39 protein-coding genes and 3 tRNA genes are annotated in these 53,721 nt (G+C 59.2%); 36 read left to right on the top strand and 6 right to left on the bottom strand.

Features of this window, described 5'->3' with window-relative positions:
- Positions 1–371 precede the first annotated feature (371 nt).
- The 4 genes from AB5750_RS06970 (at position 372) to AB5750_RS06955 (ending at position 3,663) form a co-directional block, all read left to right on the top strand.
- Positions 372–448 (top strand) — tRNA-Arg (locus tag AB5750_RS06970).
- A gap of 158 nt (positions 449–606) precedes the next feature.
- Positions 607–683, top strand: a tRNA-Arg gene (locus AB5750_RS06965).
- A 353-nt stretch (positions 684–1,036) separates the two neighbouring features.
- Positions 1,037–3,478 carry a tetratricopeptide repeat protein gene (locus tag AB5750_RS06960; RefSeq protein WP_368145762.1) on the top strand — a complete coding sequence of 814 codons (2,442 nt, stop codon included), beginning with the start codon at positions 1,037–1,039 and terminating at the stop codon, positions 3,476–3,478.
- A 94-nt stretch (positions 3,479–3,572) separates the two neighbouring features.
- A tRNA-Ser gene (locus AB5750_RS06955) sits at positions 3,573–3,663 on the top strand.
- Between the two features lie 320 nt (positions 3,664–3,983).
- Here the strand turns inward: AB5750_RS06955 and AB5750_RS06950 are convergent.
- Positions 3,984–5,324 (bottom strand): D-alanyl-D-alanine carboxypeptidase family protein, encoded by a 1,341-nt coding sequence (locus tag AB5750_RS06950; protein ID WP_368145763.1) that lies wholly within the window; start codon positions 5,322–5,324, stop codon positions 3,984–3,986.
- A 197-nt stretch (positions 5,325–5,521) separates the two neighbouring features.
- On the opposite strand from AB5750_RS06950, the gene AB5750_RS06945 reads away from it, so the two are divergent.
- The 19 genes from AB5750_RS06945 (at position 5,522) to larD (ending at position 31,088) form a co-directional block, all read left to right on the top strand.
- On the top strand, positions 5,522–6,217 hold the full coding sequence (locus tag AB5750_RS06945; RefSeq protein WP_022094536.1) for a response regulator transcription factor: 696 nt from the start codon (positions 5,522–5,524) through the stop codon (positions 6,215–6,217).
- A 26-nt stretch (positions 6,218–6,243) separates the two neighbouring features.
- Complete coding sequence (locus AB5750_RS06940) at positions 6,244–7,482, top strand: sensor histidine kinase (protein WP_368145764.1); 1,239 nt, start codon at positions 6,244–6,246, stop codon at positions 7,480–7,482.
- 103 nt (positions 7,483–7,585) lie between these two features.
- A complete protein-coding gene (gene pstB / locus AB5750_RS06935) occupies positions 7,586–8,461 on the top strand; it encodes a phosphate ABC transporter ATP-binding protein PstB (RefSeq protein ID WP_368145765.1) in 876 nt (291 codons plus the stop codon).
- A 64-nt stretch (positions 8,462–8,525) separates the two neighbouring features.
- A complete protein-coding gene (locus AB5750_RS06930; protein WP_089572665.1) occupies positions 8,526–9,254 on the top strand; it encodes a response regulator transcription factor in 729 nt (242 codons plus the stop codon).
- A 3-nt stretch (positions 9,255–9,257) separates the two neighbouring features.
- Positions 9,258–10,682, top strand: coding sequence for a sensor histidine kinase (locus AB5750_RS06925; RefSeq protein ID WP_117803628.1), 1,425 nt, complete (start codon positions 9,258–9,260; stop codon positions 10,680–10,682).
- A 195-nt stretch (positions 10,683–10,877) separates the two neighbouring features.
- Positions 10,878–11,534, top strand: a complete 657-nt coding sequence (locus tag AB5750_RS06920; protein ID WP_368145766.1) for a YveK family protein — start codon at positions 10,878–10,880, stop codon at positions 11,532–11,534.
- A gap of 2 nt (positions 11,535–11,536) precedes the next feature.
- Entirely contained in the window at positions 11,537–12,274 is a 738-nt protein-coding gene (locus AB5750_RS06915) for a CpsD/CapB family tyrosine-protein kinase (protein WP_368145767.1), read from the top strand.
- A gap of 17 nt (positions 12,275–12,291) precedes the next feature.
- Complete coding sequence (locus AB5750_RS06910) at positions 12,292–12,942, top strand: tyrosine-protein phosphatase (RefSeq protein ID WP_022094060.1); 651 nt, start codon at positions 12,292–12,294, stop codon at positions 12,940–12,942.
- 39 nt (positions 12,943–12,981) lie between these two features.
- The gene (locus AB5750_RS06905; RefSeq protein WP_368145768.1) at positions 12,982–13,482 is read left to right on the top strand and encodes a GNAT family N-acetyltransferase; all 501 of its coding nucleotides are present in this window, start codon (positions 12,982–12,984) and stop codon (positions 13,480–13,482) included.
- Between the two features lie 202 nt (positions 13,483–13,684).
- Positions 13,685–15,709: a molecular chaperone HtpG gene (gene htpG / locus AB5750_RS06900; protein ID WP_195362014.1), complete on the top strand. Its 2,025-nt coding sequence runs from the start codon at positions 13,685–13,687 to the stop codon at positions 15,707–15,709.
- Positions 15,710–16,035: 326 nt separating this feature from the next.
- Positions 16,036–18,801: a YhgE/Pip domain-containing protein gene (locus tag AB5750_RS06895; protein WP_368145769.1), complete on the top strand. Its 2,766-nt coding sequence runs from the start codon at positions 16,036–16,038 to the stop codon at positions 18,799–18,801.
- Positions 18,802–20,991, top strand: coding sequence for a YhgE/Pip domain-containing protein (locus AB5750_RS06890; RefSeq protein WP_368145770.1), 2,190 nt, complete (start codon positions 18,802–18,804; stop codon positions 20,989–20,991).
- Positions 20,992–21,330: 339 nt separating this feature from the next.
- Positions 21,331–22,314 (top strand): DMT family transporter, encoded by a 984-nt coding sequence (locus AB5750_RS06885; RefSeq protein ID WP_368145771.1) that lies wholly within the window; start codon positions 21,331–21,333, stop codon positions 22,312–22,314.
- Positions 22,315–22,429: 115 nt separating this feature from the next.
- The gene (locus tag AB5750_RS06880; protein ID WP_368145772.1) at positions 22,430–23,725 is read left to right on the top strand and encodes a M20 family metallopeptidase; all 1,296 of its coding nucleotides are present in this window, start codon (positions 22,430–22,432) and stop codon (positions 23,723–23,725) included.
- Between the two features lie 51 nt (positions 23,726–23,776).
- On the top strand, positions 23,777–23,959 hold the full coding sequence (locus AB5750_RS06875) for a hypothetical protein (protein WP_368145773.1): 183 nt from the start codon (positions 23,777–23,779) through the stop codon (positions 23,957–23,959).
- 304 nt (positions 23,960–24,263) lie between these two features.
- Positions 24,264–25,577: a histidine--tRNA ligase gene (gene hisS / locus AB5750_RS06870; RefSeq protein WP_368145774.1), complete on the top strand. Its 1,314-nt coding sequence runs from the start codon at positions 24,264–24,266 to the stop codon at positions 25,575–25,577.
- A 257-nt stretch (positions 25,578–25,834) separates the two neighbouring features.
- Positions 25,835–28,648, top strand: a complete 2,814-nt coding sequence (locus AB5750_RS06865; RefSeq protein WP_438266019.1) for a phosphoenolpyruvate carboxylase — start codon at positions 25,835–25,837, stop codon at positions 28,646–28,648.
- Positions 28,649–29,029: 381 nt separating this feature from the next.
- The gene (larA, locus tag AB5750_RS06860; RefSeq protein WP_022093875.1) at positions 29,030–30,307 is read left to right on the top strand and encodes a nickel-dependent lactate racemase; all 1,278 of its coding nucleotides are present in this window, start codon (positions 29,030–29,032) and stop codon (positions 30,305–30,307) included.
- A 49-nt stretch (positions 30,308–30,356) separates the two neighbouring features.
- Positions 30,357–31,088 (top strand): D/L-lactic acid transporter LarD, encoded by a 732-nt coding sequence (gene larD, locus AB5750_RS06855; RefSeq protein WP_006234784.1) that lies wholly within the window; start codon positions 30,357–30,359, stop codon positions 31,086–31,088.
- Positions 31,089–31,431: 343 nt separating this feature from the next.
- Here larD and AB5750_RS06850 read toward each other — a convergent pair whose 3' ends face one another.
- From AB5750_RS06850 to serB, 4 genes are all read right to left on the bottom strand, one after another.
- The gene (locus AB5750_RS06850; protein WP_368145775.1) at positions 31,432–31,971 is read right to left on the bottom strand and encodes a TetR/AcrR family transcriptional regulator; all 540 of its coding nucleotides are present in this window, start codon (positions 31,969–31,971) and stop codon (positions 31,432–31,434) included.
- Between the two features lie 2 nt (positions 31,972–31,973).
- Positions 31,974–32,900, bottom strand: coding sequence for a nickel pincer cofactor biosynthesis protein LarC (gene larC / locus AB5750_RS06845; protein WP_368145776.1), 927 nt, complete (start codon positions 32,898–32,900; stop codon positions 31,974–31,976).
- Positions 32,901–32,910: 10 nt separating this feature from the next.
- On the bottom strand, positions 32,911–33,693 hold the full coding sequence (larB, locus tag AB5750_RS06840; protein ID WP_368145777.1) for a nickel pincer cofactor biosynthesis protein LarB: 783 nt from the start codon (positions 33,691–33,693) through the stop codon (positions 32,911–32,913).
- A gap of 116 nt (positions 33,694–33,809) precedes the next feature.
- A complete protein-coding gene (serB, locus tag AB5750_RS06835) occupies positions 33,810–34,490 on the bottom strand; it encodes a phosphoserine phosphatase SerB (RefSeq protein ID WP_368145778.1) in 681 nt (226 codons plus the stop codon).
- Positions 34,491–34,701: 211 nt separating this feature from the next.
- Here serB and aspS point away from each other — a divergent pair, with 211 nt between their 5' ends.
- The 13 genes from aspS to AB5750_RS06770 all read left to right on the top strand — a co-directional run bounded on the left by aspS (position 34,702) and on the right by AB5750_RS06770 (position 51,912).
- Positions 34,702–36,489 carry an aspartate--tRNA ligase gene (gene aspS, locus AB5750_RS06830; protein ID WP_368145779.1) on the top strand — a complete coding sequence of 596 codons (1,788 nt, stop codon included), beginning with the start codon at positions 34,702–34,704 and terminating at the stop codon, positions 36,487–36,489.
- 356 nt (positions 36,490–36,845) lie between these two features.
- Positions 36,846–37,094: an HPr family phosphocarrier protein gene (locus AB5750_RS06825; protein WP_040358817.1), complete on the top strand. Its 249-nt coding sequence runs from the start codon at positions 36,846–36,848 to the stop codon at positions 37,092–37,094.
- Between the two features lie 235 nt (positions 37,095–37,329).
- Complete coding sequence (locus AB5750_RS06820; protein WP_022094360.1) at positions 37,330–37,572, top strand: FeoA family protein; 243 nt, start codon at positions 37,330–37,332, stop codon at positions 37,570–37,572.
- A gap of 39 nt (positions 37,573–37,611) precedes the next feature.
- Complete coding sequence (locus tag AB5750_RS06815) at positions 37,612–37,833, top strand: FeoA family protein (RefSeq protein ID WP_006234774.1); 222 nt, start codon at positions 37,612–37,614, stop codon at positions 37,831–37,833.
- 123 nt (positions 37,834–37,956) lie between these two features.
- Complete coding sequence (gene feoB / locus AB5750_RS06810) at positions 37,957–40,284, top strand: ferrous iron transporter B (RefSeq protein WP_368145780.1); 2,328 nt, start codon at positions 37,957–37,959, stop codon at positions 40,282–40,284.
- 205 nt (positions 40,285–40,489) lie between these two features.
- Positions 40,490–40,690 (top strand): hypothetical protein, encoded by a 201-nt coding sequence (locus AB5750_RS06805; RefSeq protein WP_035136858.1) that lies wholly within the window; start codon positions 40,490–40,492, stop codon positions 40,688–40,690.
- Positions 40,691–40,834: 144 nt separating this feature from the next.
- The gene (locus AB5750_RS06800) at positions 40,835–41,914 is read left to right on the top strand and encodes a substrate-binding domain-containing protein (protein ID WP_368145781.1); all 1,080 of its coding nucleotides are present in this window, start codon (positions 40,835–40,837) and stop codon (positions 41,912–41,914) included.
- 284 nt (positions 41,915–42,198) lie between these two features.
- Complete coding sequence (uxaC, locus tag AB5750_RS06795; RefSeq protein WP_368145782.1) at positions 42,199–43,626, top strand: glucuronate isomerase; 1,428 nt, start codon at positions 42,199–42,201, stop codon at positions 43,624–43,626.
- A gap of 50 nt (positions 43,627–43,676) precedes the next feature.
- Positions 43,677–45,182 carry a glycoside-pentoside-hexuronide (GPH):cation symporter gene (locus AB5750_RS06790; protein WP_368145783.1) on the top strand — a complete coding sequence of 502 codons (1,506 nt, stop codon included), beginning with the start codon at positions 43,677–43,679 and terminating at the stop codon, positions 45,180–45,182.
- 78 nt (positions 45,183–45,260) lie between these two features.
- Positions 45,261–46,775, top strand: a complete 1,515-nt coding sequence (locus AB5750_RS06785) for a tagaturonate reductase (RefSeq protein WP_368145784.1) — start codon at positions 45,261–45,263, stop codon at positions 46,773–46,775.
- A 78-nt stretch (positions 46,776–46,853) separates the two neighbouring features.
- Positions 46,854–48,338 (top strand): UxaA family hydrolase, encoded by a 1,485-nt coding sequence (locus tag AB5750_RS06780; RefSeq protein ID WP_368145785.1) that lies wholly within the window; start codon positions 46,854–46,856, stop codon positions 48,336–48,338.
- Between the two features lie 207 nt (positions 48,339–48,545).
- A complete protein-coding gene (locus tag AB5750_RS06775; RefSeq protein ID WP_368145786.1) occupies positions 48,546–49,763 on the top strand; it encodes an FAD-dependent oxidoreductase in 1,218 nt (405 codons plus the stop codon).
- A 199-nt stretch (positions 49,764–49,962) separates the two neighbouring features.
- Positions 49,963–51,912 carry an NAD(P)/FAD-dependent oxidoreductase gene (locus AB5750_RS06770; RefSeq protein WP_368145787.1) on the top strand — a complete coding sequence of 650 codons (1,950 nt, stop codon included), beginning with the start codon at positions 49,963–49,965 and terminating at the stop codon, positions 51,910–51,912.
- A gap of 353 nt (positions 51,913–52,265) precedes the next feature.
- On the opposite strand, the gene AB5750_RS06765 is transcribed toward AB5750_RS06770, so the two are convergent.
- A complete protein-coding gene (locus AB5750_RS06765; protein ID WP_368145788.1) occupies positions 52,266–53,357 on the bottom strand; it encodes an ATP-binding protein in 1,092 nt (363 codons plus the stop codon).
- Positions 53,358–53,721 lie beyond the last annotated feature (364 nt).

The raw sequence follows: 53,721 nt of genomic DNA, 5'->3' as shown, positions 1-53,721 counted from the left end.
CCTATACGCCGCACCAATTGAAATTGAAAGCCTCCGGCAACGGGGGCTTTTCTTTTATGGCAACACCGCATGGATTCGAACCTCGGTCGAGGCGCGGGCGTCAAGAAAACGCGGAGCGTTTTAGCCCGCGGGCGAGCGCGCCGGCAGGCGGGCGAAGCCGGTGCGGATCCGCGCAGCGGATGCGCGGAATCCTATACGCCGTACCAATTGAAATTGAAAGCCTCACCGGCAACGGGGGCTTTTCTTTTATGGCAACACCGCATGGATTCGAACCTCGGTCGAGGCACGAACAACTTAATTATCACTCCGTAAAATTTTTCTAATTGTCGCTTGACCCATCGGGGGCTCGCGTGCATAATAATCCGTGCGTTGCGGCGTTACCTCAGCTGGATAGAGGGTCTGACTACGAATCAGAACGTCATAGGTTCGAATCCTATACGCCGCACCAACTGAACTTTAAAGCCTCCGGTAACGGAGGCTTTTCTTATATCGCGATGCGTCGAAGATCGCATCAAGTGGTCAAAATGAGTAAAAATCAAATTTGATAACTTTTTTCGAAAATTGCTTGACCTTTATTCAGTCGATGTGCATAATAATCAACAAGTCGCGGCGTTACCTCAGCTGGATAGAGGGTCTGACTACGAATCAGAACGTCATAGGTTCGAATCCTATACGCCGCACCATTTGAGATTAAAGCTCCCGGCGACGGGGGCTTTTCTTTTACGTAAGCACCGCATGGATTCGAACCTCGGTCGAGGCGCGGGCGTAAAGAAAACGCGGAGCGTTTTCAGCCCGCGGGCGAGCGCACCGGCAGGCGGGCGAAGCCGGTGCGGATCCGCGCAGCGGATGCGCGGAATCCTATACGCCGCACCATTTGAGATTAAAGCTCCCGGCAACGGGGGCTTTTCTTTTGCGCCAGCTTGAGTGCTTTCGTCCAAAGGGACGATTTCCTGTCGACTCGTGTAAGATTCCGAGTAGATGTCGCGACTTATTCGCGACCACTCCTTCTCTAGACGACCGATCAGGGTGATATTTCGTGGCAGAGCGTCCGACATACAAGCTCAGGTTTCTCGATCCCAAGAAGCGCTTTCCGGCGATGCCCGAGCAGCCTGCGGGACGCTCATATGGCGTGGTCTGGAAACTCTTTGGCGAGGATCAGCATGAATCTTGTTATGTCGTCGAATTCGTTGGCAAAAGTCATGTGTCGCTTTTGGGCTACGTAAGCGTTTCGGGTGAGGTGTACAAGGTGGACCGCCCCGTTAGCGAGGCTCCGCTGTCCAACGATCCCGACATGGAACTGGTCCTTGACGAGTCGGATTCCAGTATTGGTGAGATTATGGTAAGGGAAGCCAGCGGTGCAATGCGCGCGTGCGCGCGAACCGTCGGCTCTCCCGAAGGCCCCATGCGCGAGCAGTCCGATCACGAGACATGGAATTCGGCCCGCTCCCTTCCTTACGGCGAGTTCATGGCATCGATGTTCCTGCGCTACGTGATATTTGCCAACTTCGAAAGCGCTATTGCGAACACGGCGGGCGTCGACGGTCTCGATGCGGATATGCAAAACGTTGTCGACAAGATCAAGCTCGTAAAGTTGCCCGAGCCGGTCGAGGTGTTTTTGGGCTTTAACACGGCACCGCTCCCCGATGCTATCGAGACGCTGCTTTACCGCGTTGACCATGCCGAGAATCCGAGCGGTATCGAGCGCTATGCCGCCACCCTTATGAGCGAAATTGACTTGCCCCGTCTGCGCACCATTGCCGCCAAGTCCGAAATGAGCCTGGCGCGCATCGACCGGTCAAAGCTGTTTTATCTCAATTTTGATCGTAGCCTGCTGGACCAGGACGAGATTGACATGCTGCTCGCCATCGAGTGCCGTCTCAACCGCCTCTCCGGCATCCTTGAGCGCATCGGGGCTGGATTGGCCCCCGCGGCATCCTCACCGAGCCTTGAGGGCTGCGCTCTCTTTGATGCGTGGCATATCGCCAAGACGTCCAACGATGTTCCCCGACTGCTCGATACGGCCTCGAGCGATAATCCGTGGGCCAAACCGGGAACGGTTTCGTGCCAGCCGGGCGGCGAGTGGGACGTGCGCACCCGTTTTGCGCGAATCGTTGAGGCGCTCAACGTGGTCACGCGGCTCGACTATACCTATCGAGTAAACGTTGCCGAGGGGATTATGCTCGTTCGGTTTGGGCAGTCTGTCGTTGATGCCGTGCCGCAACGTGAATACGACGCTCAAGATGACGCCTGGCGCGAGCTGGACGAGGACACGCGCGCGATCTGGGCCGCGGAACACGATGCGCGCGTGGCACTCACGCTTGCGGCAGCGTGCTTTGCCGCGGGCACCTGCATTACGCGCTGCTACGTGCAGATTGCTGCTCCCGACGGTGAACAGGGCGAGCGTGTTGTCGCAACGTATTTCTTTGGGCGCGCGGCCTATCTGGCCGATTGCGTGCCTGTCGCCAAGGATCTTGAGAGCATGGACATGGACGATATGCCGTGCAAGCGTGTGCTTGAGGCGTATGAGTCAACAGCTCCGGAGACGATTGAGCCTGCGGAGGTTCATGCTCGTCCGCGTGATGACCATCGCACGCTGCCGCCGGCGCTGCGCGATCTGCTGCTTGCCGATACGGCTGACGAGTTGGAGGTCATGGAAGAGGACGACGACCCATACGTGGCCCGTGTTGTTGAATTGCGCGAGCAGGCAAAAGTCGACAGTACAGGTGCTTTTGAAGGCTTTTCCCGTCTTGTCGAGGAGTTGGAGGCTAAGTGCGCCATCGCCGAGCTTTTGGCGACAGGTCCGGTTCAAACGCAGTTTTGCGATAACCAGCTGGTGCGCATGGTGCTACCGGTGTTGGAAGAAGACCGCTCTGTGCGAATCCTTCGTGCGCCCGATGCGCTGTACTTTGCCCAGCACGAGATCTGCAGCTTTTACGCCGAGCAAGAGGACTTTGAACGAGCACTACCCGAGGTGCGCCATCTTTACGATCTGGCGCGCTCGTCCATGCAATCGCACTTTGCGCTCATCAACGTGCTTGCGCGTCTGGAGCGCTTTGACGAGATTATCGAGGTGGCGCGCCACGGCCTACGTATTGCCAGCGATCGTTCTGCAATCGGCTACCTGTTCTATCGCTTGGCGTTTGCCTATTGGAATTGCGATCAGCTCGACCTGGCGCTGGCTTGTTACCGTCTAGTGCCGCGCGGCGAGGAGTCGGGCAGCAGCGCGCTGGAAGAAATGCAGGGCCTTATGAACGAGATGGGCGTCAGCGAGCCTCCGACGTTCGAGGAAGCGGTCGAGACCATCCGCAAGGCTGGACTCGAGTTGCCGCCAGTGTCCGCCGTGACGAATCAGCTTGCAGATGCCGCTGTGCAACTGGTCGACAACGGCTTCTTTTTCCTGGCACGCGGTTGCATCTTCCAAATGTGGCGCACCATGGGTAACGACGAGCTCGGCTCCCTCAATCGCTCGCTGGGGTAGTAGCGAAAACTGCAAGGAGGAAAGGCCACTGGACAATTAGAAAATTCCCTCTTGCCCAACTTCGACTGTTTGGTTACTATAGAACGGCTGTTACGGAGAGCTGACCGAGAGGCCGAAGGTGCTCGCCTGCTAAGCGAGTATGCCCCAAAAGGGCATCTGGGGTTCGAATCCCCAGCTCTCCGCCAGTAAGACTTTAAAGAAGGGTCCCGAAAGGGACCCTTTTTTAGTTGAACCACGTTAGCTGGGGATTCGAACCCGAGAGGGCACGGGCGTTAAGCAAACGCGAAAGCGTTTGTAGCCCGTGGGCGAAAAGCCGTCAGGCTTTGAAGCCGGAGGGCATGCGCAGCATGCCCGGACATCCCCAGCTCTCCGCCAGTACGAATTTGAAGAAGGGCTCCGTAAGGGGCCCTTTTTGGTATGGAGAACGTTAGCTGGGGATTCGAACCCTCAAAAAAGAGGCATCCTTTCGGACGCCTCCTTTCAGTGGGCTTATTATTCTTGCGCCCTACACCTCGGGCGCCTTGGCGACGGTCTCGCTTTCTGCTGTGAGCGGGCGGTTGTCGATGCGACGGCTCAAGCGATCGAGCTTCACAAGGAGCCATTCAATGGGATTCGGCCCTGCGCCTTCCTCGTCGGCAACTAGGTCCATGACGGCGATCTTGGTGCCGTCCTGCTTGAGCGTGACGCTACCCACCTTGTCGCCCACATGCACCGTGCCCGAAAGATCGTCGTAGCTAATCTTTTCGGTCACCTTGCCGGCAAGGGAAAACACGGTCGCTTGCGCCGTGGGATCGGCGAGTGTGGCGTCGATCGTCTTATCCGTCCAGTCGGTTTGGCCAATGCGCGCCATAAGCGGGTTGCCGTTGGCGGTCTTTTCCTGTGTGTTGGCGATTGCGACCGTCACCTTGTGGCCGTAGTACCAGTTGGCAAGGGTGGCGGTATCGGTAAAGCGCTGGTCGGTGGTGGTGGAGTTCAAAACGACGGTGTAGATCTCGTCGCCGTCGCGGTTGTAGGCGCTCGTAAAGCAATAGCCCGCGTCGTCGGTGGTACCGGTCTTGCCACCGATGTTGCCATCTTGGCCCAGCAAATAGTTATGCGTGTCCATGGAATGCGAATGGTCGGTGCCGTCGGCGCCCGTGACCTCGATCCAGGAATCCTCGCTCGCTACGACCTCGCGGATCGTATCGTTTTTCATGGCCTCCTGCATCATCAGCGCTACGTCGTGTGCGGTTGAGTGCATATCGCCAGCCCACTCATCAAAGTCCAGACCATGCGGGTTTTCAAAAAGCGTACCGGTGCAGCCGAGCTTCTTAGCGCGCTCGTTCATGGCCTTCACAAATGTGGCCTCGGCGTCTTTTGTCTTAGGGTCGATCTTCTTGCCCACATATTCGGCGAGCACGATGGCGGCGTCGTTGCCCGAGGGAATCATAAGGCCGCGCAGTGCCTGCTCCACGGTAAGCTCGTCGCCTTCGAGCAAGCCGGCGGTCGAATTACCCACGGTGGCCGCGGTGTTGCTTACCGTGACCTTCTCGTCCATCTTGCAATTCTCGACGGTTAGGATTGCGGTCATGACCTTGGTGATCGAGGCGATCTTGACCTGCTCATCGGCGCCGCGCCCATAGTAGACGGTGCCGTCTTTGCCCATGACGAGGGCATTGGTCGCATCGATACCGGGCAGGTTTTCGGCCGTGATGCCGCGCGCATCGGCGGTTTTGCCGCAAACATTGTCGGTCGTGAGCACTTGGGCGCCGGCAACGGTGGGCACGCCAGCGGCAAGGGCGATAGCGCAGACAAAGCCGGCGGCAAGCTGGGCTGAGCGCTTTGCAAAAGAGGTGAGGGGCTTCACGGATTTCGCTTTCGACGGGATGGTCTCTTCTGGAACTAGAGTATATCGTTTGCCGGCGTCGGCGATCATCGCGTGCGTGCGTGGCCCACATCCGCTCCCGAACGGGCACAAGGGTGCTTAAGGCCGACTTAATCAACCACGCTTGTTGTGTGTGGCGTGCGTCGCCTCGGGCATAATGGAGCGCGAGAGGAGCACGCATGAACGAGCGCATACTGGTAGTTGATGACGAGAAGGCCATCGCCGACTTGGTTGGCATCTACCTTACAAAAGAGGGCTTTGATGTCCAGATTGCCTATAGCGGGGCCGATGCTGCCAAGGCAATCTTGGAGCAGGAGTTTGATTTGGCGCTGCTGGATGTCATGCTGCCCGATATCGATGGCTTTGAGCTGCTGCGTACGATCCGTTCCAGCCATACCTATCCCGTGATCATGCTGACGGCGCGCGATGCCCAGCAAGACAAGATCGGGGGCCTTTCGCTTGGCGCGGACGATTACGTGGTCAAGCCGTTCCGCCCGCTGGAGCTCATCGCGCGCGTGCACGCTCAGCTTCGCCGCTACACCAGCTACGGTAGCCGTGCACAGGCGGCCGAGTCGCCGACCATTCAGCTCGACGGCTTGGAGATCAACCGCGACGCTCGTTCCGTGACGGTGGACGGTGCACCGGTACGCCTCACACCCACCGAGTATTCAATCTTGCTGTATCTGGTCGAGCATCGCGGCAGCGTGGTGGCCGTGGAGGATCTGTTCCGCGCGGTGTGGAACGAGGACTTTATGCCCGGCTCCAACAATACGGTGATGGTGCACATTCGCCACTTGCGCGAAAAGATCGGCGACGACGCACAAAAGCCACGCTTTATCAAAAACGTCTGGGGCGTCGGCTACATCATCGAATAACGCTTTTCGCTTGTGAGGATCTTGATATGACAAAAGACGATAGACAAGCGTTCGAGGTGCCCGATCGGCTCTTTGAATACGTGAGATCGGTCATCGACAACCGCGCGCTTGCAACGGTGCTGCTCTTTTTGCTGAGCCTGCTGCTGATTGGCATCGACAACATCGTCGGAATCTTGGCGGTGCTGCTTGTCGGCTTTTTGCTGATCGATCGATTTGAGATCGTGTGCTGCTGCGTGGTGATTGGCGGCGCCGCGTGGGCCATGACGTTGGCGATTGGCGCCATGGCGCTCGGCGGCATCGAAGGGCCGGTGTTGTTCGATGCCGGCTTTGTATTCAACATGCTTGGCTTTGTGCTGGCGCTTGCCGTGTGCGTGCTGTTCTTGTGCGGCCGCGCCCTGTACTACCAGGGCTACGAGCAGGGCGAGCAGCATGCCGATTGTGTGCTGGCTGCTCGTATTCAAGATCGCCTGATCGATCACCCCGACACCTGGGACAACATCGACGGCGACTTCTTGGAGGTCGAGGGCGCCCTTAACCGCGTGCGTGACCGTGAGCGCAAGGTGCAGCAAGCTCTGCGTGACGAGTCGCATCGCAAGGACGATCTGGTCACGTACTTGGCACATGACCTACGCACCCCGCTTGCCAGTGTGGTGGGCTATCTTTCGCTGCTGCAAGAGGCTCCTGAGCTGCCGGTTGAGCAACGTGCGCACTTTACGGGCGTGGCGCTCGACAAGGCGCACCGGCTCGATACGCTCATCGAAGAGTTCTTCGATATCACGCGCTTTGACTTCCACGATATCGTGCTCACGCGCGGCTATGTTGATCTGGGGTTGCTGCTGGCTCAGGTGGCTGACGAGTTCTATCCCATCCTCAACGAGCAGCATAAGGAAGTCCAAGTTGATATTCGCGAGGACCTGACGGTGCTCGTGGATGGCGACAAGATGGCTCGCGTGTTCAACAACATCATGAAAAACGCTATTGCCTATAGCTATGAGGGCTCGACCATCACGATCGAGGCCAGACGCCGGGACGACGGTGGCGTGCGCGTGCGCTTTATCAATCAGGGCGATCCTATCCCTGAGTCAAAGCTCAAGGTGATCTTTGAGAAGTTCTATCGCCTGGATGCGGCGCGTGCGACCAATCGCGGTGGTGCCGGTCTGGGCCTTGCTATTGCCAAGGAGATCATCGCGGCACACGGCGGTACCGTTGCATGTGAATCGACGCCCGAACACACGATATTCACCATCGAGCTGCCCGCCGCATAGCCAGCGTTCCCTTACAAACACTTGACAATGCGCTCACGTGCATATGAGCCGCGATTCCTACTATCGATACTGCTAAATTGATATCGATATGGAGGTATGCGGTATGACGGCTGCTGCGGCTGTGGGGCCCACGGAGCTTGAAGAACTCATGAAAGCGCAGGCCGAGGCCGCGCGCGAGCGGGAGGTTGGGGATGCGACTCGCCCCACGGCAGAGGATCTTGCGGCCTCGCCGACGCGCATCGATGTCGAGGGCCTCGACCTGTTCTATGGCGACCATCATGCGCTCAAGGACGTGAATATCAAGATCCGCGACAAGCAGATCACCTCGTTCATCGGGCCTTCGGGCTGCGGAAAGTCCACGTTGCTGCGCTGCTTTAACCGCATGAACGACGGCATCAAGGATTGTCGTATCGAGGGCAAGATTGCGCTCGATGGTCAAGATATCCTGGGCGCTTACGACATCTGCCGCCTGCGCCAGCGTGTGGGTATGGTGTTTCAGCGCCCCAACCCGTTTCCCATGAGCGTCTACGATAACGTCGCGTATGGTCCTCGCGGTATGGGCGTGCGCGACCGCGCCGTGCTCGATGAGCTGGTCGAGGACTCCCTGTGTCGCGCTGCCCTGTGGGACGAGGTCAAGGACAAGCTCAAGGAGTCGGGCCTGGGTCTTTCGGGAGGACAGCAGCAGCGCCTGTGCATCGCCCGCGCGCTTGCCGTGCAGCCCGACATTCTGCTGATGGACGAGCCCACGAGTGCCCTCGATCCCGTGTCGACGCTGGTGGTGGAGCAGCTGGCCTGCGAGCTCAAGGAGACCTGCACGCTAGTGGTCGTTACGCACAACATGCAGCAGGCTGCGCGTATTTCCGACTCGGTTGCTTTCTTCTTACTGGGCGAGCTGGTGGAGCATGCGCCCACCGCCCAGCTCTTTAAAAATCCGACCGATCCGCGCACGGCGGATTATTTGACGGGTCGTTTTGGCTGACACCGTCTATTACAGGCACCTTTAGGGTTAAGATGCGGTCACACCGGCCGCAAAGGGGTTCAACATGATCTATTACGTCGAGGACGACGACAACATCAGGGATTTGACGGTCTATGCGCTGCGCAAGCAGGGGATCGAGGCCGAGGGCTTTTCGTGCGATGGCGAGTTTAAGGCCGCCGTGGCGCGACGGGTACCCGATGCCGTCTTGCTCGACATCATGCTGCCCGATACCGACGGTTTGGCAATTATGCGTCGCCTTCGCGCCGACCGCCTGACGGCGACGGTGCCCATCATGATGCTCACTGCCAAGGATACCGAGCTCGATAAGGTGATGGCGCTCGATGGCGGTGCCGACGATTACCTGACTAAACCCTTCTCGCTCATGGAGCTCGCCAGCCGCTGCCGTGCACTGCTGCGTCGCGGCGGCATGGTCAAGCAGGCGAGCGATGTGCTCAGCGTGGGCGACATCGTGCTTTCGCCCAGCCATCGCGAGGTGACCGTTGCCGGCGAGCCGCTTAAGCTCACCCTGCGCGAGTTCGACCTGCTCGAGTACCTCATGCGCAAGCCCGGCGTGGTCTTTACCCGCGAGTCGTTGCTGCAGAGCGTGTGGGGCTGGGACTTCGACGGCGGTTCGCGCACCGTTGACGTGCACGTGCAGACGCTTCGCCAAAAACTGGGCGAGCATGCCAGCGCCATCGAGACCGTGCGCGGCGTGGGTTATCGCCTGGCCGAGCCTTCTGCCGGTGATGGTGCCGAAGGCGACGACACCGCGGCCACCGCATCGGAGGAGTAACCCGTGGTCTTCGCCCCCCAGGGAAAACATACGCTGTCGCACCGCGTTTTTGTGACGATCTTTGTCTGCGCCATGGCGGTTATCGTGGCGTTTACGGTGCTGGGTGCGTTCTTTGTGCAAAACACTTTGGCGGATGCCACGAGTGCCAATCTGGCGCAGGAAACCGAGCTTATTGCTGCCGCCCTCGACGAGCAGCAGGAGCCCATTCCGTTCTTGCGAAGCCTCGATCGCGAGGATCTTCGTATCACGCTGATCAATAAGGACGGATCTGTTGCCTACGACAACGAGGCGTCACCTTCCACACTGCCCAACCATGGCGATCGCCCCGAGGTCATCGAGGCCTTTGAGAGTGGTTCGGGTTCCGCGGAGCGCGCAAGCTCTACACTCGACGAGATTATGCTGTATCGCGCCGTCACCCTTGATAACGGCCAGGTCGTTCGCTTGGCGCAGGCCCAGCCTGGCGTTGCGGCGATTTTGCTGTCGATGCTGGCGCCGATGCTGCTTATCGCAGCAGCGGGTGCAGTACTCTCGTTTTTTATGGCGCGCCGCGAGTCCCGTGCCATCATCGCGCCTTTGCAAGAGGTGGATTTGGACCACCCACGCCGTAGCTATGAGCACGCCTATGCCGAGATGGTCCCCATGCTTGAGCGTATCGAGTCGCAGCGCCAGGAGCTCAAGCGCCAAATGGCGGTGCTGGCGGACAACGACCGTATGCGCCGCGAATTCACGGCGAATATCACCCATGAGCTCAAGACGCCGCTTACGGCGATTTCGGGCTATGCTGAGCTCATTGCAAACGGCATGGTCGAGGGCGAGGACGACCTGCGCAACTTTGGCGGTCGCATCTATCGTGAGGCGGGCCGCTTGGCAGCGCTTGTCAACGACATCCTTACGCTGTCTAACTTGGACGAGGCCGAGCGTGCAACTGAGGGCGAGGCGGTGCCCATTGGGTCCACGGAGCCTATTGAGCTCTCGCGTGCCATCTACGCGGTTGAGCAGCGTCTTGAACAGGTCGCCCGTCAGGCGAATGTGACGATAAGTCATGAGACCAAGCCTGTGGTCATCGAAGGCGTGTCGCGCTTGATCGACGAGCTCATCTATAATCTGGCAAGCAACGCCATCCGCTACAATCGACCCGGTGGTACGGTTACGCTGCAGTGCGGTACCAACGACGAAGGCCATCCGTTCCTCGCGGTCGCCGACACGGGAATCGGTATCGCGCCTGAAGAACAGGGCAAGGTATTTGAGCGGTTCTATCGCGTGGACAAGAGTAGGTCCAAGGCACGCGGCGGAACCGGCCTGGGGCTTGCCATTGTCAAGCATGCGGCCCTGTATCATCACGCCACGCTCGATCTGTCGAGCGAGTTGGGCGTGGGAACCACCATTACGGTGACGTTTCCCATACAGCAGGACGAGCCATTCGCATAGCGATACAACATAGATATTGATGTAGACGCCGCATTTGACTTTCGGGTGCGGCGTTGTTGTGCAATTTTACGATTGCTTCCGACATTTTTACAGGAGAGCCTGTTTCTTATGTATAGAGTTTGGTCTCGGTAAAAAGATGCGATAACATACGGACAGTTTTGTCAATCCGAACTGGGGAAATGAAAGGCAAGCTGCATGACCCTTCTCGAACTGTTCCAGCTGCTCAAAAAGCACCTTCAGCTGGTCATCACCCTTCCGGTGGTCTGCGCGATCGCCATGGGCATCGTGTCCTTCGCCGCGATGGACAACACCTACACCGCGACGACGAGCATGTACGTTCTCGCCAAGACCGACGATAGCGGTCAGATGAGCTACAACGATCTCTCGGCGAGCCAGATGCTTTCCAACGATATTGCCACGCTGCTGGATAGCGATAGCGTTAAGAGCGGCGCCGCCAAGGAACTGGGCCTCACCGATCTGGATGACTACAAGGTGTCTGTTTCCTCCGAGACCACCACGCGTGTCATTACGCTTTCGGTTACCGGCACCGATGCCAAGGAGACGGCTGAGGTCGCAAAGGCCATGGCCAGCTCGGTGAGCACGGTCGCTCAGAATGTCGGCGCTGCCCAGAGCATCAACGTTATCGACGAGGCTAAGACCCCCGAAGCCCCCAGCGGCCCCAAGCGCACGCTGTATATTGCCGTCGCGTTCCTCGCCGGTATCTTTATCGCAGTTGCCTATGTCGTTTTGGCAGACATGCTCAATACCCGCATCCGCGGTGCCGAAGAGGCAGAAGAGCTCCTGGGTATTCCCGTTGTTGGCCGAATTCCGGCTATGAAAGGTGGTAAATAGGCATGGCTAAGGCAAAGAACACCGATAAGCTCGTTGTACAGAATGCCGCCAAGACCCTTCTGGCCAACATCCGCTTTGCGAGCGTGGACGACCCCATTCGCACCATTACCGTTACCTCCTCGATTCCCAACGAGGGCAAGTCTACGGTTTCCATTAACCTTGCTCAGGCAATCGCCACGAGCGGCAAGTCCGTGCTCCTGGTCGAGGCCGATATGCGCCGCAGGTCCCTTTCCGATATGCTCGGCGTTCGTTCGCGCGGCGGACTCTATGCGGTCCTGTCCGAGCAGATCTCCATTGACCAGGCGATTGTCGAGACGGGTCAGAAGAACTTCTACTTCCTCGATGCCGAGCCGCACATTCCCAATCCTGCCGACATCATCGTCTCCCATCGCTTTTCCAAGCTGGTCAAGGCGCTGTCTGCCAAGTTCCAGTACGTCATCTTCGACGCTCCTCCGGTAGGCACCTTCATCGATGCTGCCGAGATCGCAAGTCTGACCGACGGTACGCTGTTCGTGGTGCGCGAGGACTTCACCAAGCGCGAGGAGGCGCTCAACGCCATCGGTCAGCTTAAGAAGTCCGAGAAGGTCAAGCTCATCGGTACCGTTATGAACTACTGCGAGACCGAGACCAGCGAGTACTACTACTCCTACTACACCAAGGACGGTAAGAAGGTGAAGAAGGGCTCCGACGATCAGGGCACTTCCAAAAAGGGCATCTTCACCAACCGAGCAAACGTTTAGTTGATTAAGGCTGACCTATGCGTGACATTCATTGCCATATCTTGCCGGGTGTAGACGACGGCGCCGCCGATCTCGATGAGAGCTTGGCGATGCTCGAGGCTGCCAAGCGGGCCGGTGTAACCAGAATCGTTTGCACTCCTCACTGCCGTGATCCCTATTTTGATTACGACAAGATGTGGGATGCCTTTGAGCTGCTGCGTGATAACGCTGACGGTTTTCCGCTCCAGATGGGCTTCGAGGTCAACCATCGAAAGCTCGTTGAGCTTGGTATCGATGCCGCGGAGCACTTGCATTTCGATGGGACCAACGAGTTTCTGCTCGAGCTTTCGACGCATGCCGATGCGTATGCGTTTAGAGAGTACGAGAACACGATTTACGATTTGCAGTGTCGTGGCTACCAGGTGATCATCGCTCATCCTGAGCGCTATCGTGCGGTTCAAAAGGATGTAAGCGTGGCGGAGCGTCTGGTCGATATGGGCTGCAAGCTGCAGGCTTCGGCGGACTTTATTGCCGGCGGTCGCTTTGGTCGCGAAAAAAAGCCGGCACAGCGCCTGTTCGATCAGAACCTGTACAGTTTCATCGCGAGCGATGCCCATAACGTGGGTCATTACGATTGCCTGGCGAAGGCTCGCGCGAAGTTTAGCGTGCGCGGAGCCCATTTTCGCTAAAATCTGTCCCTAACGTTCGCATTGAATGAAGGGGCAGCCATGGATATCCAACTTAAGACGGGATGCTTTGATGACGCGGCGTTGGTGCGCCGCGTCGTTTTTATGGACGAGCAAGGCTACGAGAATGAGTTCGACGCTATCGACGAGGATCAAAGCTGCATTCATGTGACGCTCTATGTAGACGGCGAGCTTGCCGGTTGCTCCCGCGTGTTTCCCGAAGAGCTCGAGCGCGCGGCAGATTCAGAGGCTCCGGTTTCGCCGGCGTGCGACTTGGACGAAGGCGTCGCAGCGGGGGAGACCTATATTATGGGGCGCGTGGCTGTGCTGCCGAGCATGCGCCGTCGCGGTCTGGCGAGCAAGATCGTCGAGGCCAGTGATGCCGCCGCGCGTGATGCCGGTGCCAAGCTCATAAAACTGCATGCGCAGGAATACGTGCTGCCGCTCTATGTAAAGGCGGGCTACACGCAAATTGCCCCGGTAGACTACGAAGACGAGGGCCAGCCCCATGTTTGGATGGCCAAGCGCGTAGATGGCAGATAGGGACGTTCCTTTTCTGCCGGCAGCTGGGGACACTCCTTGGCAATTGGCGCATCGGAGCGCTTAGACATACAGTTTTTCGATTCCGTATGTATATATGCGCGCTAATGGGTTATAAAATCTAAGTCTGAACATAGCAGGTCTGCGATACGGCTCGGGCAACCGGGCCGTTTTTGCGGACGGGGGTAGCGCGAAAGGACTGCACATGCGTCAATTTAAGACCGAGAGCAAAAAACTGCTCGACCTCATGATCAACTCCATCTACACCAATAAGGAAATCTTCCTGCGCGAGCTTATCTCTAACGCGAGCGACGCCGTCGACAAGCTCAACTTTAAGAGCCTGCAGGACCCGAGCGTCAAGATCGACCAGGGCGACCTGGCCATTCGCGTCTCCTTTGATAAAGACGCCCGCACCATTACCATCTCGGATAACGGCATTGGCATGACCGCCGAGGAGCTCGAGCGCAACCTGGGCACCATCGCCCATTCCGGCTCCGAGGAGTTTAAGACCGAGAACGCCGAGCAGCAGGGTTCGGATGTCGACATCATCGGCCAGTTTGGCGTGGGCTTCTACTCGGCCTTTATGGTCGCCAGCCATGTGAAGGTCGTCAGCCGCGCCTATGGCGAGGATGTCGCCCATGTGTGGGAATCCGACGGTCTTGAGGGCTACACCATCGAGGACGGTGAGCGCGCCGAGCACGGTACCGATGTCATCCTGACGCTGCGCGAGAACGAGAAGCTCGATGCCGACGGCGAGGCCGAGACCTACGATCGCTTCCTGACCGAGTGGGGTCTCAAGAGCCTGATTCAGCAGTACAGCAACTATGTGCGCTACCCGATTCAGATGATGGTGTCCAAGAGCCGCCAGAAACCCAAGCCCGAGGACGCCGGCGACGATTACAAGCCCGAGTACGAGGACTACCAGGAGCTCGAGACCGTCAATTCCATGACACCGATCTGGAAGAAGCGCAGCTCCGATGTCGAGCAGAAGGACTACGACGAGTTCTACAAGTCCACGTTCCACGACTTTGACGATCCTGCGCGCACCATCAGCTTCCATGCCGAGGGCACGCTCGAGTACGATGCCCTGCTGTTTGTGCCGGGCCGCGCGCCGTTCGATCTGTACAGCAAGGATTACGAGAAGGGTCTGGCACTCTACAGCTCCAACGTCCTGATCATGGAGAAGTGCGACGACCTGCTGCCCGACTACTACAACTTTGTCCGCGGCGTCGTGGATTCCGCCGATGTGTCGCTCAACATCTCGCGTGAGACGCTGCAGCAGAACCGTCAGCTCAAGGCCATCGCCAAGCGTGTGGAAAAGAAGATCACCGCCGACCTTGAGGATATGCGTGACAACGACCGCGAGGCCTACGAGAAGTTCTTTGAGAACTTTGGCCGCGGTCTTAAGTACGGCATCTACTCGAGCTATGGCATGAAGGCCGATGAGCTCGCCGATCTGTTGCTGTTCTGGTCTGCCAAGGAACAGAAGATGATTACCCTGGCCGAGTATGCCAAGGGCATGCCCGAGGATCAGAAGGCCATCTACTACGCCGCCGGCGACTCGCGTGAGCGCTTGGCCAAGATGCCCGTGGTAAAGGGCGTGCTCGACCGCGGCTATGACGTGCTGCTGCTGACGCAGGACGTGGATGAGTTCACCTTCCAGGCTATGCGTGAGTACGTTGCCGCCGATATGCCCAAGATCTACGAGGACGATGCCGCCCGCGAGGCTGCCGAGAAGGCCGTGGCCGATGGTGCCGAGCCCGAGGTTGAGGATCGTCACCTGGAGCTCAAGAACGTCGCAACCGGTGATCTTGACCTGGCGACCGAGGACGAGAAGAAGGAGGCCGAGGACGCCACCAAGGAGAACGAGGACCTCTTTAACGCCATGAAGGAGGCACTCGGCGACAAGGTCGAGAAGGTTGCCGTCTCTGCGCGCCTGACCGATGCTCCCGCGTGCATCACCACCGAGGGCCCGCTTTCGCTCGAGATGGAGAAGGTGCTCCAAAAGGGTCCCGAGGGCGCGCCCGACGGTATGCCCAAGAGCCAGCGCGTGCTCGAGCTCAACGCCAAGCACCCGGTCTTTTCCAAGCTCGTCGCCGCTCAGAAGGCGGGCGACGCCGACAAGATCAAGCAGTACTCCGGTCTGCTCTACGATCAGGCCCTGCTGGTCGAGGGCATCCTCCCCGAGGATCCCGTAGCCTTCGCGGCGGCTGTTTGCAACTTGATGTAGTTCGGGGATACGGCACCGTAACTAGATTAGAACGAGAGTGGATAATCTCCCACTTTTGGCTCGAATGCGGGCTTGAAGTGAGAGATTTTCCACTCTCGTTTCCTTTTGAATGATCCCTCCGTCCCCAAGGGATCATTTATTTGTGCGGGTTGTGGTTTTGTGACCTGCTGAAATTTAAGATACTGTACAACTGTACGTTAACTCATCTTCGTAGTATATTGCTACCCGCAAAACTCAACACCATTGTGCTTTGAGACGTTAAAGCGCCTACTACAATGGTTGTCGATAGTACGATTCGATTCAACGACAGGATGGATGGTCCAAGCGTGAGTCTCGGCAGCAAACTATCCAATGCAAAGGTCTCCTTTGCGATATTTAAGCGCGACATTAAGCGACTGCTTGTGAACCCCGTCGCCTTGGTGGTTACCCTTGGCGTGTGCGTTATTCCCTCGCTGTATGCCTGGTACAACATCGTGGCCAACTGGGATCCGTACGGAAACACCCAGGGCATCAAGATTGCCATCGCCAACAACGATCGGGGCACCCAAAACGACCTGGTGGGCGAGCTCAACGCGGGCGATCAGGTCGTCGATCAGCTCAAGGAGAACGATCAGCTGGGCTGGACCTTCGTCGATTCTGCGGCCGATGCCAAAGAGGGCGTCGAGAGCGGTGAGTACTATGCGGCCATCGTAGTCCCCAAGAACTTCTCGGATAACCTGGTTTCGATGCTCGACGGCAACTACCATCAGCCCAAGCTTACGTACTACGTCAATGAGAAGAAGAGCGCTATTGCGCCCAAGGTTACCGACACCGGTGCAAACACCATCGAGGAGCAGATCAACTCGGAATTTGTCTCCACGGTGGGCGAGACCGTTGCCAGTATTGCCAAGGATGCCGGAGTCGATTTAAAGGACAAGGCAACCCAGACTCAGGATTCGTTGGCCGGTTCGGTATCAGAGGCTTCCGATACGTTGGGCGAAGTGCGTGATTCGATTGGCGACATGAATGCCGCCATCGATAAGACGAGTGGTTCCATTGCCTCGGCAGATGCGGCACTTGCCGGTCTGCAGGGTCAGGCGCCGTCGCTGACGCAGGCGATCTCCCAGGGCAATGACCTGCTGGGCGAGGCTCGCGCCACGGCGGGCAACTCTGTCGCCTCGCTCTCCAAGGCGCTCTCGGAAGGCAGCCTTGCGCTCACCAAGACGTCAGCCTCCGCAAACGCTGCGATTGGCAAGCTGACGGGCACGGTCGCATCTACGACTACCCGTATCGACAACTCGCTTGAGTCTCTCCAAGCGACGATCGACCACAATAAGGCCGTTATCGGGCACTTGGAGATTCTCGCCAATGACACGTCGACAGGTTCCGAGGAAATTGACGCGCGCATTGTATCGACCATCGATTTGCTTCGAGAGCAGAATGAAAAGCTTCAGAGCATCAAGGACGGTCTGTCCGCGCAGTCGAGCGCCATGGCGAATGACGCTGCGGCTGTCTCGGGTGCCAGCGACGCTATCAATAATGCAATTCAGACCGGTGCGACCAACCTTGGCCAGGCTCAGACGGACCTGGGTCAAAACGCGCTGCCGAAGGTTTCGAGCGCACTTGATTCGTTTGCCGCCGTCTCGGGTGATCTGACGGGAATCGTGTCTGGCCTCACGCCTACTATTGCAAGTGCGCGCGGTACACTTTCGCAACTCAACGCCACGCTCGGTCAGGCCAAGACCACGCTGTCCCAGACCGATGCCTCGCTTGCCAAGGTCCAGGACAAGCTCGCAACCGCCGCCAACGACATCGCGGCGCTACAGACCTCCGAGTCCATGGGCGAGCTGGCCGATCTGATGGGCGTCGATGTCAATGACGTGGCAGATTTCATGGCGTCTCCGGTTGAGTTGACGTCCAAGTCAATCTATCCGGTCAAGAGCTTTGGCTCGGGCATCGCTCCCTTCTACACCAATCTGGCGCTTTGGGTGGGCGGCTATGTGCTCATCGCCATTTACAAGCTCGAGGTCGACCGTGAAGGTGTTGGCAGCTTTACGGCGCGCCAAGGCTACTTTGGCCGCTGGTTGCTCATGGTGATCCTGGGCGCGTTGCAGGCCATCATCGTTACGGTAGGCGATCTGGTGATTGGCGTGCAGTGCGTCAGCCCGCTGCTGTTCGTGCTGGGCGGCATCGCCATTTCGTTCACCTACGTCAATATCATCTATGCGCTGTCCACCACGTTTAAGCATATCGGCAAGGCTATCGGCGTCATTCTCGTCATCGTGCAGATCCCGGGTTCGTCGGGCATGTACCCCATCGAGATGATGCCCGGCTTCTTCCAGTGGCTGCACCCGCTGCTGCCCTTTACCTACGGCATCAATCTGCTGCGTGAGACGGTCGGCGGCATGTATTCGTTCAACTACCTGTTTAACCTGTGCATTCTGGGCGTGTTCTTGATCGTGGCGCTCTTTATCGGCCTGCAGCTGCGTCCGCTGCTGCTCAACCTTAACCTGCTCTTTGATAAACAGCTCTCCACGACCGGTATGATGATTTGCGAGTCCAACGACCTGCCGCGCCAGCGCTACTCGCTGCGCACGGCCATGCGCGTCATGCTCGATTCCGATTCGTACCGTCGCGAACTGCTCGATCATGCGGTCGCCTTTGAACATCGCTACCCGTACTACATCAAGGGCGGTTTTGCCGCCGTGGTGGGCGTTCAGGTCCTGCTCTTTGTCCTGTCGACGGTTCTCGATATCGACAATAACGGCAAGATCATCCTGCTTGTCATTTGGATCATCTCGGTTATTGCCATCTGCGGCTGGCTTATCAATATCGAATATATCCGAGCGAGCCTCAATACCCAGATGCGCATCTCGGCGCTTTCGGATGAGGATCTGCGTCGCGAGATGCGCGAACACACGGCCGCCATTCCTGCCGCCCGCCACATGTTTGGCCTCAACGCCAGCGAGCGTGGTGCCAAGGGCGGCGATCAGTCCACGGGCCGCTTGCCGCATATCGGCTCGCACCATAAATCTCAGGGCAGCGACAGCACAGCCACAAATGATGGAGATACCACCGCGCTTGGCAAGCACTCCAAAGGAGGTGAGGCATAAATGAAGAACATCCTGCATCTGTTTAAGCGCGATGTCCAAAACGTGTCTCGCTCCGTGATCGGCTTGGTTGTCGTGATGGGCCTCATTATCGTACCGTGTCTGTACGCGTGGTTTAACATCGCCGGCAGCTGGGATCCGTACGGCAACACCGGCAATCTTAAGATCGCCGTGGTCAACACCGATGAGGGTTACGAGAGCGATCTGATCCCCGTCGAGGTTAACGTGGGCGAAAACGTGACCGCCACCCTGCGCGGCAACGAGAACTTCGACTGGGTTGTGCTCAACGATCGAGAAAAGGCCATCGAGGGCGTCAAATCGGGCGCGTACTATGCTGCCGTCGTTATCCCCAAAACGTTTAGCGCTGACATGATGACGCTTTTCTCGACCGACGTGAAGCATGCCGATATCGAGTTTTACGAGAATCAGAAGGCCAACGCCATCGCACAGATCGTGACCGAGAAGGGTTCGAGCGCCGTTCAGAACCAGGTTAACGAATCTTTTACCGAGACCATTACGAGCATCGGTCTTAAGACGGTGTCCAGCCTGCTCGATTACATGAGCACAGACCAGGTCAGCAACTTTATCGCCAACCTGTCCTCGACGCTCGGCGATTCGATTGGGGACCTGCAAGACGTTCAGGCTAATGCTTCGTCGCTGGCGGGCATTTTGAGCTCTACGTCCGATTCGTTGACGTCGGCGAGCGGTATGCTCCAGCAGACGGGTACGGTCGATGAGTCGACCAAGCAGTTGATGGAGCATGCCAAGAGCGGCATGAGCGATTCCAAAGAAGCGCTGAAGGCCGCCAACGACGCCATCAACGCCGCGATTGACGGAAGCGCGGGCTCGTTCGACAACGTGTCCGCCGAGCTTGCGAAGGCATTCGATGCCGCGAATCAGCATGTCGACCTTACGGTGTCTCAGCTCAACGATGCCGCGGCGGCGCTCAATACACGTGCCGACGATATCGACGCCACGGCCGACCAGCTCCGCGGCTTTGCCGAGCAGGTCAGTGACGAAAAGCTCCAGGAGAGCCTCAAGTCTGTGGCAACATCGCTGAACAGGATCGCGGTGGAGTATCGCTACAGCGCCAAGGACCTGACGGCAACTGCTAAGTCCCTTTCTGACAGCATGGCAGAGGTCAACAGCACGCGTGCCGAAGTCGACCAGGCCATCGCCGATGCCAAGGCGGGCATTTCGGGCGCCAAGTCCGACTACGACTCCACGTTCTCGGTCAAGGCAAAGGAGCTCAAGAAGACGGTTTCAGGCATCCTGGACTCGCTGGATGGCATCTCGGGCGATCTGGATAGCGCCGTAGACGGCCTGACCGACGCATCCGGTTCGCTGGCAAAGGGCCTCTCCAAGGCTGCAAAGCTGGTCAACAAGGCTTCCGATCAGCTGGGTGAAGCGTCCGATAAGATCAGTGCCTTTAAGGACGAGCTCGACGGCGCCCTTATGTCGGACGATCTGGCCACGATCAAGACGATGATTGGCAATGATCCCGAGGGTTTGGCCGTGTCGCTTTCCGGTCCCGTCGCGCTCGATCGCAAGCCGATCTATCCGATCCGCAACTACGGCTCGGCCATGGCGCCGTTCTACACGATTCTGTCGCTCTGGGTCGGCTCGATCGTGCTGGCGGCCATGATGAAGGTGTCGGTTGACGACGAACTCATCAATGAGTTAATCCCCGTGCGCTTGCACGAGATCTACCTGGGCCGCTACCTGTTCTTTGGCGGTCTGGCCCTGCTGCAGGCAACGCTCGTGTGCGCGGGCGACATCCTGTTCTTTGGCATTCAGTGCGACAACCCGCTGCAGTTTGTGCTGGCGGGCTGGGTCGCGAGTCTCGTGTTCTCCAATATCGTCTACACGCTTACGGTTTCGTTTGGCGATATCGGCAAGGCTTTGGCCGTTGTGCTGCTGGTCATGCAGGTCGGTGGTTCGGGCGGTACGTTCCCCATCGAGATGACCGGCCCTGTGTTCCAGGCGATCTATCCGTTCCTGCCGTTTACCCATGGCATTAACGCCATGCATGCCGCCATGGCTGGCGCCTACCATATGGAGTACTGGGTTGAGCTGGGCATTCTGGCGAGCTATCTGATTCCGTCGCTGGCCCTGGGCGTCGTCTTCCGCCGTCCGGTCATCAAAGCCAACGACTGGATCATCGAAAAGCTGGAGTCGACAAAGCTAATTTAGTGCGGCAACGTTAACGCTGATGTAGCACTAATGCCAGCGAGCGAGCCGCATTTGCGCCAAGGTGACGTGAAATGAAAGGGCGCTGACCTTCTGGTCGCGCCCTTGAAATTGAACGTCAGATTGGCGTGAATGCGGCTCGCGCAGCGACGGCCGGTCCGCCGTTCGGTAGAACGGCGGAACAAAACGCTTTAGTGGGCTGGATTGCGATGCAACGCCGGTTGTTGCTACAGTAGCGGGGCGTGCCGGGGGTCCGGTGCGCCCTGTTTTTATTTGACCATGAGGCGGCACGCAGCCATACGCGTGCGGACACCACGCCAAGATTGAGTGTGAGGATGTTCCATGGCCCAATACGCTGCCAACGAAATCGAAAACATGCCCGATAGCCCTGTCGCACGGGAGGACCTGGGCGCCGGCGGCACCTCCCGCGGCGCCGGCGCGCGTTCCCCGTTCTTCTGGAAGGTCTTGCTGCTATCGGTGGCGGTCATCTGGGGCTATTCCTTTACCACCATGAAAGATGCGCTCGACACCATTCCGGTGTTCGAACTGCTCTATATTCGTTTTCTTCCGGCTTCGCTGGTTATGTTTGCCATCTTCCACAAACGCATCATCGCGCACTTTAATGCCCGCAACCTTATCGTCGGACTTGGTATGGGCGCACTTATGTGGGGCGCGTACGGTTTGCAGACGATTGGCCTGGCACAGACCACGGCGGGCAAGAGTGCATTTTTGACGGGTACCTATTGCATCCTCGTGCCGTTTGCGAGCTACGTCCTAAGCGGCGAAAAGCTTACCCGTTACAACTTGGGCGCCGCGTTGCTGTGCCTGGCGGGCATTGGTCTGGTGGCGCTCGATAGCGTCGAGTTCAATGTCGGCGATGTCATCACACTGGGCGGTGCGGTCTTCTTTGCCATCCAGATGGCGGTGACGGCCAAATACGGTCGCAAGATGGACATCAACGTCATCACATTTTGGATGTTTGTGGGCAATGGCGTCTTGAGCTTGGGAACGTCGCTGCTATTCGAGACCCAAGCGCCCGCGTCCGTGTGGACGCCGAGCTTTATCGGTGTGATGGCGTTTCTATCGGTGGGCTGTACGTGTGTGGCTCTGCTCATCCAAAACGTCGGCCTGGCGCATGTCCCGGCCTCAACGGGCTCGCTGCTCCTTTCGATGGAGTCGCCTTCGGGTGTGCTGTTCTCGGTGCTGCTGATGGGGGAGGCGCTCACCTCGCGCCTGCTCGCCGGCTTCGCGCTCATCTTTCTTTCGATTATCTTGAGCGAGACGCATTTCGATTTTTTGCGTCGAAAGCCGCGTCCGCAATTGTAAACAATTTGTTGCGCCGCCTCCCGGGGCGGCATTTTTTATGCGTCGCCCTTAAAGTAGTACCTTGCACTTTACGCTATCAAAGTGCTTGCTTCAAAAACGTTACTGGAGGGCATCTATGGCACCAGCACTGTCCGATCTTCAACCGCAATCAGCGCCCAAGGCCACCGCGGCGGCGCAGACCGCTATCGGTGACGGTCTTGTTGCAGAAGCTCAGGCTTTTGCAGATGAGCTCGCTGCGTGGCGACACGATTTACATCAGATGCCCGAGCTGGGTAATAGCCTCCCGCAGACCTCTACGTATATCCAAGCGCGCCTGACCGAGATGGACATCCCATTTGCTACGCTCGTCGATGGTTCCTGCGTTGTGGGCCTTGTCGGCGCCGGTGCCGCCGCGGCCCAAGGCAATGGCATCTGCACGAATGAGCAGGCCGGTACGGTCATCATGCTTCGTGGCGACATGGACGCCCTGCCCGTTGCCGAGGAATCCGGCGAGCCCTTTGCATCCACCAACGGCTGCATGCACGCTTGCGGTCACGATATGCACGCGACGGCGCTGCTTGGTGCGGCTCGTATGCTCAAAGCGCGCGAGGCAGAGCTTGTTGATGCCAACGCTACGGTTAAGTTGCTGTTCCAGCCGGGCGAGGAAACCTTTGAGGGTGCCCGCGCCGCCATCGCCGACGGTCTGCTGCAGAACCCGCGCCCTCAGGCGGCCTTTGCCATGCACGTTAACAGCCAATCGCCGCTCGGCCTGGTGCTCTATGGGAGCCCGGCGCTTTCGGGCGTGTATGGTTTCCGCATCACGCTGCAGGGCAAGGGCGGCCACGGCTCGAGCCCCGAGATCTGCATCGACCCCATCACGACCGGCGTCCATGTGCACCTGGCGCTTCAGGAGCTCATCGCTCGCGAGGTGCCGGCCGCCAAGGAGGTCGCACTGACCGTGGGTAAGTTTGCCGGTGGCCAAGCGGCCAACGTCATCCCGGATACCTGCGTGCTCGAAGGCACGCTGCGCGGCTTCGACGTCGAGCTCATGGAGCACCTCAAGACCCGCATCGCGGAGGTCGTTAACGGCGTTGCCACAACATATCGTACGCCGGCGACCATCGAGACGCTTTCGGATGTTCCGCCGCTTGTACTCGACGGCGATATGACTCAGGCGTCGCTTGGCTACGTGGGCGCAGTGCTGCCCAAGGCGGCTTTCTTGCCGCTTTTCCATGCCATGGCGAGTGAGGACTTCGCGCTTATCTCGAGCGAGATTCCGAGTGCGTACTTTACCGTGGGCGCGGCCGTAACCGACACGGACGAGCATTTTGCCCAGCACCATCCCAAGGCACGTTTTAACGATGCCGAGCTGCCGCTCGGTGCTGCGGCTTATACCGCCGTCGCTTTGGGCTATATCGCCGACCACCGGTAGCACCCAACCTTGCCTTTCAAGCCTGCGGGCATGGCCATAAGGCCTATGCCCTTGTCTTTCAAGGCAATCTTGGGCACCGTGGGCGCCATCGTCTCGGGCGTGCTGTTCGATGCCACGGGCTCCTTTGCGAGCACCTGGATCGTGTGCCTGGTGTGCTCCGTGGTCATGCTCGTGTTCCTGCTGGTATCCGAGCCCATCGCCGCCAAGCTGCGCGCGAGCGTGGCGGGGGAGTAGGCGTCCGTCGCTCTTTTCTGTTCGTCCCGTTCTGTCCGTGGCCGCCTTGGAAGCCGAATGGATGCTCGTACCATCATTCGGTTTCCAAGGCGGCCACGGGCCTACGAAATGATCCCTATTCCTCCGTCCCCAAGGGATCACGTGATCCGAAGGGGACGGAGGAAAAGGGATCACAAACAGCGGCGGCGCGTCTGGCCGAACGAGTCCCCATACCCTCGTTCGGTCAGACGCGCCGCCGCTGTTTGTATTTGTGCCGTATAATGACCGTTACCTATGACGCGATACAAAAGAAAGGTGTTTGCCCATGCAGGCACAGAAGGCGGAGGGAACCCGCGACCTTATCGGCGCCGAGATGCGCGCCTGGCAAAAGATGCAGCAGATTGCGGCCGGCGTGTTCGAGCCGTTTGGTTTTAAACCCATCGAGACGCCCGCGATCGAGCAGGTGGACGTGTTTGTCCACGGTATCGGCCAGTCGACCGACGTCGTGCGCAAGGAAATGTTCCGCGTGTTCAGCGGTGCCAACCTGGAGCGCGTCTTTACCGAGGGCACCGACACCAAACTCAAGCCCAAGCAGCGCCTGGCGCTTCGCCCCGAGGGCACGGCCGGCGTGGTGCGCGCTGTCGTCGAGAACAATCTGGTGCCCCAGGGCTCCACGCCGTTTAAGGCGTACTACGCCGAGGCCATGTTCCGCGGCGAGCGTCCCCAGAAGGGCCGCCTGCGCCAGTTCCACCAGGTGGGCATCGAGTGGCTCGGCGCTCCCGATCCGGCGGCAGACGCCGAGTGCATCATCATGCTCATGGAGTTTTACAAGCGCCTGGGCTTCGATCTTTCCAAGCTTCGTCTGCTCATTAACTCGATGGGCGACGCTCAGTGCCGTCCGGCTTACCGCGAGCAGGTCAAGCAGTTTATCCTCGATCACGCCGACGAGATGTGCGATGAGTGCCGCGAGCGCGCCGAGCTCAACCCGCTGCGCGCCTTCGACTGCAAGAACGACCATTGCCGTGAGATCATGGCCGACGCCCCGCTGATGGGCGACAACCTGTGCGACGAGTGCCGCGAGCACTACGAGCAGGTCAAGCGCTATTTGGATGCGGCGGGTATCGAGTATGTCGAGGATCCCACCTTAGTGCGCGGCCTGGACTACTACACCCGTACTGTCTTTGAGGTCGAGGCTCCCGGCGCCGGTGTCGGCTCCATCGGTGGTGGCGGTCGCTACGATGGCCTCGTCGAGCTCGAGGGCGGCAAGCCCACGGCAGGCGTCGGCTTCGCCGTCGGTTTTGAGCGCGCCCTGCTGGCCCTGCAGGCCTTTGGCAGCGACCTGGGTGCCGAGGAGGTCCCGTGCGTCTACGTCGCCAATGCCGGCAAGGAGCTGCGTCAGAACGTCTTTGCCATTACGCAGCAGCTTCGCGCCGCAGGGATTGTGACCGAGGCCGACTATCAGGGCCGTTCGCTCAAGGCCCAGTTTAAGCAGGCCGATAAGGTAGGCGCCAAGCTCATCCTGGTCCTGGGCGGCGACGAGCTTGCCGCCGGCAAGGTCAAGGTGCGCGACATGGAGAGCCACGAAGAGGTTCTTGCCGATCTGGCCAACGTCGTCGAGGCGGTTCGCGAGCGTCTGTAGCGCATCTTTTTGAGCTGCGGGCCTGCTAACGTGCCCTGCTCATGGAGAGTAATTGTTACGGGGGTGTTTCGCTTTTATGCGGAATGCCCTCGTTTGCATATGCCGCCCACCGAGAAATACGACCATTTGGGGCAAAAACCCTTGCAATGCAGAAAATACTTTTGTGTGATAAAGCGCAATCAGTGTCGAAAGTATTTCTCAAGCGCCTATAATGAATACCGCATGTTACGTGCATAGAAGGAGGAATGGGAGGAAACGTGGCTGAGAACCTAAGCAACCAGTCTGTACCCGAAGCCGCGGCGCGCGTCGCTGCCGTGGTCAACCGCCTCGTTAACCGAATCGGCTCGAATGCCGAGTCCAGGGAGCGTCTCGCCGAGATCGAGATCCCCGAGGAGCTGCGCGATAATCTGGCGCTGTTCCTGCGCCTGGAACGTCGTGTGCTTAGCGAGTATGATCCCGAGATCGCGGACCTGTTCGACAAGATTTTGACAGCCGAGATTGTGGTCAATGCTGGCAACCCCGGTAGCCGCGCTGCCGACGAGTCCGTTGACGAACAGGGCGTGCCCACTGCCGACGAGCCCACCGCCGTGGCGTTTCGCGAAGCCGTCGATTTGATTGACAGCCTGCCGCTTGATAAGCAGCAGGTCATCGTTCGCGCCTTTACGAGCTTCTTCCACTTGGCAAACCTGTCGGAGGAGAACTACCGTGTGGCGCAGCTGCGCGAGCGCGAGGCCGGCGCATCGACCGATACCGAGGTCGATCCCGCCAACGAACTCACCGTCGCCTATCACCAGTTGGTAAACGAGATGGGCGTCGAGGGTGCCAATGAGCTGCTCGGCAAGCTCGAGTTCCACCCTGTCTTTACCGCACATCCCACCGAGGCCCGTCGTAAGGCCGTCGAGGGCAAGATTCGCCGTATCTCCAACCTGCTGGAGGAGCGTCCGCGTTTGGGCGGCTCCGACCTGGTGGAGAACGAGCGCCATATGCTGCAGGAGATCGACGCCCTGGTGCGTACGAGCCCCATCGCGCTCAAGAAGCCCACGCCGGTCGAGGAAGCCGATACCATCATCGACATCTTCGATAACACGCTGTTCGACGTTATCCCCGTCATCTACCGTCGTTTTGACGACTGGGTGCTGGGCGACAAGGCCGGTACCGTGCCGCCGCTGTGCCCGGCGTTCTTTCATCCCGGCAGCTGGATCGGCTCCGACCGCGACGGCAACCCCAACGTCACCGCCAAGGTGAGCCGCGAAGTCGCCGCCAAGTACTTCACTCACATGGTGCTCAAGCTCGAGGACAAGTGCCGCCGCATCGGCCACAACCTTACGCTCGAGGCCACCTACAGCAAGCCTTCTGCCGAGCTCATTAACCTGTGGAACCATCAGGTCGAGATGAGCCCTCGGTACACGGCCCGCGCCGAGCTGATCTCCGAGCACGAGCCGCATCGCGCCGTCATGCTCGTCATGGCCGACCGCCTGAACGCCACCGTGCGCCGCATCACCGACACCATGTACCACAGCGCCGATGAGTTCCTGGAGGACTTGCGCGTCGTCCAGCGTTCGCTGGCTGCCTGCGGTGCCGTCCGTGCCGCCTACGGTCCGGTGCAGACCATCATCTGGCAGGTCGAGTCCTTCGGCTTCCATATGGTCGAGATGGAGTTCCGTCAGCACTCCGTGGTGCATGCCCGCGCCCTCAAGGATATCCACGAGAATGGTATCCATGGCGATCTGCAGCCCATGACGCGCGAGGTCATCGACACCTTCCGCGCTATTGGCTCCATCCAAAAACGCTACGGCAAGAAGATGGCGCACCGCTACATCATCTCGTTTACCAAGAGCGCCCAGCATGTGGCCGACGTCTTTGAGCTTGCTCACCTGTCCTTTGCACACGAGGAGGATGTTCCCGAGCTCGACGTAATCCCGCTGTTCGAGCAGCTCGAGGACCTCGAGGGCTGCGTCGACGTGCTCGACCAGATGCTCACGCTGCCCGTGGTGCAGAAGCGCCTTGCCCAGACCAACCGCCGCATGGAGGTTATGCTGGGCTACTCCGATTCCTCCAAGGACGCCGGTCCTACCACGGCCATGCTCGCGCTGCACTCCGCGCAGGAGCGCATCGCCAAGTGGGCCGAGAAGAACGATATCGACCTGGTGCTCATGCACGGTCGCGGCGGTGCCGTGGGCCGTGGCGGCGGCCCGGCCAACAAGGCCGTGCTGGCGCAGCCCAAGGGCTCGGTCAACTGCTTCTTTAAGCTCACCGAGCAGGGCGAGGTTATCTTTGCTCGTTACGGCAACCGCACGCTGGCTCAGCGCCATGTTGAGTCCGTTGCTGCCGCAACGCTTTTGCAGTCGGCCCCGAGTGTCGAGAAGACCAACACCGAGACCACGCAGAAGTTCTGGGATATGGCCGAGAAGCTCAACACCGCAAGCCACGAGCGCTATCTGGACCTGCTGAACACCGAGGACTTTACACCGTGGTTCTCGACCGTGACGCCGCTGACTGAGGTCGGTCTGCTGCCGATCGGCTCGCGTCCGGCCAAGCGCGGTCTGGGTGCGAAGTCACTCGACGACCTGCGTACCATTCCGTGGATCTTCAGCTGGAGCCAGGCGCGCATTAACCTGGCCGCTTGGTACGGCCTGGGCACCGCCTGCGAGCAGCTTGGCGATCTTGACCAGCTCAAGGCTGCCTACCAGGAGTGGCCGTTCTTCCGCACCTTTATCGACAATATTGAGATGTCGATCGCCAAGACCGATCAGCGCATCGCCAAGATGTATCTGCACCTGGGCGATCGCCAGGATCTGTCCGAGAAGGTCTTTACCGAGATGCAGCTCACGCGTAAGTGGGTCCTTGCCATCGTCGGTGACGAGTGGCCGCTGCAGCGTCGTCGCGTGCTCGGCTGCGCCGTTCGCGTGCGTAACCCCTATGTCGACGCCCTGTCCATCGCCCAGGTCCGCGCCCTTCGTGAGGTGCGTATGAACCAGGACGAGATGGCCGAAGAGAAGAAGGCCGAGTACATGAGCCTGATCCTTTCGACTGTGACCGGCGTCTCGGCAGGTCTGCAAAACACGGGGTAATCGATAGCCTTGTGGCTCTCACCGGGACCCGATGGGTTTCCCTCTGAATGCGTCCTCGCACTTGAAGCCCCCTTATCCTGCTCCTTCGGAGCTGCGGATAAGGGGGCTTCGTGCTGCGGAATGCATTCAGAGGGAAACCCGTCGGGTCCCTTCGTCCTCGATCTTCAGGGATTAAAGCTGAGGAGAAGAATGATGCATTGGGCGCTTCGCACCTTACAGCTGTGACGGCCGCGGTCCCGTTTGAGGTCGCGTCCGTTTTGTTGTGGGTCAAATATGAACGTTGTGTTAATGAGTCGGTGGACGGTGGTGTTTTTCGGTGAGCGGCGTATCCTTCCAACGGTTAATCTAGTGTGTCAGTTGAAAGGAAGAGGGCGCTCGTCATTGTTTGAATGTGAACTGCCGTTTGACCACAAGACGTTGCATCTGGAGCTCGAGGATAAGAACTTTGCGGGTGTGATGGAAGGTCATCAAAACGAGTTTAAGACTACAAAATCGCAGGAAGAGCTGGTGGAGGAGTCGCTTGCCAACCCTTATGGCTCGCCTTCGCTCGAGGAGCTTTGTGCTGGCAAGAAGGATATTGTCATCATTAGCTCCGATCATACGCGTCCCGTTCCCTCGCGTGTGACGATGCCTATTCTGCTGCATCACATCCATTCTGCTGCGCCCGAGGCTCGCGTGCGTATTCTGGTTGCTACGGGTATGCATCGTCCGTCGACGCACGAGGAGCTCGTCAACAAGTACGGCGAGGAGATCGTTGCCAACGAGGAAATCGTTATGCACGTCGCGACCGATGACAGCATGATGAAAAAGATCGGCACCCTGCCTTCTGGCGGCGAGTGCATCATCAACAAGATTGCTGCCGATTGCGATCTGCTGCTTGCCGAGGGCTTTATTGAGCCGCACTTCTTTGCCGGTTTTTCTGGCAGCCGCAAGTCCGTCCTGCCTGGTATCGCCAGCTACAAGACCATCATGTACAACCACAACGGTCAGTTTGTGAACGATTCCCATTCGCGTGCCGGCAACCTGTGCCACAACCACGTGAGCGAGGACATGTTTGCCGCTGCCGAGATGGCTCACCTTGCCTTTGTGCTCAACGTGGTGCTCAACGGCAAGCACGAGGTCATCGGCTCCTTTGCCGGCGACATCCACAAGGCGCACGAGGCTGGCTGCGAGTTCGTGAAGAGCCTTGCCGGCGTTGAGCCCGTCGAGTGCGAGATTGCCATTACCACCAACGGCGGCTACCCGCTCGACCAGAACATCTATCAGGCCGTGAAGGGCATGTGCTCTGCCGAGGCTACGCTTCCCGAGGGCGGCGTGATCATCGACGTCGCCGGCTGTGCCGACGGTCACGGTGGCGAGGGCTTCTATCACAACATCGCCGACAACGATCCGGCGGAGTTTGAGCGTGCCTGCATCGACCGTCCTAAGGACGAGACCCTGCCCGACCAGTGGACGAGCCAGATCTTTGCCCGCATCCTGGCGCATCACCCTGTGATCATGGTCACCGACCTGTGCGATCACCAGATGATCAAGGATATGCACATGACGCCGGTCAACACCCTCGATGAGGCGCTCAAGCTCGCCTTTGAGATGAAGGGTGCCGATGCCAAGGTGGCCGTCATTCCCGATGGCCTGGGCGTTGTCGTCGCACAGCACTAGTACGCGGCCTAAACGAATCGTTTATAACCGACAAGAAAGATAAGGTTTTATGCTTACCAAACTCCTCTGCGAATTCGGCGCAACGGCCCTCATGATCATCTTTGGCGTGGGCGTGCACTGCGATACCGTGCTTAAGGGTACCAAGTATCAGGGCTCCGGCCATATGTTTGCCATCACCACTTGGTCTTTTGGCATCTCGGTCTGCCTGTTTGTCTTTGGTGGCGCCGTGTGCATGAACCCGGCTATGGTGCTTGCCCAGTGCATCGTCGGTCTGGTGCCGTGGAGCAGCTGCATCCCCTTCATGATTGCCGATATGCTCGGCGGCTTTGCGGGTGCCGTGATCGCATGGTTGATGTATGCCGATGAGTTCAAGGCTTCCGATGGTGTCATCGATCCCATTGCTCAGCGCAACATCTTCTCGACCAACCCCACCACCGAGGGTACGAACTATGCCCGTAATTTCTTCTGCGAGGCTATCTGCACCTTTGTGTTCATCAGCGCCATCCTTGCTGCTGCTAACCGTGCTGGCGAGAACGTCCTGATGCTCGCTATCTGCGTCGGTCTGATCGTTTGGGCTGTTGGCATGGGCATGGGAGGTATCACTGGCTTCGCCATGAACCAGGCCCGTGACCTTGGTCCTCGCATGGCCTATCAGGTGCTGCCGATTAAGAACAAGGCTGACAACAACTGGAAGTACGGCCTGCTCGTTCCTGGCATCGCTCCGTTTGTCGGTGCCGCTCTGGCCGCACTGTTCGTGCACGGTTTCTTGGGCATGTTCTAGTCCAAGACAATTGATATAACGCCCGGGTCCGGCATAGGTTAACTTTCCGCCGCGTCCTCGGACATGCAAGAAGCTCCCGCTGCGCACTTCGTGCGGCGGGAACTTCTTGCGTCCTGCGGAGTGCGGCGGAAAGTTAACCTATGCCGGACCCTGCGGGAATCCAGTTGCGTTCGAACAAGCAACCCAACATATATCTGAATTTGGATGTGGTGGGCACTTTGTTGTTAGGCGCTTTGAGGTGCGAGTGGCACTTTGGGATGCGTGGTGTCCTGAGCCGGGGCGGAACTTTGGAATGGGATTCGCACTTTGGGATGGGGATCCCATTTTGGGAAGGGATAGTTACTTAGTTGAAGAGAGGCTTAATGGCTGAGAGGTAGTCTTTGGCTACTTCGGCCCTATCTGCTTGAAAGTTGTGCCAGGCCCACCATTGGACCATTCCTACGAAGCTTGAGGCTATGTGGTGTAGTAGGAAGCTTCGGTCCATGGTGGCGGCGGGGCCGTTTGGGTCGGTAGGGACGGTTTCGGCTGCTCGTGACATGGTGGTCTTGCGGAGACAGTCGGCGAAGACGCGCGAGCCGGCTCCGGCTACGAGGGCTCGAACGCCCTGACGGCGTTCCCAGAGGTTGTTGAGGATATGCTCGACTTGCGCGAGTGGGTCGTCGAGCGGCGTACCATCGTCGTCGAGGGCGTGGGTGCAGATGTCGTTCACGAGCTCGGACAGTAGGTCGTCTTTGCTCTTGAAGAGGCCGTAGAACGTGGCCCGACCAACATGGGCACGAGCGATGATGTCGCCGACGGTAATCTTGCCGTAATCCTCTTCGCGTAGCAGCTCGGAGAACGCTGCAACGATGGCAGCGCGGCTTTTTTCTTTGCGGGCATCCATGGCTATGCATCCACGTCAACGAGTAGACAACGGAGCGTGCCGGAGCAACCCTCGTAGGGGCGCTTGCCGGCGCCGTAGCCGACGGCCTCGATGTGGTAGCGTGCCGGCAGGTGCTCGGACGTGCGCAGCGCGGTGACGATGGCGGCGCCCGTGGGCGTCACGAGCTCGCCAGCGACCGGTGCGGGCGTGAGGGCGATATTGCCCGCCTGGCATAGGTTGACGACAGCGGGGACGGGAATGGGCATGAGACCGTGGGCACAGCGGATGGTTCCGTGGCCCTCGGAGAGCGACTCGACAACGATGTCCTCAATACCCAGGTTATCGAGGCAGATGGCGACTGAGCAGACGTCGACGATGGAGTCGACGGCGCCCACCTCGTGGAACATGACGGTGTCAGGCGTTTTGCCGTGAGCCTTGGCCTCAGCGGCGGCGAGCGCGGTAAAGATGGCGAGCGCACGACGCTTGGCGCCATCGCTCAGCTGCGAGTCGTCGATAATCTCGGTGACGTCGGCCAGGGAACGGTGGTGATGGTGGTGGTGACCGTTGTGGTCGTGGGCGTGCTCATGCGTGTGCTCGTGGCAGTGGACATGCTCGTCCTCGTGATGATGCTCATGCTCACCATGGTCGTGATGGTGGTGATGAGCATGCTCATGCGTGTGCTCGGCGTCTGCTTCGTTGCCATAGAGCCATGCCATATCGTGGTCGTGGTTCTCGAGCTCCTCTGCCAGCTGAACATCGAAGTCGCAGGCGTCAATGCCGTGCTTGTTCACGCGCGTGACGGCAATCGTAAAGCCGTCGACCGGCAGTGTGGCGAGCTGCTCGCGCAGGTGCTCCTCGTTTGCGCCCAGGTCGAGCAGGGCGGCGACGGTCATATCGCCGCTGATGCCCGAGGTGCCGTCGATGATAAGCGTGTGCTGATGGTTGGACATGGAATGCTCCTTAGCGGGCGCAGGGTGTACCGGCGCTCAGATGATTGATAAGACTTGCCTGGTAGGCGGCGCCAAAGCCGTTGTCGATATTGACGACCGAAACGCCGCTGGCGCAGGAGTTGAGCATGGCGAGCAGCGCGGCCACGCCGCCAAAGCTCGCGCCATAGCCCACACTCGTGGGGACGGCGATGACCGGGCAGCTCACCAGGCCGCCGATGACGCTTGCCAGGGCGCCCTCCATGCCGGCGATGGCGATGACCACCTGGGCTTGGGCAAGTTCCTCGGCATGTGCGAGCAGGCGGTGCAGACCGGCGACGCCCACGTCGTAGAGACGATCGACTTCGTTGCCGTAGAACTCGGCCGTCAGTGCGGCCTCTTCGGCGACGGGCAGGTCGCTCGTGCCGGCGCAGGCCACGACGATGCGTCCGTTGCCGGTGGGGGAGGGCATGCCGCCCACGAGGGCGAGCTGGGCGTCCGGGACATAACCCAGGTCGATATTGTCATCAAGAAGCTCAACGGTGCGCGCTGCCTTGTCGGCATCGAGACGCGTGACCAGGACGTGCTCCTGGCCTGCGTCGCGCAGCGCCACGATAATGGCGGCAATCTGCTCGGCGGTTTTACCGGCGCCGTAGACAACCTCGCCGGCTCCCTGGCGCACCCCGCGCGAAAGATCGAGCTGTGCAAAGCCCAGATCGGCGGTCGGTGCCGTCTGGATGCGCGTGAGGGCATCGACCGGTGCAACGCTTCCGTCTGCCACGTCACTTAGCAATTGCTCAAGATCACGTTTGTCCATATAAGTTCCCTTCGACGCTTAAAAGTTTAGCATGCGAAGGGTTGTTTCCGAACATTAGGGCAAAATTGTTCGGAAATCTAATATGTCAGATTTGATGAAGTTGTGAGGCAAACTGACTAGTCGCGCAGGATGATGTCCATGGCGAGCATCAGGTTGCGCTCGTCGATGGCAAACGGTGCCGCCTCGCGCGTCTTGGGCTTGGCGCAAAACGCGATGCCGGTGCCCGCGGCCTGGATCATGGGGATGTCGTTTGCCCCGTCGCCGATCGCGACGGTATGAGCCATATCGACACCGCACTCAACCGCCCAGTCCAGCAGCTGGATGAGCTTGGACTCTTTGGTCACGATGTCTGCCGCCAGCTTACCGGTGAGCTGGCCGCCCACGACCTCCAGGTGGTTAGCGAGGCAAAAGTCGATGCCCGCGGCGGCCACGATCTTATCGGCGACCTCGTGAAAGCCGCCGCTTACCACGCCGACTTTCCAGCCCTTGCTGTGCGCCGAGCGCACAAGCTCCAGCGCGCCGGGGGTAAACGTCACGCGCTCAAAGGTGCGCTCGAACACACTTTCGTCCAAGCCGGCAAGCAGCCCCACGCGCTCCTCGAGCGCCTGCTTAAAGTCCAGCTCGCCGCACATAGCGCGCTCGGTGATTTGCGCAACTTGCTCGCCCACGCCGGCCTCCTCGCCCAACAGGTCGATGACCTCCTGGTTGATGAGCGTGGAGTCGATATCCATAACAATGAGGCGTGCAGTCATGATGGGCCTTTCCAAGTGCTGTTTTATTGGGGCATATTGTCGCACGTGAATAGCGCGGGCGGGTGCCGCGGTGCGTCAATTGTTTCGTCTCCGTCAAGTCTTTGGGTAAGAGCTACTTTTTCGCGGCACATCGACGCGGGTGCGATAACATAGAACGCCATGTCTGGCTGCGCGGTTTACGCAGGCTGGGCAAATCTGTACGACGCCGCCCGGAACGACACGGGGCGGCACAGATCCATAAAGGAGGATCACTGGTATGAGCCAGACCCGTCCCATCGATGAGCATTCCATGCACACCCGTACCTGCGGCGAGCTTCGCTTCGAGAACGTGGGCGAAGAGGTCACCCTCACCGGTTGGGTGAGCCGTCGTCGCGATCACGGCGGCCTTATCTTCTGCGACCTTCGCGACCGCGAGGGCATCACGCAGCTCACCTTCGACCCCGAGCACTCCGACGGCGACGCCTTTAAGATTGCCGAGACCATGCGTCCCGAGTGGCCCATCAAGATCCACGGCGTCGTGCGCGCTCGTGGCGAGGAGACCACCAACACCAAGCTCGCGACCGGCGAGATCGAGGTCCTGACCGACCATGCCGAGGTGCTCAACACGTCCGTCACCCCGCCGTTCCAGATCGAGGACGGCATCGAGACCAGCGAGGACGCCCGTCTGCGCTATCGCTATCTGGACCTCCGTCGTCCCGAGATGATGGCCAACCTCAAGCTGCGCTCCGACTTTACCTTCGCCATTCGCGAGGCGCTGCACAACCGTGAGTTCATGGAGGTCGAGACGCCCTCCCTGTTCAAGTCCACGCCTGAGGGCGCCCGCGACTTCATCGTTCCCAGCCGTATTCAGCCGGGTAACTTCTACGCCCTGCCGCAGTCCCCGCAGCTTCTGAAGCAGCTGCTCATGGTCGGTGGCGTCGAGCGCTACTACCAGGTTGCCAAGTGCTTCCGTGACGAGGACCTGCGTGCCGACCGTCAGCCCGAGTTCACCCAGGTCGATATCGAGATGTCCTTCGTGGACCAGAACGACGTTATGAGCGCGCTCGAAGAGGTCTTGGCCGATGCCTTCGGCCGCATGGGCGTCGAGATGCCCACGCCGCTGCGTCGCATGAACTACTGGGAGGCCATGGACACCTATGGCTCCGACAAGCCCGATACCCGCTATGGCATGCACCTGGTCGACCTGACCGACATCTTTGCCAACTCCAAGTTCAAGGTCTTTGCGACCGCCGCAAACGAGGAGGGTTCCGTCGTCAAGGCCATCAACGCCAAGGGCGCCGGCGCCTGGGCACGTGCCAAGATTGATAAGCTCGCCGGCGTGGCCTCCACGTTTGGCGCCAAGGGTCTGGCCTGGATCGCCTTCCGCGAGGACGGCTCCATCAACAGTCCCATCGTCAAGTTCTTCTCGGACGAGGAGATGGCGGCTCTGCGCGAGCGCATGGACGTCGAGCCCGGCGACCTCGTGATGTTCGCCGCCGGTCCGCGCCTGCTCTCTGACGAGATCCTGGGCGGTATGCGTTCCCACATGGCTAACGCGCTCGAGATCAAGCGCGAGGGCCACGACTTCCTGTGGGTTGTCAACTTCCCGCTGTTCCATTGGGACGAGGATCGCAAGGCCTATGCTGCTGAGCACCAGCCCTTTACCCTGCCGACCGAGACCGACATCGCCAAGATCGAGGCCGATCCGCTGGCAGCCGGTTCCTGCACCTACGACTTTGTCATGGACGGCTTTGAGGCTGGCGGCGGCGGTATGCGTATCCACAACGCCGAGATGCAGATGTCCATGCTCAAGCTCCTGGGCTTTACCGAGGAGCGCGCCGAGTCGCAGTTCGGCTTCCTCATGGAGGCCCTCAAGTTTGGTGCGCCCCCGATGGGCGGCTTCGCCCTGGGCCTGGACCGCGTATGCATGCTGCTCACCGGCTCCGACTCTATCCGCGACGTCATGGCGTTCCCCAAGACGGCCAGCGGCTCCGACCTCATGTCGGGCGCCCCGAGTGCCGTTAGCGGCGCCCAGCTCAAGGACGTCAGCCTGCGTCTGATGTAGGGAAGCGGCTACATATTGCCTGTAACGAGGGAAGGACGCGGGCCTTCCCTCGTTTTTTATGCGCCGAGGTTGTGAGGGCATGGGGTGACCGGACGTCGAGGAAGCTGCGTCCCGGAATTTGCGTCCAGAATGGGATGTACTTTCCGCCAGGGTCGCTCAGCGGAAACTGCGTCCCAGAATCCAGCCAAATAACGGGTCGCACTTTCCGGTTGAGCCTTCTGGCGGAAACTGTGTCCCATCATTGACGCTCGAAATGGGATGCGATTTCCGTCCCGCCCTCAACAAGCATCTAACGCTACAATAACTACCACGTGGCTGGGTTTTGCCGGCCGATGTGCGATGTCGCGGGAGGGGACATGGTCGAGTTTACAAAGACGATTAAAGATCCGTTGGGATTGCATGCCCGCCCGGTTGCGCTGCTCTATGACATCATTGCCAAGCACCGTAGTGACGTGTCGGTTTCGATTGGTGACCGCTACACCGATGGCCGCGACGTTATAGGGCTCATGGCACTCTGCGGCGAATGTGGCGAAGACGTCGTGTTCCGCGTTTCGGGCGTGGATGAGGCCTCCTGCGTCACGTCGATCAGAAACCTCTCGCTCTAAGCGCATCAATGTGACAAGGGGACAGTCCCCTTTGTTGCATAAATTGGTATGACAAGGCACCGCAAAGAGATGGTCTTTGTGGTGCTTCTTTTGTTTCGTATAGGAAACTTTTTCGAAATCTGAATGGGGACTCTTTCCAAAAAGTTAACCACGTGCTAGTTTACTATAGCGAACATAGACGTGGTTAACTTTTTACGCGTCGATGTTGAGGACGAACTGACGTTAGGAGCAACTCATGTCTTGCGGACCGCAGATGCCGGCCATGCCGCTTTCGATGGTAAAAGCGGGCGAAACCGTGCGCGTGTCTCGTGTAAAGGGCAATGAGGACATGAAACACCACCTCAAGGACCTCGGCTTTGTCGAGGGCAACGAAATCCACGTGGTGAGCTCGAGTGGTGCCAATATCATCGTCACGGTGCTGGGCGCACGCTTTGGCATCGATTCCAAGGTTGCCATGCACATCATGACCGTCGGTTAGTCAGCAGCATTTCATAAAAACCGAAAGGGGGACAAGAGGATGAAGACGTTGGGTGACGTTAAGGTGGGCGAGAGCTCCACCATCGTCAAGCTTCACGGTGAGGGTGCGCTTCGCCGCCACCTTATGGACCTGGGGCTCATCAAGGGCACTTCGTTCAAGGTCGTGAAGGTTGCACCGCTCGGTGATCCGGTCGAGATCAACGTGCGCGGCTACGAGCTTTCCATCCGCAAGGAGGAGGCCGCCGTCGTCGAGGTTCAGTAAGGACTCGCGGCGCATATTTCTGCAGATCAAGTTAGGTTTTTCTAACTTAATGCAGCAACTTTAAAGCACATTATCCAGCCTGCGCGGAGAAAGCAGCGCGGGCACACAAGGAAGAAGGATTGAATGGCGGATTCTCAGATCCATGTCGCGCTGGCGGGTAACCCCAACTGCGGCAAGACCACGCTTTTCAACCTGATCACCGGCGCCAACGGCTACGTTGGCAACTGGCCCGGCGTCACGGTTGAGAAAAAGGAGGCCAAGCTCCTAAGCGACAAGAACGTTACCATCACGGACCTCCCCGGCATCTACTCGCTTTCCCCCTACAGCCCCGAGGAGCAGTGCTCGCGCGATTACCTCATGAGCGGCGAGCCCGATGTCGTCGTCCAGGTGGTCGATGCCACCAACCTCGAGCGTAACCTGTACCTGGCGCTTCAGGTTATCGAGACCGGCCTGCCCGTGGTTGTTGCCCTCAACATGGCCGACTTGGTCGAGAAGAACGGCGACAAGATCGACACGGACAAGCTCTCCAAGAAGCTCGGCTGCCCGGTCATGATGATCTCCGCTCTTAAGAACAAGGGCATCACGGAGCTCTTCGAGCAGGTCAAGAAGTCCGCTGCTTCCAAGGGCGAGATGCCGGAGCACAAGTTCGACTCCTCCATCGAGGACGTTCTGACGCACATCGAGAACAACCTTCCGGCGAGCGTTCCCGCCAACAAGCGCCGCTATTACGCCGTCAAGCTGTTTGAGCGCGACGCGGACGCCTGCAAGCTCATCAACCTCACCAAGGAGAAGGCCGCTCGCGTGGAGGAGCTGGTCGCTCAGTGCGAGCAGGACTGCGACGACGACGCCGAGTCCATCATCACCGGCGAGCGTTACGGCGTGATTGCCCACATCATTGACGAGTGCCTCACCAAGGCTCCGGCAAAGATGAGCACCTCCGAGAAGATCGACCGCGTGGTTACCAACCGTATCCTGGGCCTGCCGATCTTTGTGGTCATCATGTTCTGCGTGTACTACATCGCCGTTTCTACCTTGGGCGGCACGGTGACCGACTTCACCAACGACCAGCTCTTCGGTACCGACGGTTGGTATGTGCTCGGCCAGGGTCGCGACGCCTACGACGCGGCCGTCGAGGCTGCGGGTGACAATGCCGACTCGGTCGACCCGGCACAGTACGGCCCCTATGTCCCGGGTATCACCACCGTGGTGCACGACGCCCTTGTGGCGGGCGGCACCGAGGACGGTGGCCTGGTCGATTCGCTGGTCTGCGACGGCATCGTCGGCGGCCTGGGCGCCATCTTCGGCTTCGTTCCGCAGATGTTCCTGCTGTTCGTCATGCTGTCCTTCTTGGAGGACTGCGGCTATATGGCCCGCGTCGCCTTCATCATGGACCGCGTGTTCCGCCGCTTTGGCCTGTCCGGTAAGTCCTTCATCCCCATGCTCGTGTCCTCGGGCTGCGGCGTCCCCGGCGTCATGGCTACCAAGACCATCGAGAACGAGAAGGACCGCCGCATGACGGTCATGACCACCACGTTCATTCCCTGTGGCGCTAAGCTGCCGATCATCGCCCTGCTCATGGGTTCCATCATCGGCGATTCTTCTACCACCGCCGCGTGGATCAGCCCGCTCTTCTACTTCCTGGGCGTCTTTGCCGTCATCGCCTCGGGCCTCATGCTCAAGAAGACCAAGCTCTTCGCCGGCCGCCCGACCCCGTTTGTCATGGAGCTCCCCGCTTACCACTTCCCGGCGATCCGCTCCTGGGCGCTGCACGTGTGGGAGCGCTGCTGGGCCTTTATCAAGAAGGCCGGCACGATCATCTTCGCCTCTACCGTCGTGGTGTGGTTCCTCTCCAACTTTGGTAGCTACAACGGCTCCTTTGGCTTCCTGCCTGCGATGGACGGCATCCCCGAGGAGTTCATGGACTACTCCGTGCTCGCCATGCTGGGCAACCTGGTCGCTTGGATCTTCGCCCCGCTCGGCTTTAGCACCTGGCAGGCAACCGCGCTGACTGTCTCTGGCCTCGTCGCCAAGGAGAACGTTGTCGCCACCGCCGGCTCGCTGCTGTCCGTCGCCGACGCGGGCGAGACCGACCCGAGCCTGTGGACCGCGTTTGCCGGCATGTTCCCCACCATGGGCGCCTGCGTTGCCTTCGGCGCGTTCAACCTGCTGTGCGCTCCGTGCTTTGCCGCTATGGGTACCATCCGCAACCAGATGAATTCCGGCAAGTGGACCGCGATTGCCCTCGGCTACGAGTGCGCCTTCGCTTGGGTGATCGGCCTGTTCATCAACCAGTTCTATAACCTGCTTGTCCTTGGGCAGTTTGGCTTCTGGACGGTTGTGGCTATCGTGCTGCTGGTCGCGATGCTCTTCCAGATTTTCCGTCCTATGCCCAAGCACGCTTGGACCGACGAGGACGAGACCAACACTGCTTCCGCTGCAGTTTCCGCCTAAGTCCGAATAAGGATCAACCCCTTTCCACGAGCCCGGGTGTCTCAGTGACACTCGGGCTTTTTGACGCAATGGGGGGACAGATTGCTTTGCTCCAGAAGTAAGATGTGGCGTTTCCGCAGATAAAACCGACCAAAATAAACCTGTCCCTATTTGGTAGGTGGAGAATGGGGTAAAGTAAGTGATGGTTAACTAGAGGAGGCTTGCTATGGCACCTATCGATATTGTTGTACTGGCTGTTATCGGTATTGCGTTTGTCGCCGTGTGCGTGCGCATCTACCGCAAGGGCACCTGCGCCGACTGCGCTCAGGGTGGCGTTTGCACGGGGCATTGCTCCAACAAAAAGACGTGCGCCGCACTTAAGGGCGTGGACAAAATCGCCGAAGACTTGGGCCGCGGTATCAAATAAGGTCCAGACATCCAAGCGCCTCGCGAGCATCCGTTCGCGGGGCGCTTTGCGCATTTGGGCGCGAGCGCGGCGAGTTGAAGAGTATTTTTGGGGTATCGTTAACTGAACTGTAAATTGGCAACTTATCTATAACGGAGTAATCCCATGAGCGCTCGTGTAACCATGAAGGACATAGCCGCCGAGCTTGGCGTTTCCATCAATACCGTGCACAAGGCTCTGACGGGAAAGGCCGGCGTGAGCGAATCCGTGCGTGCCAAGGTGAACGCTAAGGCCGAGGCCATGGGCTATCACCGCAACACAAGTGCCTCAAGCCTGCGCCGCAAGGATATCAATCTGGTGTTTTGCCTGCCCAGCGCATCGCGCGAGGGAGCGTACTTTTTCCGTTACCTATGGGAAGGCTGCAATCGCTTTGAGCAAGAGGTCATCGACCAGGGCATTACCGTTGAACGCGTTGAATTTGGCGTGGGCGGCTACGCTGATGCACTTGAGCAAATCGACGAGCGTCTGCAGGTGGGCGAGAAGATTGATGGCTTGCTCGCCTATACGCCGGGCGACGATCGTGCGACTGAGCTTTTGGGGCAGATCGCCGAGGCGGGCGTGACGATTGAGCTCGTTGACGGCGACCGCCCTCACCTCGATCGCCTGGGCGCTAGTTTGGCCGACTACTCCACGGCGGGAAGCCTGATGGCCGAGCAGGCGGCCAACCTGGTTCACGCTTCTGGGACCGATGCCCGCGTGCTTTTATTGGCGGGCGACCCCTATACCGACTCGCACTATTTGACCGCTCGCGCCTTCCACAATTACCTTCGCGAGCACAATGTTCCCTGGCAGGTCGAGGATCTGACCGGTGCTCATGCCCAGGTCAAGCAGCTCGAGCACGAGCTCAACCAGCGTCTAAAGTCATCGGAAGCCCCCGAGTTGATCTGCAGCGTGTTCGCCGTGGGCTCTGAGCTGATTGCCGATGCGCTTGTCTCGGCTAACAAGGCCGGCGAAGTAATGGTGATCGGCAACGACCTGTTCCCAGAAAGTGCGCTGGCCTTGCGTCGGGGCATCTTTACCAACATCGTCTACAAGGACCCGGTGAGTTTGGCATACCGTGGCGCCAAGACCTTAGGCGATTATCTGCTGTGGGGAAAGACGCCGGCGGAGCCTGTGCAAAAGGGGGCTGTTGAGATGGTGTTTGCCAGCAACGTCGATCGTTACTGCGAGCTCGCCGGAATCTAATGCGTTTAGGGAGTTCCCTACTTGCCGCGTACTTTTTGGCTGGGGATCGAAAAATTGTTTCGAAGGCCGCTGATGGCGAATCTGCCGTCAGTGGCCTTTCTTTGTGCCGATCCAACGCAGGGTCCATGGCTCGGCAACCGTTAAGCGGTCGAAACCTACCGTTCGCCCCATGATGGTTAGGTGAACGTTCACCTCGTAACGCATTTTGCACTAAGATGGTGAACGTTCACCTAGAGGATGACGAGCGTATTGTGCGCCCGCTCCGCAAACAAAGGGGTTGTTTGATGAAAAACTTTATGGACGATCAGGATTTCCTGCTGAGCACTAAGACCGGCGAGGAACTGTTCCACAACTTTGCCGAGGGCATGCCCATCGTCGACTATCACTGCCACATTTCTCCTAAGGAGATTTGGGAGGACAAGCGTTTCGAGAACATCACCGAGGTTTGGCTGGGCGGCGACCACTACAAGTGGCGCCTGATGCGTGCCAACGGCGTCGACGAGCGTTTTATCACTGGCGACGCCCCTGCTCGCGAGAAGTTCCAAAAGTGGGCCGAGACCCTGGGTCGCTGCGTTGGCAACCCCGTCTTTGAGTGGAGCCACCTGGAGCTTAAGCGCTACTTTGGCTACGAGGGCGTCCTCAACGGCAAGACTGCCCAGGAGGTCTGGGACCTTGCCAACGCCAAGCTCGCTGAGGCCAGCTTTACCTGCCGCAACCTGATCAAGCAGTCCAACGTCCGCATGATCTGCACTACCGACGACCCCGCCGACAGCTTTGAGTGGCACAAGAAGATTGCCGCCGACGACAGCTTTGACGTTCAGGTCGTTCCCGCCATGCGCCCCGATGCCGCTTTGCGCATCGAGCGCGGCCAGGAGTTTGCCGACTACTGCAAGCACCTCTCCGAGGTTGCCGGCGTTGAGGTCAGCGACTTTGAGGGCATGAAGGCTGCCATTTCCAAGCGCTACGACGTTGCTCACGAGTTGGGCTGCCGCGCCTCCGACCACGCACTCGACTACGTTATGTACGTCCCGGCTACCGTCGACGAGATCGAGGCTATCTTTGCCAAGGGTCTGGCTGCCGAGCCGCTCACCGAGGAAGAGGTCCTCAAGTACAAGACTGCCTTTATGCAGTTCGTTGCCGGCGAGTATGTCCGTCTGGGCTGGGCCATGCAGCTGCACTTTGGCTGCAAGCGCGACAACAACCGCGCCATGTTCGCCAAACTCGGTCCCGACACCGGCTACGACTGCATCTCCAACTACACGCCGTCCGACCAGCTCGCCGATTTCCTCAACTCCATCCAGGAGACCTGCGGCCTGCCCAAGACCATCCTGTACAGCCTGAACCCCATCGATAACACCATGATCGATACCGTCATGGGTTGCTTCCAGGAGGCTCCGACCGCCGGTAAGATCCAGAACGGCTCCGCCTGGTGGTTCAACGACAACGAGGTCGGCATGCGCGAGCAACTCACGGCTCTGGCTAACGAGGGCGTGCTGGGCAATTTTGTGGGCATGCTTACCGACTCCCGCTCTTTCCTGTCCTATCCGCGCCACGAGTACTTCCGTCGCGTGCTGTGCAGCGTGATCGGCGAGTGGGTCGAGCAGGGCAAGTACCCGGCCGACATGGAGCTGCTGGGCAGTATCGTGCGCGACATCAGCTACAACAATTCCGTTCGCTACTTTGGCTTCGATTTGGGCACCGTCGAGGCATAGATCTGTATGTGCTCCGATTGGTGAAATCGGTTGCAAAGGGGAGGGACCATATGGGAACAGGGCAACAGAAAAACGAGCAGATCGTGTCTGCTCAGGCGGATTCGAGATCTATGCAGAGCTCGCAGGATATCAAGCTGAGCTGGCGTGAGAAAATCTGCTATGGCTTTGGCGATTTGGGCAATGGATTCATGTTCGATCTTGGTCAAGCCTATCTGACCAAGTTCTACACTGACATCTGTCTGATTTCGCCGGGCGTAGTGAGCCTGATTTTCGCCGTCACCAAGATTTTCGATGCGTTCATGGACCCGATTGCCGGTGCATTCGTCGACGGTAGAAAGAAGATTGGCAAGCACGGTCGGTTTCGTCCGGTCATGATGGTTTCGGCCGTGATCCTTGCCGTTCTAACCGTGGTGACCTTCACTGCGCCCGATATTCCCATGGCAGGTAAAATTGCCTATGCGCTGATAACTTACATGATCTGGGGCGTCGTATACAGCTTCACCAACGTGCCGTACGGATCTCTGGCCACGGTAATGACGCGTGACGTCGATGACCGCGCGCACATGGCGTCAACGCGCCAGGCCGGTTCGCTTTGCGCACAGCTCATCACGGGCGTAGCGTTCATCCCATTGGTCCTGTTCTTTGCGGGTGGCGACACGCTCGACGGCAATCCGCACGGCTATACGATTGCAGCTGTCGTCATGGGACTGTGCGGCATCGCCGGATTCGCCATCTGCTTTTTGGGAACGCGCGAGCATATCCGTATCGATCGACAGGCCGAGGAGAAGGCTGCGGGAAAGGCCGGCAAGAAGTCGAGCGCATTCAGCACGTATTTCAAGGTCGTTTTCACCAACAAGAACCTGGGAGCAGTTATCCTGCTTACGCTGTTTACCATTTCGGCCATGAACACCAACAACACCATGATGGTGTATTTCTGCCAGTACAACCTGGGTAACATCGCGTTGCAGCCCGTTGTCAACGGCATCATGATCGGAACGTCGGTTGTCGCCATTCTCGCCATCCCGACGCTCGTCAAGCATTTCGGTAAGAAGCGCACGTGCGTCGCCTGCTTTATCGTCGGCGCTGTGGCAAACGGCCTCAACTTCATCCTGCCGACCAATACCGTGACGTTCATCATCTTCGTCACCATCGGCTACGTCGCGCTTGCCATCCCCAACGGTATCACCTGGAACCTGGTTTCCGATGTTATCGATTACGGTGAATGGCACACGGGAATCCGCAAGGAGGGTACGACCTACGCCGCGTTCAACTTTTCTCGTAAGCTTGCGCAATCCCTTGCCGCGATCATTTCCGGCGGCATCCTTGCTCTTACCGGATATGTGGCAAATAAGCCCCAGACGGCCGCCACGCTGCTTGGCATCAAGGGCGCTCTGACGATTTATCCCGCTTGCGCCCTTCTGGTGGCAGCCTTGATCATCTTCGCTCTCTACGACATTACCGAGAAGAAGTTCAATTCCATTTCCAACGACCTGTCGAATGGTCGCTGGGAGCGCGGCAAGATCGGCGAGAGCACTATCGAGACGATCGATAAATAGTCCCGCTGTTTAAACAATCATGAATGCAACCCGGTGCGGCGATGCCGTACCGGGACTTGAGTTGAGAGGAAAACCTCTATGAATAACATCAGCTACGAGACGCTCGAGAAGATCGGCTACGAGGGCTACGTGCTGCCCAAGGACGCCCCCGAGAAGGTCCTGCAGTTTGGCGAGGGCAATTTCCTGCGCGCCTTCGTCGATCGTTTCTTCGATATGGGCAACGAGGCCACCGGTTGGAACGGCAAGGTCGTCATGGTGCAGCCCATCAGCGGCGCCTTCGATTTCGCCGATGGTATCAATGCCCAGGATGGCCTGTACACCGTACTGGTGCGCGGCAAGGAGAACGGTGACACGGTTGACGATTCACGCGTGATCAGCGCCTGCAGCCGTTGCCTCAATCCGTATCGCGAGGCTGACTACCGTGCCATGATGGAGGTCGCCGTTTCCGACGACCTGGAGATTATCGTCTCCAACACCACCGAGGCCGGTATCGCCTACGATCCGTCCTGCAAGGCCGACGACATGCCCCCTGCGAGCTTCCCTGCCAAGCTTGCCCAGGTGCTCCATGCCCGCTGGGCTGCCGGCAAGCAGGGCGTCATCGTGCTCGCCTGCGAGCTCATCGACCATAACGGCGAGGAGCTGCTGCGCATCATGAACCAGTACGTGAGCGACTGGGGCTGGGAGGACGAGTTTTCGCAGTGGATGGCCAACGACTGCACCGTCTGCACCACGCTCGTCGACACCATCGTTCCGGGTCGCATCCGCGATCCCAAGGAGGCCGCTGCCGTGGCCGAGCGCTTGGGCTATGAGGATCCGTTCTTGGCCGTGCGTGAGCCCTTCCAGATGTGGGGCATCCAGGGTGACGAATCGCTCAAGGAGCGTCTGCCCTTCGTGAAGGCCGGTCTGCCGGGTGTCTTTGTGACCCCCGACGTCACCCCGTACAAGAAGCGCAAGGTCCGCATCCTCAACGGCGCCCACACCGCCTTTGTCCCGGGTTCCTGGGTTGCCGGCTTTGATATCGTGCGCGATTGCATGCACGACGAGACCGTCCGCGGCTTCATGAACACCATGCTCTACGACGAGGTCATCCCGACGCTCGCCACCGATCTGGATGCCGAGGATTGCAAGGCCTTTGCCGCCGCCGTCGAGAACCGCTTCGACAATCCGTTTATCGACCACGCGCTGCTCTCCATCTGCCTCAACTCCACGGCTAAGTGGCGTGCCCGCGACCTGCCTACGCTCAAAGACTACGTTGCCGAGACCGGCAACCTGCCCAAGTGCCTGGCGACGAGCCTGGCCACGCTCATCTCCTTCTACACGCAGGAGCTCGTGTCCCGCGAGGGCGACGGCCTGCATCTGCGTCGCTCTGACGGCACCGAGTACACCGCTCAGGACGACGCCTTCGTGCTCGACTTCTACGCTGCCCGTGCCGGCGCCGACGACGCCGAGCTGGTGCACGATGTGCTCGCTAACGAGCAAATGTGGGGCGAGGATCTTACGCAGATCGCCGGCCTGGAGGAGTTTGTCGTCAACGCTCTTGCCGTCGTGCGCGCCGAGGGCGTCAAGCAGGCGTTCGCGAACGCTCAGGCCTAAATCCTTCTGTACGCCCGCCGGGTAACTGGCGGGCGTCACTCGACTTCTGCTCAACCTGTAGGGTTAGGACCATTTGCAATGAACACTATCCAGATCAATCCGGCCGACAACGTGATCGTCGCGCTGTCGCCGCTTGCCAAGGGCACCGCCGTCGCGGTTCCCGGGGTGGGCGAGGTCGTGGCCGCGGAGGATATTCCGCAAGGCCACAAGATGGCTGTGCGCTCGATTGCCGCCGGCGAGGACGTCATTAAGTACGGCCTTCCTATCGGACACGTGACGGGCGATGTCCAGCCCGGTCAGTGGCTCCACACGCACAATGTGAAGACCAACCTTTCGGGCGAGGTCGAGTACACCTACAACCCCACGCATCCGGTCGTTGAGTCGGTTGAGCCCGAGACCTTTATGGGGTTCCGCCGTGCCGACGGTCGTGCCGCGACGCGCAACGAGCTGTGGATCATCCCCACGGTCGGCTGTGTCAACGAAGTCGCCCGTGCCATGTGCGAGCAGGCCCAGGATCTGGTCGATGGCTCGCTGGAGGGCGTCTACTACTTCCCGCATCCGTTCGGTTGCTCGCAGACCGGCGCCGACCATGTCCAGACGCGTCGTCTGCTGGTGGCGCTCTCGCGTCACCCTAATGCGGCCGGCGTGCTGTTCCTGTCGCTCGGTTGCGAGAACTGCACACACCAGCAGGTGCTCGACGAGCTCGGTGACTTCGATCACGAGCGCGTTCGCTTTCTCACCTGCCAGGATGTAGCCGACGAGCAAATCGAGGGTCACAAGATTCTGGCCGAGCTGGCAGACCTGGCAAAGCAGTCCAAGCGCGAGCCCATTCCGGCCTCCGAGCTGGTCATTGGTCTTAAGTGTGGCGGCTCCGACGGTCTTTCGGGCATTACCGCCAACCCCACGATCGGTCGCGTGAGCGATATGGTCGTCGCCCGTGGCGGCACGTCGGTGCTTACCGAGGTGCCCGAGATGTTTGGCGCGGAGAGCATCCTGCTCGACCGTTGCGAGAACGAGCAGGTCTTTAACGCTGCCTCCGACATGCTCAATGGATTTAAGGACTACTTTATTAGCCACGGCGAGGTCGTTTATGAGAACCCGAGTCCCGGCAACAAGGACGGCGGTATTACCACGCTCGAGGACAAGAGCTGCGGCTGCGTGCAAAAGGGCGGATCTGCCCCCATCGTCGACGTGCTGCCGTATGCCGGCCAGGCAAATAAACACGGCCTGAACATGCTGTGCGGTCCGGGCAACGACATGGTATCCACCACGGCGTTGACGGCTGCCGGCTGCCACGTGATTCTGTTCTCGACCGGCCGCGGCACACCGTTTGGCGCGCCGGCGCCTACCCTCAAGGTGTTCACCAATCAGCGTTTGTGCGACCACAAGGCCAACTGGATGGACTTTAACGCCGGCGTGATTGCCACAGGCGAACGCACACTCGACGAGGCTGCCCGCGACCTGTATCAGCTGGTACTGGATACAGCGAGCGGTAAGCTAACGAGTGCCGAGCGCCGCGGTTGCCACGAGATCAGTATCTGGAAAGACGGCGTCTGCCTGTAGAGAGATTCGCCATTCGTAGGGGTGGCGAATCTTTTGATCTCGATGACGGGGCTGCACAGTGGCTCCGTGCGAGGGAAGGGTTGCTACTGCGCGTTTGTGAGATGCTTTTCGGTGCCCTTTTCCGCACTGTTGACGTATCTATGGTTATAAATTCGGGCAAATTGGTTTAAGAAGCCGATTTCGTCCAGGTCGATAGAGGGGAATTGCGTGGCTATCCACATCGTTGAGGAAGCAAATCGCTGTCTGGGCTGCAAAAAGGCGTTCTGTCAAATAAAGGGCTGTCCGGTGCAGACGCCCATTCCGCAGGTTATCGACCTCTTTAAGCAGCGCCGTTTGCAAGAGGCGGGCGAGCTACTGTTCCAGAACAATCCCATGAGCGCGGTCTGCTCCATGGTGTGCAATCATTCGGGCCAGTGCGAGGGCGCTTGCATTCAGGGCCGCAAGGGCGCGCCCGTGCATTTTTCGAGCATCGAGAACTATATCTCCACGGCGTATTTGGACCGCAAAGAGTGGAGACCCGCGCCGTCGCGCGGCAAGCAGGTCGCCGTGGTCGGCTCCGGCCCCGCCGGCATGACTGTGGCCATTAAGATGGCGCAGCTGGGTTGCGCCGTCACTGTTTTTGAGCAGCGGCCCGAGATCGGCGGCGTGCTGGAGTACGGTATCCCCGAGTTCCGTCTGCCGCGTTCGCTCGTGCAAAAGTACCGCCACGTGATGTGCTCGCTCGGCGTGCGCGTTCGCCCCTCGACCACCATCGGCGGTGCGCTCCACATCGACGACCTGCTGCGCGACGGTTACGATGCGGTCTTTGTTGGTACCGGCACCTGGCGAGCTCGAAAGCTGGGTATTCCCGGCGAGTCGCGCGGCAATGTGCTGTTTGGTATCGACTATCTGGTCGATCCCACGAGCGTGGCAATCGGGCAGAACGTGGCGGTTATCGGCGCCGGCAATGTGGCCATGGATGTTGCCCGCACGGCCCTGCGCTCGGGTGCTCGCAAGGTTACCGTGTACGCCCGATCGCGCCATATCTCTGCCATCGATGATGAGGTGGAGCTGACCGAGCTTGACGGTGCCGAGATTGTGTGCGGCAAGGCGATCTGCGCCATCGACGACAACGGTCCGGTGTTCGAGACGGCTATCTTTGACGAGGACAACAACGTGGTGGGCTACGAGGAAGAACTCGACCACGTGTCCGCCGACACGGTTGTGATTGCGGCGTCTCAAGTGCCCAAGGACAAGCTCGTGCTTACAACGGGCGGTCTGGAGACCGACCATCGCGGCCTGCTTTCGGTCGACGAGTATGGCATGACTACCGTGCCTGGCGTCTTTGCCGCCGGCGACGTGGTCAACGGCCCGCTCACCGTGGTCCACGCCGTTGCCGGTGCCAAGCTCGCCGTCGAAGGCATGACATCCTACCTGGGCCTTTAACTCCATCCCCCCATCAGTTGCGGTGAAATACGGACTGTTTTGGCTGTCAAAGGCCTTATCTACTCCGTATTCCACCGCAACTTTTTGTGGGGATTGGATTAAAGGCGGGGGAGTGCGAGCGAGTACGAATGCAGCGGATACTGATACGATAGGTACGTTAGCAACTGCCGCCGAGCGGCTCAAACGAAAGGAAGCCTGTATGGAGTCCTCTGCCTACCCGATGCTCTTTAGCCCGATCAAGGTCGGTACAACCGAGGTCAAGAACCGCGTCTTTATGCCGCCGGTGTCCACCAACCTGGCCGATCACGGCTATGTGACCGATGACTTGGTCGATCATTACCGTGCCCGCGCCAAGGGCGGCGTGGGCCTCATCATCACCGAGGTCGTGACGGTCGAGCCCACCTATACCTATCTGCCGGGTGACATGTGCTGCTACGACGACACGTTTATCCCCGGCTGGGAAAAGCTTGCCGCGGCCGTCCACGAGTATGGCTGCAAGATCATGCCGCAGCTCTTCCACCCCGCCTACATGGCCTTTAACATTCCGGGCACGCCTCGCCTGATCGCTCCGTCCTTTGTGGGCCCGTCTTACGCCCGCGAGGCACCGCGCCCCATCACGGTCGACGAGATCCACGAGCTCACGCATCAGTTTGGCGACGCTGCCGTGCGCATGCAGAAGGCCGGTGTCGATGGCGTCGAGGTCCATGCGGCACACGCCCACGGCATGCTCGGCGGTTTTTTGACCCCGCTCTATAACAAGCGTACCGATGAGTACGGCGGCTCGCTCGACGCCCGCATGCGCTTCTTGCTCGAGGTCATCGCCGAGATTCGCGAGCGCTGCGGCAAGGACTTCATCATCGACGTCCGTATCTCGGGCGACGAGTACACCGATGGTGGTCTGACCCTCAATGACATGATCTACGTCTCGCGTCGCCTGGAGAAGGCCGGCGTCGACATGATCCACGTGTCGGGCGGCACCACCATCAAGCGCGGCTCCGCCATTCCCGCTGCCGGCACGCAGCAGGCCTCGCACGCCGCCTGCTCGCGTGAGATCAAAAAGCACGTGAACATTCCTGTTGCCACGGTCGGCCGCATTAACGAGGCATGGATTGCCGAGGAGCTGATCGAGGACGGCGCCGCCGACATCTGCATGATGGGCCGCGCCAATCTGTGCGATGCCGAGTTCTGCAACAAGGCCGCTGCCGGCAACGCCGATGACATCCGCCCCTGCATTGGCTGTCTGCGCTGCCTGAACGGCATTATGTTTGGCAAGCGCATCTCCTGCACCGTCAATCCGGACGTGGAGCGCGACGAGGCCGGCTACGAGCCTGCCGCTACGCCCAAGAACGTGCTGGTCGTGGGCGCTGGTCCCGCAGGTATGGAGGTGGCCTACATTGCTGCCAAGCGCGGGCACCACGTGGTGCTTGTGGACAAGCAGGACGAACCGGGCGGCGAGATGCGCATCGCGGCTGTTCCGCCGGCAAAGCAGGAGCTTACGCGCGTGATCAAGTATCAGTATCGCCGCCTGGCCGAAGCGGGCGTAACGTGCGTCTTTGGTACCGAGCTATCTGCTGAGGATATTCAGCGCGACTATGCCGGCTACGAGGTCGTTTTGGCCTACGGTGCCGAGCCTATCGCTCCGGCCTTTATGCAGGGCTTTAAGCAGGTCATGACGGCTGACGACCTGCTGGGCGGCAACGCCTTCCCGGGCAAGAAGATCGTCATCGTCGGCGGCGGTACCGTCGGCTGCGAGACTGCCGACTATCTGGCTCCGCTGGTCAACGACCTGTCGCCGGCCAATCGCGATGTCACCGTCATCGAGATGACCAAGACGCTCGCTGCCAACGAGGGCGGCGCCGGCCGCGCGGTGCTCATCACGCGCATGCTTTCCAAGGGCGTTCACGTGCTGACCGAGGCCAAGGTAACCGAGATTACCGAGGACACCATCAGCTACGAAAAAGATGGCGAGATCCACACTATCGCCGATGCCGATACGCTGGTGCTTGCCATGGGCTATCGTCCCAACACCAAGCTGGCCGACGACCTGGCCGCTGCCGGTGTTGCCACCCACGTGCTGGGCGACGCCCAGAAGTGCGGCAACATCCGCGATGCCATCGGCGATGGCTACAAGGTTGCCTGCGAGCTCTAGTCAACCCCTTGTTGCGTGGGGGCAGGTTACTTTGCACCAACTTGGCGCATGTAAACCTGGCCCCATTGACGAGGTTTCCGCCATCCCAGGGCGGCTACATGGAGTAGCGCCCGTGCGCATCGATTCCCTCTCATAGATGTGCGGCACAAAGAACCCCGAGCTCACACGAGCTCGGGGCCTTTTTCGTCTGGATTGGGGACGCATAGCCGGACGAAAGCGTGTTGCGTTTGGCGTAAAACCATACGAAAGTGCAATTTGCGTCTTATTTCCGAACGTAAAACAGACGAAAACCGTTTACGTCTGCTTTAAATCCGTACGAAAACGGTTTTCGTCTTGCAGGGCAGTTGCCGTTTCTACAGTTCAACTTCCAGTTCGGCTTTGTGTTCGTAGAGGTAGTCGCGCATGTAGGGGATGGCAAATGAGACCTTGCCGTACGAAGGAGCCTCGATAATCGATTCTCTTAACAGGCGGCTGCGGACGGAACTCACCTGTTGAGGCGTTTTGTTTAGGGCATCGGCAACCATGCTGGTCGAGCTCGTCTGCCCCAAAGATGCCATGCTCAGCAGATAAGCGATGCACGTGGGCGGAATGCGCTGTAGCGCGGGCTCAATCACCATGGCACAGAAGCGTTCGCGTGCCGTTGCAATGCCGCGCTCGGCTTCTTCTTCTCCAATAATCGGTGTATGTGCGCGTCTTGCCAACTGCCATGCGTAGTATCCAACGAGTTGGATCATGAAAGGATAACCTTGCGTTGCCTCGGCAAGTTGGCCGGCAATACCTGGCTGCAACTCCATGCCAGACGCTTCAATGGTTTCCTCGAGGGAGTACGACACTTCGGTTACTGCCACAGCCTTCAGGTCAAAGGGGAGGGCACGGCGCAAAAACGTAAGTGTCTTTCCGTTGATGATGCTTTCAATCATCGAAGGCAGCCCCGCAAAAACAAAGGCGATATCAAGGTCTTCGCCGATAACCTGCTGAATCGCAATGGAGAGCGTTCGGACCTCATCGAGCTCTGCGTCTTGAACCTCGTCGAGAGTGATGAGCAGGCCATTTCCATTCTTGGATATTGTCTGTCTCATGGCGTCGCGTAGCGATGGGCCGATTCGCTCAATATCTATGCTGCCGATGGATATGCCAGCTACGGTGGGCTCAAATCTGGCGTGTTTGGCCTGGAATTTGGGCTGCAGCTGTTCGAGAATGCGCTGGCAAAGTCCCTCGGTTGCGACCTCTTTTATGACCGTCCAGCCACGGCTTTGCGCCAAACGTGAGCACTCGTCAAGGAGGACCGTCTTGCCCGTTCCACGGACGCCGGCTATGCGCATTAGGCGCCCAGGGGCACCAGGCCCGTTGGTGAGGCCTTCACTGAATTCTTCAAGTACATCTTCGCGGCCGATAATCGTGGGAGGTGTTTTACCTGCTGTGGGCTTAAAAGGGTTTGTTTGCATGTGAGCCACCTTTGCTCAAGATATAGCAAGATATAGCAAAGTATAGCAAGATATAGCAAAGTATAGTGAGATATAGCAACGTAAGCGCTACTCGCGGGTTTTGCGGTGGTGCTATTTTCCAAATGCCGCGCGGATAATGCGTTGGGCGAACAGCTTGTTGACAACTCACGAGGGCTCGGGGTGCCAATTTGGGATGGAGTAGTGCTGTGCCACGAATAGGGCCTATCTACTACGTTTAACCCACATGGGTCGACCATGCGGCTCTTTTTTGAAAATCGGCAAGCCGACTACCTGCACTGATAATTGTCCTTGGGGGAAGCGGGCACTGCGGGGGCGCGTCAACAGCGCGCGATTTCCGCGTCGC

It is taken from the genome of Collinsella aerofaciens (assembly GCF_040926185.1).
GTDB classification, from domain to species: Bacteria; Actinomycetota; Coriobacteriia; order Coriobacteriales; family Coriobacteriaceae; genus Collinsella; species Collinsella aerofaciens_BC.
This window is presented reverse-complemented; position numbering and strand designations above follow the sequence as displayed.

What these genes read in the sequence shown, in the direction of transcription:
- AB5750_RS06920 (WP_368145766.1), top strand. Translation starts at nt 10,878, where the DNA reads ATGACCCTTCTCGAACTGTTCCAGCTGCTCAAAAAGCACCTTCAGCTG.
- AB5750_RS06945 (WP_022094536.1), top strand. Translation starts at nt 5,522, where the DNA reads ATGAACGAGCGCATACTGGTAGTTGATGACGAGAAGGCCATCGCCGAC.
- AB5750_RS06890 (WP_368145770.1), top strand. Translation starts at nt 18,802, where the DNA reads ATGAAGAACATCCTGCATCTGTTTAAGCGCGATGTCCAAAACGTGTCT.
- AB5750_RS06770 (WP_368145787.1), top strand. Translation starts at nt 49,963, where the DNA reads ATGGAGTCCTCTGCCTACCCGATGCTCTTTAGCCCGATCAAGGTCGGT.
- AB5750_RS06930 (WP_089572665.1), top strand. Translation starts at nt 8,526, where the DNA reads ATGATCTATTACGTCGAGGACGACGACAACATCAGGGATTTGACGGTC.
- AB5750_RS06885 (WP_368145771.1), top strand. Translation starts at nt 21,331, where the DNA reads ATGGCCCAATACGCTGCCAACGAAATCGAAAACATGCCCGATAGCCCT.
- AB5750_RS06765 (WP_368145788.1), bottom strand. Translation starts at nt 53,357, where the DNA reads ATGCAAACAAACCCTTTTAAGCCCACAGCAGGTAAAACACCTCCCACG.
- uxaC (WP_368145782.1), top strand. Translation starts at nt 42,199, where the DNA reads ATGAAAAACTTTATGGACGATCAGGATTTCCTGCTGAGCACTAAGACC.
- AB5750_RS06790 (WP_368145783.1), top strand. Translation starts at nt 43,677, where the DNA reads ATGGGAACAGGGCAACAGAAAAACGAGCAGATCGTGTCTGCTCAGGCG.
- AB5750_RS06815 (WP_006234774.1), top strand. Translation starts at nt 37,612, where the DNA reads ATGAAGACGTTGGGTGACGTTAAGGTGGGCGAGAGCTCCACCATCGTC.
- AB5750_RS06915 (WP_368145767.1), top strand. Translation starts at nt 11,537, where the DNA reads ATGGCTAAGGCAAAGAACACCGATAAGCTCGTTGTACAGAATGCCGCC.
- AB5750_RS06800 (WP_368145781.1), top strand. Translation starts at nt 40,835, where the DNA reads ATGAGCGCTCGTGTAACCATGAAGGACATAGCCGCCGAGCTTGGCGTT.
- feoB (WP_368145780.1), top strand. Translation starts at nt 37,957, where the DNA reads ATGGCGGATTCTCAGATCCATGTCGCGCTGGCGGGTAACCCCAACTGC.
- AB5750_RS06910 (WP_022094060.1), top strand. Translation starts at nt 12,292, where the DNA reads ATGCGTGACATTCATTGCCATATCTTGCCGGGTGTAGACGACGGCGCC.
- aspS (WP_368145779.1), top strand. Translation starts at nt 34,702, where the DNA reads ATGAGCCAGACCCGTCCCATCGATGAGCATTCCATGCACACCCGTACC.
- AB5750_RS06880 (WP_368145772.1), top strand. Translation starts at nt 22,430, where the DNA reads ATGGCACCAGCACTGTCCGATCTTCAACCGCAATCAGCGCCCAAGGCC.
- AB5750_RS06785 (WP_368145784.1), top strand. Translation starts at nt 45,261, where the DNA reads ATGAATAACATCAGCTACGAGACGCTCGAGAAGATCGGCTACGAGGGC.
- larC (WP_368145776.1), bottom strand. Translation starts at nt 32,900, where the DNA reads ATGTCCAACCATCAGCACACGCTTATCATCGACGGCACCTCGGGCATC.
- AB5750_RS06825 (WP_040358817.1), top strand. Translation starts at nt 36,846, where the DNA reads ATGGTCGAGTTTACAAAGACGATTAAAGATCCGTTGGGATTGCATGCC.
- AB5750_RS06905 (WP_368145768.1), top strand. Translation starts at nt 12,982, where the DNA reads ATGGATATCCAACTTAAGACGGGATGCTTTGATGACGCGGCGTTGGTG.
- larD (WP_006234784.1), top strand. Translation starts at nt 30,357, where the DNA reads ATGCTTACCAAACTCCTCTGCGAATTCGGCGCAACGGCCCTCATGATC.
- AB5750_RS06850 (WP_368145775.1), bottom strand. Translation starts at nt 31,971, where the DNA reads ATGGATGCCCGCAAAGAAAAAAGCCGCGCTGCCATCGTTGCAGCGTTC.
- AB5750_RS06780 (WP_368145785.1), top strand. Translation starts at nt 46,854, where the DNA reads ATGAACACTATCCAGATCAATCCGGCCGACAACGTGATCGTCGCGCTG.
- pstB (WP_368145765.1), top strand. Translation starts at nt 7,586, where the DNA reads ATGACGGCTGCTGCGGCTGTGGGGCCCACGGAGCTTGAAGAACTCATG.
- AB5750_RS06820 (WP_022094360.1), top strand. Translation starts at nt 37,330, where the DNA reads ATGTCTTGCGGACCGCAGATGCCGGCCATGCCGCTTTCGATGGTAAAA.
- AB5750_RS06940 (WP_368145764.1), top strand. Translation starts at nt 6,244, where the DNA reads ATGACAAAAGACGATAGACAAGCGTTCGAGGTGCCCGATCGGCTCTTT.
- larB (WP_368145777.1), bottom strand. Translation starts at nt 33,693, where the DNA reads ATGGACAAACGTGATCTTGAGCAATTGCTAAGTGACGTGGCAGACGGA.
- hisS (WP_368145774.1), top strand. Translation starts at nt 24,264, where the DNA reads ATGCAGGCACAGAAGGCGGAGGGAACCCGCGACCTTATCGGCGCCGAG.
- htpG (WP_195362014.1), top strand. Translation starts at nt 13,685, where the DNA reads ATGCGTCAATTTAAGACCGAGAGCAAAAAACTGCTCGACCTCATGATC.
- AB5750_RS06805 (WP_035136858.1), top strand. Translation starts at nt 40,490, where the DNA reads ATGGCACCTATCGATATTGTTGTACTGGCTGTTATCGGTATTGCGTTT.